The organism is Streptomyces sp. NPDC043896 (assembly GCF_056435605.1).
Genome location: NZ_JBWKEE010000013.1, coordinates 43,276 through 99,072, shown reverse-complemented (window position 1 = coordinate 99,072; position 55,797 = coordinate 43,276). Strand labels below are relative to the sequence as shown.

General features: G+C 73.8%; 51 protein-coding genes and 1 pseudogene. 24 read left to right on the top strand and 28 right to left on the bottom strand.

The window, feature by feature from the left end; translation table 11 throughout:
* The first annotated feature begins 179 nt into the window (after positions 1-179).
* The gene (locus tag AC069X_RS20310; protein ID WP_478729990.1) at positions 180-380 is read left to right on the top strand and encodes a hypothetical protein; all 201 of its coding nucleotides are present in this window, start codon (positions 180-182) and stop codon (positions 378-380) included.
* A 279-nt stretch (positions 381-659) separates the two neighbouring features.
* Positions 660-1,385 carry a class I SAM-dependent methyltransferase gene (locus tag AC069X_RS20305; RefSeq protein ID WP_478729989.1) on the top strand — a complete coding sequence of 242 codons (726 nt, stop codon included), beginning with the start codon at positions 660-662 and terminating at the stop codon, positions 1,383-1,385.
* 1 nt (position 1,386) lies between these two features.
* On the opposite strand, the gene AC069X_RS20300 is transcribed toward AC069X_RS20305, so the two are convergent.
* Together AC069X_RS20300 and AC069X_RS20295 are read right to left on the bottom strand one after the other, a co-directional pair.
* On the bottom strand, positions 1,387-3,333 hold the full coding sequence (locus AC069X_RS20300; RefSeq protein WP_478729988.1) for an exo-alpha-sialidase: 1,947 nt from the start codon (positions 3,331-3,333) through the stop codon (positions 1,387-1,389).
* 103 nt (positions 3,334-3,436) lie between these two features.
* A complete protein-coding gene (locus tag AC069X_RS20295; RefSeq protein ID WP_478729987.1) occupies positions 3,437-5,113 on the bottom strand; it encodes a FadD3 family acyl-CoA ligase in 1,677 nt (558 codons plus the stop codon).
* Positions 5,114-5,208: 95 nt separating this feature from the next.
* On the opposite strand from AC069X_RS20295, the gene AC069X_RS20290 reads away from it, so the two are divergent.
* The 5 genes from AC069X_RS20290 to AC069X_RS20270 all read left to right on the top strand — a co-directional run bounded on the left by AC069X_RS20290 (position 5,209) and on the right by AC069X_RS20270 (position 8,954).
* Positions 5,209-6,360 (top strand): lipid-transfer protein, encoded by a 1,152-nt coding sequence (locus tag AC069X_RS20290; protein WP_478729986.1) that lies wholly within the window; start codon positions 5,209-5,211, stop codon positions 6,358-6,360.
* A gap of 11 nt (positions 6,361-6,371) precedes the next feature.
* Entirely contained in the window at positions 6,372-6,827 is a 456-nt protein-coding gene (locus AC069X_RS20285) for a Zn-ribbon domain-containing OB-fold protein (protein WP_478729985.1), read from the top strand.
* Positions 6,824-7,600, top strand: a complete 777-nt coding sequence (locus tag AC069X_RS20280; RefSeq protein ID WP_478729984.1) for an enoyl-CoA hydratase/isomerase family protein — start codon at positions 6,824-6,826, stop codon at positions 7,598-7,600. The genes AC069X_RS20285 and AC069X_RS20280 overlap by 4 nt, the downstream gene beginning before the upstream one ends.
* 334 nt (positions 7,601-7,934) lie before the next feature.
* Positions 7,935-8,378 (top strand): SRPBCC family protein, encoded by a 444-nt coding sequence (locus tag AC069X_RS20275; protein WP_478729983.1) that lies wholly within the window; start codon positions 7,935-7,937, stop codon positions 8,376-8,378.
* A gap of 72 nt (positions 8,379-8,450) precedes the next feature.
* Entirely contained in the window at positions 8,451-8,954 is a 504-nt protein-coding gene (locus AC069X_RS20270; protein WP_478729982.1) for a hypothetical protein, read from the top strand.
* 61 nt (positions 8,955-9,015) lie between these two features.
* On the opposite strand, the gene AC069X_RS20265 is transcribed toward AC069X_RS20270, so the two are convergent.
* The 3 genes from AC069X_RS20265 to AC069X_RS20255 all read right to left on the bottom strand — a co-directional run bounded on the left by AC069X_RS20265 (position 9,016) and on the right by AC069X_RS20255 (position 13,003).
* Positions 9,016-9,510 carry a peptidylprolyl isomerase gene (locus tag AC069X_RS20265; protein WP_478729981.1) on the bottom strand — a complete coding sequence of 165 codons (495 nt, stop codon included), beginning with the start codon at positions 9,508-9,510 and terminating at the stop codon, positions 9,016-9,018.
* 125 nt (positions 9,511-9,635) lie between these two features.
* Positions 9,636-12,071: a protein serine/threonine kinase AfsK gene (afsK, locus tag AC069X_RS20260; protein WP_478729980.1), complete on the bottom strand. Its 2,436-nt coding sequence runs from the start codon at positions 12,069-12,071 to the stop codon at positions 9,636-9,638.
* Between the two features lie 125 nt (positions 12,072-12,196).
* Positions 12,197-13,003 (bottom strand): VOC family protein, encoded by an 807-nt coding sequence (locus tag AC069X_RS20255; protein WP_478729979.1) that lies wholly within the window; start codon positions 13,001-13,003, stop codon positions 12,197-12,199.
* Between the two features lie 412 nt (positions 13,004-13,415).
* On the opposite strand from AC069X_RS20255, the gene AC069X_RS20250 reads away from it, so the two are divergent.
* Positions 13,416-14,063 carry a TetR family transcriptional regulator gene (locus tag AC069X_RS20250; protein WP_478729978.1) on the top strand — a complete coding sequence of 216 codons (648 nt, stop codon included), beginning with the start codon at positions 13,416-13,418 and terminating at the stop codon, positions 14,061-14,063.
* 129 nt (positions 14,064-14,192) lie between these two features.
* Here the strand turns inward: AC069X_RS20250 and AC069X_RS20245 are convergent, their stop codons facing one another.
* Both AC069X_RS20245 and AC069X_RS20240 read right to left on the bottom strand, forming a co-directional pair.
* Positions 14,193-14,693, bottom strand: a complete 501-nt coding sequence (locus AC069X_RS20245; RefSeq protein WP_478729977.1) for a nitroreductase family deazaflavin-dependent oxidoreductase — start codon at positions 14,691-14,693, stop codon at positions 14,193-14,195.
* Complete coding sequence (locus AC069X_RS20240; protein ID WP_478729976.1) at positions 14,693-15,997, bottom strand: acyl-CoA dehydrogenase family protein; 1,305 nt, start codon at positions 15,995-15,997, stop codon at positions 14,693-14,695. The genes AC069X_RS20245 and AC069X_RS20240 overlap by 1 nt, the downstream gene beginning before the upstream one ends.
* A gap of 131 nt (positions 15,998-16,128) precedes the next feature.
* On the opposite strand from AC069X_RS20240, the gene AC069X_RS20235 reads away from it, so the two are divergent.
* Positions 16,129-17,337 (top strand): thiolase C-terminal domain-containing protein, encoded by a 1,209-nt coding sequence (locus AC069X_RS20235; RefSeq protein WP_478729975.1) that lies wholly within the window; start codon positions 16,129-16,131, stop codon positions 17,335-17,337.
* 624 nt (positions 17,338-17,961) lie between these two features.
* Here AC069X_RS20235 and AC069X_RS20230 read toward each other — a convergent pair.
* Positions 17,962-18,495 carry an NUDIX hydrolase gene (locus AC069X_RS20230; protein WP_478729974.1) on the bottom strand — a complete coding sequence of 178 codons (534 nt, stop codon included), beginning with the start codon at positions 18,493-18,495 and terminating at the stop codon, positions 17,962-17,964.
* 58 nt (positions 18,496-18,553) lie between these two features.
* Between AC069X_RS20230 and AC069X_RS20225 the strand changes: the two genes are divergently transcribed.
* The 5 genes from AC069X_RS20225 (at position 18,554) to AC069X_RS20205 (ending at position 25,066) form a co-directional block, all read left to right on the top strand.
* Positions 18,554-19,096: a GNAT family N-acetyltransferase gene (locus AC069X_RS20225; protein ID WP_478729973.1), complete on the top strand. Its 543-nt coding sequence runs from the start codon at positions 18,554-18,556 to the stop codon at positions 19,094-19,096.
* Between the two features lie 886 nt (positions 19,097-19,982).
* Positions 19,983-22,925, top strand: a complete 2,943-nt coding sequence (locus AC069X_RS20220; protein WP_478729972.1) for an alpha/beta hydrolase — start codon at positions 19,983-19,985, stop codon at positions 22,923-22,925.
* Between the two features lie 121 nt (positions 22,926-23,046).
* On the top strand, positions 23,047-23,238 hold the full coding sequence (locus AC069X_RS20215) for a hypothetical protein (protein ID WP_478729971.1): 192 nt from the start codon (positions 23,047-23,049) through the stop codon (positions 23,236-23,238).
* Between the two features lie 123 nt (positions 23,239-23,361).
* Complete coding sequence (locus AC069X_RS20210; protein ID WP_478729970.1) at positions 23,362-24,126, top strand: 2OG-Fe(II)-dependent halogenase WelO5 family protein; 765 nt, start codon at positions 23,362-23,364, stop codon at positions 24,124-24,126.
* Positions 24,127-24,226: 100 nt separating this feature from the next.
* Positions 24,227-25,066: a PhzF family phenazine biosynthesis protein gene (locus AC069X_RS20205; protein ID WP_478729969.1), complete on the top strand. Its 840-nt coding sequence runs from the start codon at positions 24,227-24,229 to the stop codon at positions 25,064-25,066.
* A 152-nt stretch (positions 25,067-25,218) separates the two neighbouring features.
* Here the strand turns inward: AC069X_RS20205 and AC069X_RS20200 are convergent, their stop codons facing one another.
* From AC069X_RS20200 to AC069X_RS20125, 16 genes are all read right to left on the bottom strand, one after another.
* Positions 25,219-25,689, bottom strand: coding sequence for a RidA family protein (locus AC069X_RS20200; RefSeq protein ID WP_478729968.1), 471 nt, complete (start codon positions 25,687-25,689; stop codon positions 25,219-25,221).
* A 127-nt stretch (positions 25,690-25,816) separates the two neighbouring features.
* Positions 25,817-26,077: a hypothetical protein gene (locus AC069X_RS20195; protein ID WP_478729967.1), complete on the bottom strand. Its 261-nt coding sequence runs from the start codon at positions 26,075-26,077 to the stop codon at positions 25,817-25,819.
* 17 nt (positions 26,078-26,094) lie between these two features.
* Positions 26,095-28,644, bottom strand: a complete 2,550-nt coding sequence (gene lanKC, locus AC069X_RS20190; protein ID WP_478729966.1) for a class III lanthionine synthetase LanKC — start codon at positions 28,642-28,644, stop codon at positions 26,095-26,097.
* A gap of 52 nt (positions 28,645-28,696) precedes the next feature.
* On the bottom strand, positions 28,697-30,391 hold the full coding sequence (gene mpaP, locus AC069X_RS20185) for a daptide biosynthesis intramembrane metalloprotease (protein WP_478729965.1): 1,695 nt from the start codon (positions 30,389-30,391) through the stop codon (positions 28,697-28,699).
* Positions 30,392-30,398: 7 nt separating this feature from the next.
* The gene (locus AC069X_RS20180) at positions 30,399-31,148 is read right to left on the bottom strand and encodes an ABC transporter permease (RefSeq protein ID WP_478729964.1); all 750 of its coding nucleotides are present in this window, start codon (positions 31,146-31,148) and stop codon (positions 30,399-30,401) included.
* Complete coding sequence (locus tag AC069X_RS20175; RefSeq protein ID WP_478729963.1) at positions 31,141-31,893, bottom strand: ABC transporter ATP-binding protein; 753 nt, start codon at positions 31,891-31,893, stop codon at positions 31,141-31,143. The genes AC069X_RS20180 and AC069X_RS20175 overlap by 8 nt, the downstream gene beginning before the upstream one ends.
* A complete protein-coding gene (locus tag AC069X_RS20170) occupies positions 31,890-32,084 on the bottom strand; it encodes a hypothetical protein (RefSeq protein WP_478729962.1) in 195 nt (64 codons plus the stop codon). The genes AC069X_RS20175 and AC069X_RS20170 overlap by 4 nt, the downstream gene beginning before the upstream one ends.
* Before the next feature lie 155 nt (positions 32,085-32,239).
* Positions 32,240-32,395 (bottom strand): daptide-type RiPP, encoded by a 156-nt coding sequence (locus AC069X_RS20165; RefSeq protein WP_478729961.1) that lies wholly within the window; start codon positions 32,393-32,395, stop codon positions 32,240-32,242.
* 74 nt (positions 32,396-32,469) lie between these two features.
* Entirely contained in the window at positions 32,470-32,646 is a 177-nt protein-coding gene (locus AC069X_RS20160) for a daptide-type RiPP (RefSeq protein ID WP_470972693.1), read from the bottom strand.
* 95 nt (positions 32,647-32,741) lie between these two features.
* Positions 32,742-32,918 (bottom strand): daptide-type RiPP, encoded by a 177-nt coding sequence (locus AC069X_RS20155; protein WP_478729960.1) that lies wholly within the window; start codon positions 32,916-32,918, stop codon positions 32,742-32,744.
* A 130-nt stretch (positions 32,919-33,048) separates the two neighbouring features.
* A complete protein-coding gene (mpaC, locus tag AC069X_RS20150; protein ID WP_478729959.1) occupies positions 33,049-34,233 on the bottom strand; it encodes a daptide-type RiPP biosynthesis dehydogenase in 1,185 nt (394 codons plus the stop codon).
* Positions 34,230-35,651, bottom strand: a complete 1,422-nt coding sequence (gene mpaD, locus AC069X_RS20145; protein WP_478729958.1) for a daptide-type RiPP biosynthesis aminotransferase — start codon at positions 35,649-35,651, stop codon at positions 34,230-34,232. Before mpaD ends, mpaC begins: the two co-directional genes overlap by 4 nt.
* Positions 35,648-36,538: a daptide-type RiPP biosynthesis methyltransferase gene (gene mpaM, locus AC069X_RS20140; RefSeq protein ID WP_478729957.1), complete on the bottom strand. Its 891-nt coding sequence runs from the start codon at positions 36,536-36,538 to the stop codon at positions 35,648-35,650. The genes mpaD and mpaM overlap by 4 nt, the downstream gene beginning before the upstream one ends.
* A gap of 5 nt (positions 36,539-36,543) precedes the next feature.
* The gene (gene mpaB, locus AC069X_RS20135; RefSeq protein ID WP_478729956.1) at positions 36,544-37,620 is read right to left on the bottom strand and encodes a daptide biosynthesis RiPP recognition protein; all 1,077 of its coding nucleotides are present in this window, start codon (positions 37,618-37,620) and stop codon (positions 36,544-36,546) included.
* 145 nt (positions 37,621-37,765) lie between these two features.
* On the bottom strand, positions 37,766-38,725 hold the full coding sequence (locus tag AC069X_RS20130; protein WP_478729955.1) for an LLM class flavin-dependent oxidoreductase: 960 nt from the start codon (positions 38,723-38,725) through the stop codon (positions 37,766-37,768).
* A gap of 45 nt (positions 38,726-38,770) precedes the next feature.
* Positions 38,771-39,028 (bottom strand): hypothetical protein, encoded by a 258-nt coding sequence (locus AC069X_RS20125; RefSeq protein ID WP_478729954.1) that lies wholly within the window; start codon positions 39,026-39,028, stop codon positions 38,771-38,773.
* A gap of 266 nt (positions 39,029-39,294) precedes the next feature.
* On the opposite strand from AC069X_RS20125, the gene AC069X_RS20120 reads away from it, so the two are divergent.
* Complete coding sequence (locus tag AC069X_RS20120) at positions 39,295-40,275, top strand: LuxR C-terminal-related transcriptional regulator (RefSeq protein ID WP_478729953.1); 981 nt, start codon at positions 39,295-39,297, stop codon at positions 40,273-40,275.
* A 218-nt stretch (positions 40,276-40,493) separates the two neighbouring features.
* Here the strand turns inward: AC069X_RS20120 and AC069X_RS20115 are convergent, their stop codons facing one another.
* Positions 40,494-41,684: a helix-turn-helix domain-containing protein gene (locus AC069X_RS20115; protein WP_478729952.1), complete on the bottom strand. Its 1,191-nt coding sequence runs from the start codon at positions 41,682-41,684 to the stop codon at positions 40,494-40,496.
* A gap of 114 nt (positions 41,685-41,798) precedes the next feature.
* Here AC069X_RS20115 and AC069X_RS20110 point away from each other — a divergent pair, with 114 nt between their 5' ends.
* The 3 genes and pseudogenes from AC069X_RS20110 to AC069X_RS20100 all read left to right on the top strand — a co-directional run bounded on the left by AC069X_RS20110 (position 41,799) and on the right by AC069X_RS20100 (position 43,239).
* The gene (locus AC069X_RS20110) at positions 41,799-42,215 is read left to right on the top strand and encodes a hypothetical protein (protein WP_478729951.1); all 417 of its coding nucleotides are present in this window, start codon (positions 41,799-41,801) and stop codon (positions 42,213-42,215) included.
* Between the two features lie 129 nt (positions 42,216-42,344).
* Positions 42,345-42,449 (top strand): annotated as a pseudogene (locus AC069X_RS20105) (NUDIX hydrolase); the annotation flags it as partial.
* A gap of 118 nt (positions 42,450-42,567) precedes the next feature.
* On the top strand, positions 42,568-43,239 hold the full coding sequence (locus tag AC069X_RS20100; RefSeq protein WP_478729950.1) for a pyridoxine/pyridoxamine 5'-phosphate oxidase: 672 nt from the start codon (positions 42,568-42,570) through the stop codon (positions 43,237-43,239).
* Here the strand turns inward: AC069X_RS20100 and AC069X_RS20095 are convergent.
* From AC069X_RS20095 to AC069X_RS20085, 3 genes are all read right to left on the bottom strand, one after another.
* Positions 43,236-43,655: a Zn-ribbon domain-containing OB-fold protein gene (locus tag AC069X_RS20095; protein ID WP_478729949.1), complete on the bottom strand. Its 420-nt coding sequence runs from the start codon at positions 43,653-43,655 to the stop codon at positions 43,236-43,238. The two genes, AC069X_RS20100 and AC069X_RS20095, sit on opposite strands and share 4 nt — an antisense overlap.
* A complete protein-coding gene (locus AC069X_RS20090; protein ID WP_478729948.1) occupies positions 43,652-44,104 on the bottom strand; it encodes a DoxX family membrane protein in 453 nt (150 codons plus the stop codon). The genes AC069X_RS20095 and AC069X_RS20090 overlap by 4 nt, the downstream gene beginning before the upstream one ends.
* 96 nt (positions 44,105-44,200) lie before the next feature.
* Positions 44,201-44,971, bottom strand: a complete 771-nt coding sequence (locus tag AC069X_RS20085) for a maleate cis-trans isomerase family protein (RefSeq protein WP_478729947.1) — start codon at positions 44,969-44,971, stop codon at positions 44,201-44,203.
* Positions 44,972-45,136: 165 nt separating this feature from the next.
* Here AC069X_RS20085 and AC069X_RS20080 point away from each other — a divergent pair, with 165 nt between their 5' ends.
* The 6 genes from AC069X_RS20080 to AC069X_RS20055 all read left to right on the top strand — a co-directional run bounded on the left by AC069X_RS20080 (position 45,137) and on the right by AC069X_RS20055 (position 55,682).
* Positions 45,137-46,288 (top strand): flavin-containing monooxygenase, encoded by a 1,152-nt coding sequence (locus tag AC069X_RS20080; protein ID WP_478729946.1) that lies wholly within the window; start codon positions 45,137-45,139, stop codon positions 46,286-46,288.
* Positions 46,289-46,505: 217 nt separating this feature from the next.
* Positions 46,506-48,734: an acetate--CoA ligase family protein gene (locus tag AC069X_RS20075; protein ID WP_478729945.1), complete on the top strand. Its 2,229-nt coding sequence runs from the start codon at positions 46,506-46,508 to the stop codon at positions 48,732-48,734.
* A 577-nt stretch (positions 48,735-49,311) separates the two neighbouring features.
* Positions 49,312-50,037, top strand: a complete 726-nt coding sequence (locus tag AC069X_RS20070) for an enoyl-CoA hydratase/isomerase family protein (RefSeq protein ID WP_478730096.1) — start codon at positions 49,312-49,314, stop codon at positions 50,035-50,037.
* A gap of 95 nt (positions 50,038-50,132) precedes the next feature.
* Positions 50,133-51,383 (top strand): DUF11 domain-containing protein, encoded by a 1,251-nt coding sequence (locus tag AC069X_RS20065; protein ID WP_478729944.1) that lies wholly within the window; start codon positions 50,133-50,135, stop codon positions 51,381-51,383.
* Complete coding sequence (locus AC069X_RS20060) at positions 51,380-53,473, top strand: hypothetical protein (RefSeq protein ID WP_478729943.1); 2,094 nt, start codon at positions 51,380-51,382, stop codon at positions 53,471-53,473. Before AC069X_RS20065 ends, AC069X_RS20060 begins: the two co-directional genes overlap by 4 nt.
* An 82-nt stretch (positions 53,474-53,555) precedes the next feature.
* Positions 53,556-55,682: a DUF11 domain-containing protein gene (locus AC069X_RS20055; protein WP_478729942.1), complete on the top strand. Its 2,127-nt coding sequence runs from the start codon at positions 53,556-53,558 to the stop codon at positions 55,680-55,682.
* Positions 55,683-55,797 lie beyond the last annotated feature (115 nt).

Here is a 55,797-nt window from a genome sequence, read left to right as displayed (position 1 = left end):
GCGGTCGGGGGCCGGCCCGCCGATGGACGGGGACGTTCATCGTTCGTTTATCGCCGCGCGCCACCATGGACGCATCGACCCGGCGCTTCGGGGGGCTACCGGGCCGGCTGGAGGACTACCCGTTCGGCGGTCCACGGGGGAACCGCCGAACGGGCCCGACACACCACAGGAGAACCGAGATGACGACGAACGAGAACAGCCTGCCGCTCGACGGAGACATCAGACCGTTCGACAACCACGCCTCGGGTGCCGAGATCGACCCGCGGGAGCTTCCCGCGGAGCCGCCGGTGGTGAAGCCCGGGGAGACCCAGCTCGACGGCCAGTCCTCCGGCGAGGAGATCGTCTCGCTGGACAACCACGCGTCCGGTCCGCGCCCGTAACACCGGGAGCAGGGCACGGCGTACGGGGGAAACGTACGGGGGACCTACGGGGGACGTAGGGGGAATGCGTACGGGGGGCCCTTGAGCGGTCGTACGGGGGACGTACGGGGGAGCCGCTCGGGGGGCGTACGGGGGAAGAACGCGAGGACGGACGGCCCACGGGGGATTCGGGGGAATTCGGGGCCGTCCGCACGGGGGGAAGGAGCGGCGGTCGCGGTGGCCGGAGGGGGACCACCGCGGCCGCCGCGTTTCCGTGCGCGGACGCCGTAGGGTGTGGGCGTGTTCACTCCTCAGGGACCGACTCTGCGCGAACTGGCCGTCCAGGCCCTCTCGTCCGTGGAGCACGGCTACGACCTGCTCGCGCCCAAGTTCGACGGGACGCCCTTCCGCACGCCCGACCGGATGCTCGACGCCGTCGAGGAGGCCCTGGCCCGGTGGGAGGGCTCCTTCGGGTCCGGTCTGGACGTCTGCTGCGGTACGGGCGCGGGGCTGGGGATGCTGCGCCGGCTGTGCCGGGACCGGGTGACCGGGGTCGACCTGAGCGCGGGCATGCTGGCGGAGGCCGGGCGGGCGCACCCGGAGGGCGTGGACCTCGTACGGGCCGACGCGCTGGCGCTGCCGGAGGCGCTCGCGGACTCGTACGACCTGGCGGTGAGCTTCGGGGCCTTCGGGCACTTCCTGCCGTCCGAGCGGCCCGCCCTCTTCGCGCAGGTGCACCGGGCGCTGCGGCCGGGCGGGGTCTTCGCCTTCCCGGTGGGCGCGCCGGTCCCGCCGACGTCGCCGCTGTGGTGGGCGGTGGCGGGTTTCGACGCGGTGATGCGGGTGCGGAACGCGCTGTGGCGGCCGCCGTTCGTCATGTACTACCGCACGTTCCCCTTCGGCCCGGTCCGCGGCGACCTGGTGTCGGCGGGGTTCACGGTGGAGACCGTGCCGCTGGAGCACTTCGGCCGCCGCGAGGACGGCAGGCCGCGCTGGCGGCTGCTGCTGGCGCGGAAGGCCGGCTGAATCACCAGGTGCGGTCGAAGGGCAGGTGGACGCGCTGCCGGTCGGTGACGTCGTGGCCGGCGCGGAGGCGGGCCAGGTCGTTGCGGGAGAGCGCGCGGCCGTAGAGGCGTACGTCGTCCAGGGCGCCCGCGTAGAAGGCCTTGTAGTCGGGCTGCGTGCCGAGGTGGATGGTGAAGGCTCCGGCGGGGCGGAAGTCCATCTGTTCGGGGGCCAGTTCGGTGCCGGCGGGCGGGTCGCCGTCGACGGAGAGTTCCAGGCGGGTGCCCTTGCGCTGGAGGGCGACGTGGTGCCAGCCGTCGTCGTCGGTGCGGGCCGGTGAGGTGAGCGTGACGGGGCCGGTGCCGGCGTTGACGGTGGCCTGGAGGCGGCCGGTGGCGGGGTCGGCCTCGACGCGGAGCTGCTTGGCGGCGGGGCCCTGGCCGTAGGCCCAGATCAGGGGCTGGGGTGTGCCGCTGTCGCGGTCCTGGCCGCGGGTCTTGTACTTGACCCAGGCGGTGACGGCGAAGTCCCCGTCGCCGATGCGCAGTTCGTCGGGGCAGTTGATCAGGCGGAGGAAGTCGTCCTTGCCGTCGAAGCGCATGGTCTTCCCGCCGTCGGGGCGGTTGCCGGACCTGGGGGCGCCGTGGACGACGGGGTGGTTCTGGAAGGGGGTGGCGTCGGTGGTGTGGCGGGGGGTGAGGTCCTCGGTGGCGGCCCGGAGCTCGTGGGGGCCGAACGCGGTGAACTTGATGTAGCCGTGCGGGGTGCCGTTGGCGGTCTCGTAGAGCAGGCCGACGCGGCCGCCGGGCAGGACGGTCATGTCGGAGTAGCCGGCGCGTTCGCGCAGGACGACGGCGCCGCCCTTGGACCAGGTGCGGCCCTCGTCCTTCGAGGTGCGTACGGCGAGGGTCCAGCGGTCGGAGAACTCGGCGCCGGGACGGCTGGGCGCCGACAGCAGCAGGGGTCCGCCGGGGAGCTGGAGCACGGATCCGGAGGCGGGCGGGGCGGGGAGGTCGGCGACGGGGGCGAAGCCGGGTTCGGGGACGGTGGGGGCGGCGGCGTCCTCGATGATCGCGGCGACGCGGTGGTCGGGGGTGCCGCAGGTGGCGGTGGAGCGGGCGTTGACGTAGATGCGGCCGTCGGGCAGCTGCGTGAGGGCGGGCTCGTTGGGGGCGGGGGTGCCCTCGGGGGCGCCCCAGCGGGCGCCGGCCAGCCAGGTGAGGCCGCCGTCGTCGCTGTAGAGGAGCTGCGCGCCCGATTCGTTGGTCTCGGTGCGGTAGTCGGCGCTGACGACGAGCCGGCCGGGGCGGTCGGGGCGGGTCGGGGTGAGCTGGATGCCGTGGCCGGGGCCGACGGAGACCCAGGCCCAGTCGGCGCCCTTGAGGTGGGGCTGCGGGGCGGGGTCGGTGGTCCAGCCGGCGCCGTCGTCGGTGCTGTGGGCCAGGCGCAGTTCGCGGGGGCCGCGTACGCGGTTGCCGTCGGCGTCGGGGATCCAGGTGCTGTAGGCGTGGAGGAGGGTGATGCGTCCGGAGGCGGAGTCGACGACGGGCACGGGGTTGCCGTAGGCGCCGGGGTCGCCGGCGCCGCGGATGACCTGCATGGGGCCCCAGGTGCGGCCTTCGTCGGTGGAGCGTTTGAGGACGATGTCGATGTCGCCGATGTCGTTGCAGCTGGCGGTGCGGGCTTCGGCGATGGCCAGCAGGGTGCCGTCCTTGGTGGTGATGAGCGTGGGGATGCGGTAGCAGTCGTAGCCCTCGGTGAAGGCACTGAAGGGGGCGGAGACGGCGGCCGTCAGTCCGGGCCCCTTCTTCGCGGCGGACCCGCCGCCCTGCTCGCCGTCGCCGGCGGTAGTGCCGGGCAGCAGGAGCAGGGTGGTGACGGCGGCCAGGGCGGCGACGGCCCCGGTGGCGGCCCAGGCCCGGGCCCGGGCGGACCGGCGGAATCGGACGACTGTGCGGTGCGCGCTCACCCGTGCAGGCTAACGCGGTGCGCGGGGAGCGCGGCCGAGGGTGCTCCCGGGGCGTGTCGGGGCGCGCCCGGGAGCGGGCCGGCGTGCCCGGCCGCGGCGGGGGTCAGCGTTTCCTGAGTTCCGTCTTGAGGACCTTGCCGCCGGCGTTGCGCGGGAGGGCGGCGACGAACTCGACCTCTCTGGGGACCTTGTAGTTGGCCATCTCGCGCCGTGACCAGGCGATGAGGTCGTCGGCGGTGAGGGTGGAGCCGGGGCGGCGGACCGCGTACGCCTTGCCGACCTCGCCGAGCCGCGGGTCGGGGACGCCGACGACCGCGACGTCGGCGATGTCCGGGTGGAGGCCGAGGAGCTGCTCGATCTCGGCGGGGTAGGCGTTGAAGCCGCCGACGATGAACATGTCCTTGATCCGGTCGGTGATGCGCAGGTTGCCGGCCGGGTCGAGGACGCCGACGTCGCCGGTGCGCAGCCAGCCCTCGGGGGTGATGGCGGCGGCGGTGCCCTCGGGGTCCTCGAAGTAGCCGCGCATGACGTGGTGGCCGCGGACCAGGACCTCGCCGGCCTGCCCGGCCGGGAGGGGGGTGCCGTCGGGGGCGGTGACGCGCACCTCGGTGTCGGGGATGGCCCGGCCGGAGGTGGCGGCGACGGTTTCGGCGGGGTCGTCGCGGCGGCACATGGTGACGATGCCGCCGGCTTCGGAGAGCCCGTAGGCGGTGAGGACGGTGGCGATGCGCAGTTCGGCGCGGAGCCGTTCGACGAGCCGGAGGGGGACGACGGCGGCGCCGGTGACGACCAGGCGGAGCGCCGACAGGTCGTGGTGGTCGCGCTGGGGGTGGTCGAGGAGGGACTGGTGCAGGGTGGGCGGGCCGGGGAGTACGGAGATCCGTTCGGCGGCGATGTTGGCGAGGGCGGTGTCGACGTTGAAGACGGGCTGGGGGACCATCGTGGCGCCGCGCATCAGGCAGGCGATGATCCCGGCCTTGTAGCCGAAGGTGTGGAAGAAGGGGTTCACGATCAGGTAGCGGTCGCCTTCGCGGAGTCCGGCGAGTTCGCTCCACACGGCGTAGCAGCGCAGGGTCTGGGCGTGGGTGATGACGGCGCCCTTGGGGCTGCCGGTGGTGCCCGAGGTGAAGATGATGTCGGAGGGGGTGCCGGGGCGGATCGCGTCGGCGCGTTCGCGGACGGTGCGGGCGGGGACGGTGTCGCCGCCGGCGAGGAAGTCCTTCCAGGTGCGGAAGGAGTCGGGGGCGTCGTCGGCGAGGACGACGGCCTGGTCGAGGTGGGGCAGCCCGGGGAGCGGGCCGGTGCCGGGGCCTTCGGAGGCGGCGCGGCGCAGGGAGGCCACGTAGGAGGTGCCGAGGAAGGTGCCGGTGACGAACAACAGGCGGGCGCGGCTGCGCCGCAGGACGTAGGCGGCTTCGGCGCCCTTGAAGCGGGTGTTGAGGGGGACGAGGACCGCGCCCGCGGTGACGGCGCCGAGGGCGGAGACGATCCAGTCGAGGGTGTTGGGGGCCCAGACGGCGACGCGGTCGCCGGGTCGGGTGCCGGCGGCGATGCAGGCGGCCGCGGCGCGTTCGACGCGGGCGCCGAGTTCGGCGTAGGTGATGCGGGTGCGGCCGTCGACGACGGCCTCGTGGCCGGCGTACCGCTCGGCGGCGTCCCGTACGAGGGCGGCCACGGTGCCCCAGCGCAGGTCGCCCCGGGGGTCGGGGGTGGCGGGCGGGGCCGTTCCCGTGCCCGGGGGGTGCTCTCCGACGCCGTCCGCGCGCGTGTCCTCGTACATCCGCCCGCCCCTCCCTGGAACCCAGTAGCTGACTATCCGTCAGATTAGCTGTAGCCTTCGCGGCTGTCAGTACTGGTGCATACCCGGAGGTGGCGATGGCGGCAACGCTCAAGGACGCTACGGCAATCGTCGGCATCGGCCAGACCGCCTTCGCCAAACGCCTGCCGGCGTCCGAGAAGGAACTGGCCTGCCGGGCGGTCCTCGCGGCCCTCGCCGACGCGGGCATCGCACCCGCCGAGGTCGACGCCTTCGCCTCCTACACCATGGAGGAGACCGACGAGGTCGAGGTCGCCAAGGCCATCGGCGCCGGCGACGTCACCTTCTTCTCCAAGGTCGGCTACGGCGGCGGCGGTTCCTGCGCCACCGTCGGCCACCTCGCCGCCGCCATAGCCGCCGGCCAGGCCACCGTCGGCGTCGCCTGGCGCTCCCGCAAACGCGGCTCCGGCCCGAGACCCTGGAAGAACACCGCCGTCCAGCTGCCCACCCCCGGCCAGTGGACCCGCCCCTTCGGACTGCTGCGCCCCGCCGACGAGATCGGCATGCTCGCGCGCCGCTACATGCACGAGTACGGGGCCACCCGCGACCACCTCTTCAACGTCGCCATGGCCTGCCGCAACCGGGCCAACGAGAACCCGGCCGCGATGATGTACGAACGCCCGCTGACCCGCGAGATGTACATGACCTCCCGCATGATCAGCGAGCCCCTCTGCCTCTTCGACAACTGCCTGGAGACCGACGGGGCGCTCGCCTGCGTGATCGTCTCCGCCGAGCGCGCCCGGGACTGCCGGCAGAAGCCCGTCTACGTGCACTCCGCCGCCCAGGGGCTGCCCGCCCAGCACCACGGGATGGTCAACTACTGGAACGACGACCCGCTGTCCGGCCCCGCCTGGACCGCCGCCCGCCACCTGTGGAAACAGGCCGACTTCGGCCCGGCCGACGTGGACGTCGCCCAGATCTACGACGCCTTCACCCCGCTGATCCCGCTCTCCCTGGAGGGCTACGGCTTCTGCGGGCGCGGCGAGGGCGCCGCCTTCACCGAGGGCGGCGCCCTGGAGATCGGCGGCCGGCTGCCGGTCAACACCGGCGGCGGCGGGCTCAGCGAGGCCTACGTCCACGGCTTCAACCTGATCAACGAAGGCGTCAAGCAGCTGCGCGGCACGTCCACCGCCCAGGTGCCGGACGCCGCGACCTGCCTGGTGACGGCCGGCGAGGGCGTCCCGACGTCCGCGATCCTGCTGCGCGCGTGAGGAGCCGAACCATGAGCACGACCCCCGCGTCCGCCGACGCACTGCTCCTGCCCGTCCCCGACGAGGACGGCGCCCCCTTCTGGGAGTACGCCGCCCGCGGCGAACTCCGCGTCCAGGCCTGCACCGCCTGCGGCCGGCTGCGCTTCCCGCCCCGGCCGTGCTGCCCGCACTGCCAGTCCTTCGACAGCGAGTGGCGCCCGATGAGCGGCCGGGGCCGGATCTGGTCCTGGGTGCGGCCGCACCCGCCGCTGCTGCCCGCGTACGCCGCGCAGGCCCCGTACAACGTCATCCTCGTCGAGCTGGCCGACGCCCCGCACATCCGGCTGGCCGGGAACCTGGTCGCCTCGGCCGACGCCCCGCTGAACTCCGTGGCCCCGGCGCGGCTGCGCATCGGCGCCCGGGTGCAGGTGGTGTTCACCGAGACCGGCGGGATGAGCGTGCCGCGCTGGATCCTGGAGAAGGCGTGACCCTGCGCGTGGAGCGGGACGAGGCCGCCGGGGTCGCCGTCGTCACCCTCGACCGGGAGCACCGGCACAACGCGGTCGACCTGGAGACGGCCGCCGCGCTGGCCGGGGTGTGGCGGGAGCTGCGCTTCGACGGGGACGTGCGGGCGGTGGTGCTGACCGGCGCGGGCACGGCCGCGTTCTGCACGGGGATCGACCGGTCGGCGCGGGTGCCGCAGCCGGAGTCCCCGTACTCGGCCGACGACCCGCTGGTCGCGATCGGGCCGAAGGCGAACGACCTGTGGAAGCCGGTGGTCGCCGCCGTCAACGGCATGGCCTGCGGCGGGGCGTTCTACCTGCTGGGCGAGTCGGAGTTCATCGTCTCCTCGACCGGCGCCACGTACTTCGACCCGCACACCTCGTACGGGATGGTCAGCGCCTACGAGGCCGTGTACATGGCCCAGCGGATGCCGTTCGGGGAGGCGGCCCGGATGTCGCTGATGGGCACGGCGGAACGCCTCTCCGCGCGGCGGGCGTACGAGATCGGGCTGGTCTCGGAGCTGGCGGAGCCCGGGGAGCTGCTGGAGGCGGCGCTGCGGTCGGCGCGGACGCTGGCGGGGCTCCCGACGGAGGGCGTGCAGGGCACGGTGCGGGCGCTGTGGTCGGCGAAGCAGGCGGCGCTCCGGCAGGCGCTGGACCAGGCACCGGCGCTGATCGCGCTGGGGAACCTCCCGCCGGAACGGCAGGCGGAGCTCTTCGCGTCCCGGCGGCCGGGGACGGAGTTCCGGCTGCGCTGACCGGCGGGGGCGGACCGGCGGGGCCCACGGGCGGGGACGCACAGGCCCAGCCCGGCCCACGGGCGGGGACGCACAGGCCCGGCCCGGCCCACGGGCGGGGACCCGCGGTCCCCGGCACGCCCCGGTGTCCCGGGGGCGCCCGACGTGTCGGCATTCACCACCCGAAACCCGGAACGCGCTCCTCCATTCTCTGCGCCACCAGCGAAGACACCCTCCGGCCCGTGCTCCGCCGGCCCAAACCGTGGTTGCATCCCGAGCACCGAACCCGGCGGCCCACCGCACCACCCCGCGTCCCTTCGGTGGCAACGAACCACCCGACAGGAGCACGCCACCAGTGCGCACCATCTGCACCGAGATCACCATCGACGCGACCCCCGAGGAGGTCTGGTCGGTCCTCGCCGACTTCCCCCGCTACTGCACCTGGAATCCCTTCATCCGGGAAGCCGCCGGCGAGGCGGTCCCCGGGGAGCGGCTCACCCTGAGGATGTACCCGGAGTCGGGGAGGCCGACGACCTTCCGGCCGATCGTCCGGGTCGCCGTCCCCGGCAGCGAGCTGCGCTGGCTCGGGCACTTCCTCGTCCGCGGCCTCTGCGACGGCGAGCACTACCTGCGCCTGTCCGAGGGCCCCAACCGCACCACCCGGCTGGAACACGGCGAACGCTTCCGCGGGCTGCTGGTCCCCTTCCTCGGCAGGCTCCTGGACGGCACCGCGCGCGACTTCACGGCGATGAACGACGCCCTGCGCGCCCGTGTGGAAGCCGCCCGCGCCACGTCCTGACGCGCCCGGCGTGCGGCCCCCGGGAGCCCGACGTAGCGTCGGGCTCACCACCCCTACCCCGGAGGGCCGGGCATGATCCGCAACGCAATCGGCTCGCTCATGGGTCTGATCGGAGCGACGGCCGCCGTCTGGAGCCCCTTCCGCGCCTGGTACGACGGCCGCCTCGGGCGCGACTACCGGATCGAGGAGCTGTTCTCCGGCGCCGGCGTCACCGACGACGGGGCCGCGCTGCTGGGCTCGCTGCTGCTGCCGAACCTGTTCGCGGCGCTGCTCACCCTGCTCGCCGTCGTACGGCGCTCGCGGCTGCTGATGGCGCTCGCCGGGGTCGTCGTCCTGGGCTTCGCGGTGCTGTGGACGGTCCGCCAGGGCCAGGCGGCCGGCGGGCTGTCGGTCGGCGTCGAGGGCACCGGCATCGGCGTCGGCGTCGGCACCGCCTTCGGCGCGGGCGCGCTGCTCCTGCTGGCGGCGGCCGTCATGCGCGGCCGCCCCCGCCGCGCGCGGCGCGAGCTGCCCCACGACACGCTCGACCCGGCGGACCCGCAGCGCTGGACCCCGAGCCCGTCGCAGGACCACTGAAACGGCGGCGGCCCCGCACCCCGGCGAGGGGGGCGGGGCCGACCGGTGCGCGGAGGGGGGATCAGCCCTCGACGACGCCGGAAGCGGCGATCTCGATCTTGGCCCGGGTGGAGCCCGACGGGGTGCCCAGGGACTCGATCTTGTCGACGACGTCCTGGCCCTCGACGACCTCACCGAAGACGACGTGCTTGCCGTCGAGCCACGAGGTGACGACGGTGGTGATGAAGAACTGCGAGCCGTTGGTGTTGCGGCCGGCGTTCGCCATCGACAGCAGGTACGGACGGTCGTGCTTCAGGTCGAAGTTCTCGTCCTCGAACTTCGCGCCGTAGATGCTCTTGCCACCGGTGCCGTTGTGGTTGGTGAAGTCACCGCCCTGCAGCATGAACTGCGGGATGACGCGGTGGAAGCCGGAGCCGGCGTAGCCGAAACCGTTCTGGCCGGTGGCCAGCTGGCGGAAGTTCTCGGCCGTCTTCGGGACGACCTTGTCGAAGAGGCTGAAGACGATGCGGCCGGCGGGCGCACCGTCGATGGTGATGTCGAAGAAAACGTTGCTCATGGGTCCCATCCTGTCACTCCCGGTGCGGAACGCGACCCGGAGGGGCCACGGACCCGCCGGTCGGTCGTGCGCGCGAAGGCCCCCGCCGGGTCCGGCGGGGGCCTTCCGCGGTGTTCCGGGGGAGGTCAGCCGCCCGTCCGGGTGCCCGTGCCCTTCGCGGCGTCCAGGGCGTAGACGCAGCGGTCCTTGCTGCACGCGTACACCACGCCCGCCTCCGCCACCGGGGCGCCGGTGATCTCGCCGCCCGTCGCCAGCTTCCAGCGGAGCTGGCCGCCCGCCGCGTCCAGGGTGTAGAGGCAGTGGTCGGCCGAGCCGAAGTGGACGCGGCCGTCCGCGACCACCGGCGGGCCGGTGATCTCGCCGCCCGCCGCGAACCGCCACTTCGGGGTGCCGGTCACCGCGTCCAGCGTGTACAGGGCGCTGCCCGCGCCCAGGTGCACGCTGCCGTTCGCCACCAGCACCGGGTCCCCGGCGGGGCGCGGCTCGGTGGCGATGCGCCAGCGGTCCTTGCCGGTGGCGGCGTCCAGGGCGTAGACGGTGCCCAGGTAGTCGGCGAGGTAGACCCCGCCGCCCGTGACCGCCGGGCCGGGCGCGAAGGCGGGCGGGGCCAGGAAGACCGCCGGGGCCTCGAAGTGCCAGCGGACCCGGCCCGACGCCCGGTCGACGGAGAGCACACGGGTGCCGGCGGCGACGTAGACGTTGCCGTCGGGGGCCGGGGTCACACGGACCGGGACGTTGCCGCAGGAGGCCGCGTCGCCGACCGGGTACGACCAGGCCTCCTGGCCGGAGCGCGCGTCCAGCGCGCGCAGCCGGGCGTCCTGCCAGACGTAGACGGTGCCTTCGTGGAGGACGGGGGCCGCCTCCGGGGTCTCGAAGTCGGACTGGGCGCCGCTGAGCTCCCACAGCTTCTGGCCGTTGGAGGCCTCCCAGCCCTGGACCCCGCCGCCGCGCGTGGCGGTGATGACGGTGCCCCGCTCGGCGCGCAGCGCGTACACCCAGGCGTCGGCGTTCAGCCGCCACCGCTCGGAGCCGTCCTTCGCGTCGAGGGCGAACAGGGACGGCCCGTCGGAGGCGTGGATGCGGCCGTCGGCGACGGCCATGGACCAGGCCACGTCCCGCGTCTTGAACTGGCGCCGGCCGCTGCCGACGTCCAGGGCGTGCACCTCGAAGGAGGTGACGTACAGCAGGTCGCCCGCGACGGTCGGGGTGCCCCACACCTCGTTCGACATGCGGAAGCGCCACGGCCGCCAGCGCCCGCTGTCCGGCGACGGCCCGGGGGCCGGTACCGACGGGGTCGCCACCGGCGCCACGGCCGACGCCGGGGTGCCGGCCGGCGGGCGCACCCAGCCCGTCGCCGAGTCCGCGGCGGCGTGCCCCACCGGGGCGGAGGCCGTCGCGCGCGGCCCGGGCCCGATCGGCACCGGCGAACCGGCGAGCCGTACGGGCATCCCCGGCATCGAGGACACCGGCACCGGGGCGGCGCCCCGGACCGGAGCCGGGGCCGGCACCGGAGGCGGGGTCAGCGGCGGCCGGTCCGGGCGCGGCGGCAGGGCCTGGCCGGTCCGCGGGTCCACCCACGGGTCGGCGGCGCCGCGCGGGGGCCTGCGGTGCGTGGACGGGCCGGGGGGCGGCGCCGGGGAGCCCACGGGGGCCGGGGTGGTCCCCGTACGGTTGCCCGCGCGGCGGCTCTCGATCATCGCGACGGCCCGCTCCGGCAGCCACGCCGAGGCCGTCCCGCTGTCGTCGCCGCCGTCGAACAGGTGCGGGGCCAGCTGCGCCTGGAGATCGGCGGGGGTCGGGCGCTGGGTGGCGTCCATCTGCATGCAGGAGTCGATCAGCGGCCGCAGCTCGTCCGGCAGGCCCTCCAGGTTGGGGCCCTCGCGCAGCAGCATGAACACCGTCTCGACCGGGTTCGCCCCGTGGTACGGCGGGTGCCCGGTCGCGGCGAAGACGAGGGTCGAGCCGAGCGAGAACACGTCGCTGGCGCCCTTGACGCTGCGCGAGTCCTTCGCCTGCTCGGGCGACATGTACGCCGGGGTGCCGACGGCGACGTTCGTCATCGTCAGCCGGGTGTTGGACACCCCGCTCGCGATGCCGAAGTCGATCACCCGGGGGCCGTCCTCGACGACCAGCACGTTGGACGGCTTCAGGTCGCGGTGGACCAGCCCCGCGCCGTGGATGGACTGCAGCGCCTCGGCGATGCCGGCCGCGAGCCACCGTACGGCCTGGGCGGGCATGGGCCCGCACTCGTTGACGATCTCCTCCAGCGAGGGCGCCGGGACGTACGCGGTCGCCAGCCACGGCACCGCCGCACGCGGGTCGGCGTCGACGACGGCCGCCGTGTAGAAGCCGGACACGGCGCGCGCCGCCTCCACCTCGCGGGTGAACCGGACCCGGAACAGCTGGTCCTCGGCGAGTTCCGTCCGCACCGTCTTGATGGCGACCCTGCGCCCGGACGCCGACCGTGCGAGATAGACCAGCCCCATGCCGCCGGCGCCGAGCCGTCCCAGCACCTCGAAGGGGCCGATCCGTCTCGGGTCGTGCTGCGTCAGCTGCTCCACCACTCGCCTCCACTACCTCCCCGTACGGGCCCCTGCCGGACCCGCTTCCACCCGTGCGCGGCTGCCAAGCACGCGCGCACCGGTACGACCCGATTCTGTCAGGCCCGCGCCTGGTCCGGCCCCGGCTACGGGTGTGCGTTCGCGCGCGGCTCCGACAGGAGGGCGAACACGGCCCCTTGATTGTCGGCGACGACCGCGATCCGCCCGTACGGCGTGTCGAACGGATCGGCCGTGACGCGTCCGCCGAGCCGCTGCACCGTGGCGACGGCGCGGTCGCAGTCGGGGACGGCGAAGTAGACGAGGAAGTGCGCCGGCATGATCTCCGGGAAGGCGTCGGTGATCAGGCTGCGGCCCAGGACGGCGCTGTCGGGGCCGGGCGCGCTGCCGGGCGGGGACCAGACGCGGTACTCGACGCCGGTGTCGGAGTCGTCCTGGTCCTGGGGGACGTAGCCGAAGACGTTGGCGTAGAAGACGTCGACGGCGTCGCGGGCCCGCGTGTAGACCTCCGCCCAGCAGTACGTGCCGGGCTCGTCCTGGGCGTCGAAGCCGTGGTGGGTGCCGGGCTGCCACAGGCCGAAGACGGCCCCGCCGGGGTCGGCGGCCATCGCGGCGGTGCCGTACGGGCCGACGGGCTGCGGGTCCATCACCATCTGGCCGCCCGCGGCACGGATGCGGGCCGCGCAGGCGTAGGCGTCGGAGGTGTACAGGTAGACGCCCCAGACGGTGGGCATGCGGCCGTCGGGCTTGGGGGCGAGGGCGGCGACGTTGCGGCCGCGGCTGTAGGCCTGGGTGTAGTGGCCGTACTCGGCGCCGGCGGGGTCGGCGAAGGTCCACCCGAAGAGCTCGCCGTAGAAGCGCTTGCCCGCCTCGACGTCCGGGAGGGAGGCGTCGACCCAGCAGGGCGAGCCTTCCGCGAATGCGGCTGCGGCCATGGGGCGGGTTCCTTCCGTCGTGCGGGTGGTGCGGGTGGTGCGGGTCCTGCGGGTGGTGCGGGGTGGTGCGGTTGGCGCCGGGTCGGGTGGGTGGTGCGGGGTCGTGCGGGTGGTTGCGGCGGCGCCGGTGGTGCGGGGGTGCCGGTCGTGCGCGGTAGCTTGGTGGGCTTGTCCCGACAGCGGGTGTTTCATGCCCATGAGCCATGTTCCGCCCGAAAACTTGTCCACAGCCTGTTGATAAGACTATTCGGGGGATAGCGCCCGGTACGGCCGGGGCACCCCCGCCCCGCACGACGGCCGGAACCCGCCGCCGGAGCCCGCGCGAGGGGCCTCCGGGGCAGGTCGGCGGCCCCGTAACCCCATTTGCAGGCGGCCGAATAGCGCGCCGATCCCCCCTCGGTAAGCTGACGGCATGACAGGACAAGTACGCACCGTCGACGGGCGTGTCGCCGGCCGGCGCGGCCAGGCGACGCGGCAGAAGCTGCTCGACTGCCTCAGCGAGATGCTCAGCTCCTCGCCGTACCGCGACGTCAAGGTGATCGACGTCGCGCGCAAGGCCGGTACCTCCCCCGCGACCTTCTACCAGTACTTCCCGGACGTCGAGGGTGCCGTCCTGGAGATCGCCGAGCAAATGGCCACGGAGGGCGCCCAGTTGACGGCGCTCGTCGAGGGCCGCAACTGGGTCGGCAAGGCCGGCTGGGCCGCCGCCGAGGAACTCGTCGAGGGATTCCTCGAGTTCTGGCGGCGCAACGACGCGATCCTGCGGGTCGTCGACCTCGGAGCCGCCGAGGGCGACAAGCGGTTCTACAAGATCCGCATGAAGATCCTGAACTCCGTCACCAACTCCCTGACGGATTCGATGAAGGAACTCCAGGCCAAGGGCAAGGTCGACAAGGACCTCAGCCCGGCGGCGATGGCCGGCTCGCTCGTCGCCATGCTCGCCGCGGTCGCCTCGCACCAGAAGGGTTTCCAGACCTGGGGCGTCAAGCAGGCCGAACTCAAGCCGAACCTGGCCCTGCTCGTGCACCTGGGCATGACCGGCAAGAAGCCGACCAGGTGACGGCGGACCCCCTGGAGGGTCCGCCACAGCCCCGCCCGGCCCCGGGCACGCCCTCGGGTCGGACCGCGCCCCCGGGCCAGGCCGCACCCCCGGGCCAGACCGCACCCCCGGGTCAGACCGCGCCCGCGGTCAGCGCCGCTCCAGGCGGAACAGCCTGATCTCGCGCTCGATGCGCGCCTGGTACGTCGCGTACGGCGGCCAGAACTTCAGGACCGCCTGCCACGCCGCAGCCCGCTCGGCCCCCTCCAGCAGCCGGGCCCGTACGGCGATGTCCTGCCCCTGCCAGCTCACGTCCGCGTCCGGGTTCTTGAGCAGGTTCCCGGTCCAGGCCGGGTGGCCGGGGCGGCCGAAGTTGGAGCCGATCAGCAGCCAGCTCACGCCTCCCTCCTCCGGCATGCACGCCAGCGGCGTGGTGCGCGGCTCGCCCGTCTTCGCCCCCCGGGCGGTCAGGATCACCCCCGGCAGCATCCGGGCGCTGAGCATGACCTTCCCCCGGGTCAGCCGGTGCACGGCCTTGTCCATGGCGGGGATGAAATGCGGCGCGATCCTGGCGAAGAGGAGCGTCGAGGAGACCTTCTGCATCAACCTGACGCCGAGGGCCGTGGGAGCGGTGCGAGCGGCGGGAGCCATCAGACGGCCACCCTCTCTGGGGTCGCGGACGCGGAGGCGGACGGGTCGAAGAGGCCTGCGTGGTGCGCGGCGTGCGCGCGCAGGCGGTGGACGGGGCCGAAGAGCAGTTCGTCGGCGGCCGCCCGCTTGAAGTAGAGGTGGGCGTCGTGCTCCCACGTGAAGCCGATGCCCCCGTGCAGCTGGATCGCCTCGCCGGCGGTGTTCCGCAGGGCCTCCAGGGCCTGCGCGAGGGCGAGGCCGCTCTGTTCGGGGTCCCAGGCGGCGTAGTAGGCGGCGGAGCGGGCCGCCTGTACCTGCACGTAGAGGTCGGCGAGGCGGTGCTTGACCGCCTGGAAGGAGCCGACGGCCCGGCCGAACTGCTCGCGCCCGCGCACGTATTCCACGGTGCGGGCCAGGGCCCGGTCCGCCGCGCCGACCGCCTCGGCGGCGAGGACGGCGGCCGCGCCCCGCCCGGCGGCGGCGAGGGCCGGAAGCGGGTCGGCGGCGGCGGCGACTTCCGCGTCCGTGGACGGGCTTGTGGGGTGCGGGTGTGGGTGCGGGTGCGGGTCCGTCTGCGGGTGTGGGTGCGGGGCCGTGTGCCGGTCCGCCTCCCGGTCGCCGAGGAGTTCCGCCGCGACGTCCCGGAGCTGGACGCGGCCCTGGGGGCGGGTCTCGTCGAGGGTGGGCTGCCGGTGCCGTACGAGGCCGCGCGCGTCCTCCCGTACGAGGAACAGCAGGGTCCGGCCCCGGGCGAAGCCGCCGGTGTGCGCGGCGACGAGGAGCAGGCCCGCGCTGTGCCCGTCGAGCACCTGGGACACCTCCCCGTACAGCCGCCAGCCGTCCTCGGAGCGGCGCGCCTGGACCCCGCCGGCGCGGCCCCCGCCCGCCCAGTCACCGGGGGCGTTGTCGCCGGTCAGGGCGAGTGCGGTGGCCAGGGCGGGGCCGGGGACGGCCAGGGCGGCCGTCAGCTCCCCGGCGGCGAGCCGCGGCAGCAGGGCGGAGCGCTGCCCCTCGGTGCCGAGGGCTGCGATCAGCGGGGCGGCGAGGGCGGCGGTGGCCAGCAGCGGCGAGGGCAGCAGCGCGCGCCCGGCCTCCTCGCAGGCCAGCGCGAGGTCGCCGGGGCCGCAGCCGACGCCGCCGTACTCCTCGGCGATGGCGATGCCCGGCAGTCCGAGCTGCCGGGAGAGCTGCTGCCACAGCTCGCGGTCGTGTCCCGCGTCGGTGCGGACGGCGGCTTTGACCTCGTCCGGACCGCAGCGTTTGCCCAGGATCTCGCGCAGGGTACGGCGCATCTCGTCCTGCTCCGCGGTGAAGGCGGCATCCATCGTCGGGCTCCTCCCCGTTTCTGACGGGGCGTCATGTTAGGGCTGCGGGGACGAGATGCACAGGGGGCGGGGCCGGGACGTTCGGGTGCGCGGCCTAGCATCTGACGGTACGTCAGCTGTACGGTCCTCCCATGCCTGGACCCCTGTCTGGACCCCTGTCCGCACCCGTGTCCCCGCCCGCCGCCCGCCGCCGGGTCGCCGTGGTCGGCGTCGCCCTCTCGGACTGCGGCCGGGTCGACGGCCCGACCCCCTACGCCCTGCACGCGCAGGCCGCCCGCCGCGCCCTCGCCGACTCCGGCCTGGACCGCTCGGTCATCGACGGCTTCGCCTCGGCCGGCCTCGGCGTCCTCGCCCCGGTGGAGGTCGCCGAGTACCTCGGGCTCCGGCCCACCTGGGTCGATTCCACGTCCGTCGGCGGGTCGACGTGGGAGGTCATGGCCGCCCACGCCGCCGACGCCATCGCCGCCGGCCACGCCAACGCCGTCCTGCTGGTCTACGGCTCGACGGCCCGCGCCGACATCAAGGCCCGGCGGCGCACCTCGAACCTGTCGTTCGGGGCACGGGGACCGCTCCAGTTCGAGGTGCCGTACGGCCACACGCTCGTGTCGAAGTACGCGATGGCCGCGCGACGGCACATGCACGAGTACGGCACGACCCTGGAGCAGCTCGCCTCGGTGGCGGTCCAGGCGCGGGCGAACGCGGCGACGAACCCGGACGCCATGTTCCGGGACCCCATCACGGTGGAGGACGTCCTTTCGTCGGATCCGATCGCCGACCCCTTCACCAAGCTCCACTGCTGCATCCGCTCGGACGGCGGCTGCGCGGTCCTGCTGGCGGCGGAGGAGTACGTACCGGACACGGCGAAGGACCCGGTGTGGGTGCTGGGCACGGGTACGTCCGTCTCCCACACCACCATGTCGGAGTGGGACGACTTCACCGTCTCCCCGGCGGCGGTCTCGGGCCCCCAGGCCTTCGCCCGCGCGGGCCTCACCCCGGCGGACGTGGACCTCGCCGAGATCTACGACGCCTTCACGTACATGACCCTGGTGACGCTGGAGGACCTCGGCTTCTGCGCCAAGGGCGAGGGCGGGGCCTTCGTGGAGAAGGGCCGCCTGCTGAGGGAGGGCGAACTCCCGGTCAACACCGACGGTGGCGGCCTCTCCGCCTGCCACCCGGGCATGCGGGGCCTCTTCCTCCTGGTCGAAGCCGTCCGCCAGCTCCGTGGCGAGGCGGGCCCGGGCCAGGTCAGACGGCCGGACGGCCACCTCCCGGAGGTAGCCCTGGCCTCGGGCACGGGAGGCTGGTTCTGCTCCTCGGGCACGGTGCTGCTGGGGCGGTAGCCCCTGGGGCGGGGGTGCGGGGGCGGTACTCCTTCGGCCCGGGTCGGGGAGGGGCTGGGGGTTTCCCGTCAGTCCCATCGTCCTTCCGGGGCGGGCCGGCCTGTCAAGGGCGCTCCTTCGTCGCGTCGCTACGCGATGGCCTTCGGCCACCCTTGACAGACCAGCCCGCCCCGGAAAGCCGAAAGACTGCCGGGAAACCCCCAAAAGAACGGTCACGGGGCAAGAGGAGGAGGGACGGGCCCGTCATGGACGAGACGAGGGGCCGGGCCATGGCCGGCCGGGCATCCGGGCCCTCAGAGGCCATGATCCGGGACCGGTGGTGCTCTACCTGCACGGAAGGACGACCCGATCGGCCTGCGGACCACCCAGACGCGACAGATCGCTACGCGCTCCTCCCGGCTTGGCGTCCGACGACCGTCCGGGGCTTGTACCTGCACCAGAGGTTGATCAGAGCGGCGCGGGCAGCGGACAGGCGCGAAAGATCGCTACGCGCTCCTCCCGGCTTGGCGTCTGGCGGCCATCAGGGGCTGGTACCTGCACTGGAGGCCATCTCAACCGGGGGAACGGCTGCTCCAGGAGACCTCCCGCCGCACCCCACGCGAGAGCCGACCGGACGGTGCACGGTCAGCGGATCCCTTCGTCCATGAGGACGTAGAGCAGGGGGACGAGGGAGCCGCTGCTGACGATCTCGCGGCGGTCGATCATGCCCCGGACGTCCGCCAGGGGGATCCACTCGATGCGGTCCGACTCGTTCTTCTCGGTCGGCGGGCCCGCGTACGTGGCGCCGTCCGCGCGGAACAGGTGGTGCTGGGAGTCCGTGATGCCGGCCGCCGGTTCGGCGTAGACGAGGGGCCGCATCGGGCCCGGACGCCAGCCCGTCTCCTCCAGGACTTCGCGGGCGGCGGCCTCGCCCGGGGTCTCGTCCGCCTCGACGAGACCCATCGGGAGCTCCCACGCCCACGTGTCGGTGATGAAGCGGTGGCGCCACATCATCAGCACCTCTCGCCGGTCGTTGACGACGGCGGCCACGGCCAGGTTGCGGAGCTTGACGACGTGGTGTTCGAAGCGGCTTCCGTCAGGCGTCTCCACGTCGGCGAACCACAGGTTCAACCAGTGGTTCTCGTAGATCGGGCGCTCTCCGTGGATCTTCCACTGCATGGGCCCAGCATCGCTTATTGGTTTGCCGACCGTCAGCCCGCCCCGGTAGGAAGCTCACATGCTTACAGGCGGCAAGGTCGGGCTCAGAGCCCGGCACGATGACGACATCGACACCCTGCGGACCGAGCTCTACGACGACGTGGTCAACGGCTCACGGGCCGAGGGCGGCCCGTGGCGCCCGATCACCCCCGGCTCCAAGGACCCCCGGCTGGTGGTGGACGACACGAACCAGAACAGCGTCCCGTTCTCCGTCGTGGAGCTGGAAGGCGGCACCCTCGTCGGCACCGCGACCTTCTGGGGCATCGACACCCACAACCGATGCGCGCACATCGGGCTCGGACTGCTCCCCTCCGCACGGGGCAAGGGTTACGGCACCGACGTGGTGGCGACCCTGTGCCACTACGGCTTCGTCGTGCGCGGCTTCCACCGGCTGCAGATCGAGACCCTGGCAGACAACTCGGCGATGCTCCGCGCCGCCGAAGGCAACGGCTTCGTCCGCGAGGGCGTCCTGCGGTCCTCGGCGTGGGTGCTGGGCGAGTTCGTCGACGAGGTGATCCTCGGTCTCCTCGCCAAGGACTGGCCCGGGACGCCGCGCCTCTGACAGGTCGCCGGGAACTCCTCGGCATGATCCCCGAGGCCCGGGGACGAGACCGCCTTCCTGGAGTGGTCATCCGCCTGAAGGTGAACCGCCTCTACGGCACAGCCCTCGACATCGCCGGCCGAACGCCCCATGACCGCCGACGGCCGCCGAGCCCACCTGCAACCTGGACTGCTCTGATCAACCTCTGGTGCAGGTATCAGCCCCGGACGGTCGTCGGACGCCAAGCCGGGAGGAGCGCGTAGCGATCTGTCGCGTCTGGGTGGTCCGCAGGCCGATCTGGTCGTCCTTCCGTGCAGGTAGAGCCCCACCGGTCCCGGATCATGGCCTCTGAGGGCCCGGATGCCCGGCCGGCCATGGCCCGGCCCCTCGTCTCGTCCATGACGGGCCCGTCCCTCCTCCTCTTGCCCCGTGACCGTTCTTTTGGGGGTTTCCCGGCAGTCTTTCGGCTTTCCGGGGCGGGCCGGTCTGTCAAGGGTGGCCGAAGGCCATCGCGTAGCGACGCGACGAAGGAGCGCCCTTGACAGGCCGGCCCGCCCCGGAAGGACGATGGGACTGACGGGAAACCCCCAGCACCTCCCCCGACCCGGTCCGAGTGGACCCCGCCGCCCCCCGGCCCCCGGCCCGCAGACGTGGGGGCGGTCGCGCACCCACCCCGCCCGCCCCACCCCGCAGCCCCGCCCCCGCGCCCCCGGCCCGCGCTGCCCGCGCCGTGCGCGCCCCGGCGCGCGACCGGCGCGCCTGTTGCGCGCCGGGTCGGAGGGTGTCTTGTTATGGCTCCTGCGGTCGCCCCTCGTGCATCATTGACGCGGGTAGCTCTTCCTCCAAGTTTTCATCTGCGACCGAAATCCTTCTGCTTCAACCACCATTCTGGCTGCGGAGGTTCGCGATGGCGGTACGGACGCGCGTCCACCTCGTGCTGGTGCACGGTCTGTTCTCCTCCGCCAAGGTGTGGACGGCGTTCCACGCGCTCCTCACCAGTGACCCCGAGCTGGCCGGCTGGGTCAGCGTCCACCGCTTCGCGTACGACTCCCCCCTCGTGAGCGTGCGCCCCGACCGCCGGATCGCCGAGACCGACGACGTCGCCGACCAGCTCGGCACGTACCTGGAGACCGAACTCGCCGACGCCGAGCGGATCGTGCTGGTCACGCACAGCCAGGGGGGGCTGATCGTGCAGCGGTTCCTCGCCCGCAAGCTCGGGGCCGGGGAGGGCAGGGACCTGGCGCGCATCAGGCACTTCACGATGTTCGCCTGCCCCAACACCGGCTCCGGCTTCTTCCTCACCGTCCGCCGGTGGCTCAAGCTGTGGAGCCACCCGCAGGAGAAGCAACTGCGCCCCTTCGACCGGGCGGTGACGGAGGCCCAGCGCACCGTCCTCAGCTCCGTCGTCCACGCGCGGACGTACAGCGACAAGGAGTGCCCGATACCGGTGCGCGCCTACGGCGGCTCCTCCGACGAGATCGTGCCGCCCGTCGTCGCCCGCGGGGTGTTCCCCAAGGGCGGCGTGATCACCGCCGACCACTTCTCCATAGTCCAGCCCGCCGACCGCACCGCCGCCCCCTACCGGGCGGTCCGCGCCGCGCTGCTGGAGGCGGCCCGCGAGGAGCCGGCGCACGCGGGCGGAGTGGGGCCGCTGATGCCGCGCAATCCCGCCGAGGCGGCGGGCCGGCCGTTGCTGCCGCCGCCCGCCGCCGGGGAGCCGGACCTGGCGCCGTTCCCGCCCCCGCCGTACGGGCAGCTGGAGGAGGGCAAGCTGAAGGGGCAGGAGCGGCTGGCCCTGGTGGCGTCGCTGCTGTCGGACGAGGCCCGCCAGCAGGTCCACGTACTGTCGGGCCTCGGCGGGTCGGGCAAGAGCCGGCTGGCGCTGGAGGTCGCCGACCGGGCGCAGCGGACCGGGCTGCGGGTGTGGTGGGTGTCGATGCCGGAGCTGAGCCTGCGCATGCGGATGATCGCCCGTGACCTGGGGGCGCCGTCGATCACGGTGGAGCGGGCGTGGCTGCTGGGCACGGCCATGGACACGGTGTGGACGCTGCTCAACGCGTGCCCGGACCCATGGTTGCTGATCTTCGACAACGCGGACGACCCGGAGCGGCTGGGTCCGCGCGACGGGCAGGTCGCGGACGGCAACGGCTGGCTGCGCCGCCCGCAGAATACGAACGGCACGGTGCTGGTCACCAGCCGGGTGCGCCGCCAGCAGACGTGGGGCGAGGCCAGTGTCGTCCACCAGGTGGTGCCGCTCGGCGAGGACGACGGGGCTTCGATGCTGCTGGAGCGGACGGGCGGCCTGGGCGGGACGAACGAGGAGGCCCGGCGGCTGTCGCGGCAGCTGGGCGGGCTGCCGCTGGCGCTGCGGCACGCCGGTGACGTGATCAAGGCGGTCAGCGAGAGCCAGATCTCCCTGGACAGCGACATCCGGGACTTCGAGACCTTCGGCCGGGCGGTCGCCGCGCGGGTGGCGGCCGCGCCGGGCCAGGCGGGGCCGGACCTGAGCGAGCTGCTGGGCCGGGAGATCGTGGAGAAGGTCTGCGGGATCGCGATGGACCTGCTGAGCCGGCAGGAGCTGGCGCAGGCGGCGACCCTGCTGAAGGTGTTCGCCTGCCTGAGCATCGCTCCGGTGCCCTACCGCTGCCTGGTCAGCGTGCCGCTGCTCGGCCAGTCGCCGCTGTTCCCGGGGATCACCCAGATGCGTACGCACGTGGCCCTGGCGGGGCTGGAGGAGTTCGGGCTGGTGGACGCCTACCAGCGCGAGGGGGTCGCGGAGCGCGACCTGGCCCACGTGCTGACCCTGCATCCGGTGGTGCACGGGGTGCTGCGCGAGGACCGGGAGGTGCGGGAGCGGCCCGCGGACTACTACGGGCTGGCGGTGAGGATGGTGCTCCAGGCCGCCCACCTGCGCAATCCGGACCATCCGGCGAACTGGCCGCTGTGGGCGGCGCTGGCCCCGCACGCGCTGGAGGTGTCGCGGGCGTGCCTGCTGGGTGACCTGAAGCTGTCGGACCGGACGGTGCGCACGGAGGCGCTGGAGCTGGCGCGGCTGACGGCCCGGTACCTGATCGCGACGGGGCTGCTGGGGCCGGCGTACGACCTGGTGCTGCCGATGGTGGAGCGCTGCGCGTCCTTCGGGTTCGACATCGACGACCGGGAGATCCTGGGGCTGCGCCACGAGCAGGGACGCATCCATCTGGACCGGGAGCAGCTGACGGATGCGGAGCGGGTGCTGGCGCTGGTGGTGCGGGCGCGGACCCGGATCCTGACGGAGGACCACGCGGACACGCTGGCGAGCCGGCACAAGCTGGCGCGGGCGATCAACGAGCAGGAGGGGCGGGAGGCGGAGGCGGAGGAGATGCTCCGTTCGATCGTGGAGGCGGAGAACGAGGTGCGCGGCCCGGAGCACTACGACACGCTGGTGGTGCGCCACACCCTGGCGCGGACGATGCGTGCGCTGGGCCGGCACACGGAGGCGGAGGCGGAGGCCTGGCAGATCCTGGACATCAGCCGGCGCAACCACTGGCCGCCGTCGACGCCGGAGATCCTGCGGGTGCGGGAGACGCTGACGCACGCGCTGCTGGACCAGGGGCGTGCGACGGAGGCGGAGCAGGTGATCCGGGAGGCGCTGCGGGACGCGTCGCAGCCTCCGGATTCGAACATGGTCATGCGCTTCCGGTACACGTTCGTGCTGGTGCTCCTGGGGATCGTGGGGCGTACGCCCGAAGCGGTGAACGAGCTGAAGGCCCTGCTCCGGGACCTCGACCGGGTGGTGGGTCCGGAGCATCCGCTGTTAGGGCAGGCCAGGGATCTGATGGAGAAGCTGCGGCGGGAGTTGCCGGGCTGAAACCCTGCTCTTTTCATACCAGTTGGGCGGAACTCCGACGGCCGGTGCGGGCTTGCGCGTAGCCTGACGTTGCCTCACCCTGTGTGACGCGTCCCACACCGAAATGCGCGGAGGTCCGCCGATGACTGCTGTCCCCACCGATACGAACGACGACCAGTCCCTCAGATGGGGTGCTCCGGGCAGCGACCTGGAGCAGGAGCAGGCGGAGGTCGGCCGGCGGATCGCGATGGAAGCGCTGGAGGCCGGACGGCAGGCACTGGAGCTCGACGCAAAGACCGCGTTCCGCGCGACCAGCGGGACGCATCCCGGATAGGTGCCATTGTTTTCTGTTGTCTTTCCGACGCCGGGGGGCGATCGAATGACGTCAGGGCAATCCACAGGGCGAACCACTCAGAGTGCGTTACCGGCCCCACCGCACGATCCGTTCTTCCGCGCCGTGACCGCGCCGGCGTTCACCCACGAGCTGCTCGCCGGGCTGGCCGCCGGGCGGTACGCGGCCGTCCGGGTGCCTTCCTTCCTGCCGCGCGAGCGGTGTGACGAGGTGCTCGGCGCGCTGCGGCAGCAGGCGTTCGACTCGTACGGGAAGGCCCGCGTCGATCCGCCGGTGATGCGGTTCGGGGTGGGCGTCAGCGATCACATGGCGGACGGAGGGGTCGCCGACACCTACTGGAAGGCGCTGGAGGGGCACCACGAGGCCTGGCAGGGCCTCGGCCTGTCGTTCGATCCGTTCCGCACCAGCCGGGAGGCGCTCGCCGCGGCCTGGCCGGGCGGGGTGGCGGTGGGCCGGCGCGGCGGTGTGGAGATGGGCGACGGGGTGGCCCGGGAGCCGAACCAGGGCTTCCAGGTCCACTTCGACGACGCGCTGCGCGAGTACGACGGGGACCTGCTCGACGTGCCGCTGATCGGGCAGTTCGCGTTCAACCTGTACCTCAGCGTGCCGCCCGAGGGCGGTGAGACGGTGCTGTGGAGGCACCGCTGGCAGCCGGAGGACGAGGCGTACCGGCTGGCGGCCCGGTACGGGTTCGACGAGGCGGTGGTGGCGGGTGCGGAGTCGATCGAGCTGGCTCCGGAGGTCGGCGAGGCGCTACTGATCGACCCGCGGTTCTTCCACGCCGTGCGGCCGAGCCGCGGGGACCGCCGGATCGCGCTGGGGTTCGCGGTGGGCCTGGCCACTTCGGGGCAGCTGCTCACCTGGGCCTGACGGGCCCCGCCACCGGGGGGCGGGCCCGGCCCGTAATCGTCAACTTCCGTACACCGCACGGGTTTTGACGACGCGGTGACGGGCCCGCTACGTTCGGGTGATGGACCTGTTGCGCTACGTGGCCTTCAGCACCGACCCGCTGGGCGGGAACCCGGCGGGTGTGGTGCTGGACGCCACCGGCCTCGACGAGGCGACGATGGCCGCCGTCGCGGCGGACGTCGGCTACTCGGAGACGGCCTTCGCCGTGCCCCGCCAGGACGGGGCGATGGACATCCGGTACTTCAGCCCGCAGACCGAGGTGCCGTTCTGCGGTCACGCGACCATCGCGACGGCCGTGGCCCACGCCCAGCGGCACGGTGTCGGAGCCCTGCTGCTGCACACGCAGGCGGGCCCGGTCCCGGTGACCACCTCGGCCGGCCCGGACGGGGCCGTCGTCGCGACGCTGGTCAGCGTGGAGCCGCGTACGGAGCCCCTCGCCGACGCCGATCTGGCGGAGCTGCTGGCGGCGCTGCGCTGGTCGGCGGCCGACCTCGATCCGGCGCTGCCGCCCCGGGCCGCGTACGCCGGGGCCTGGCATCCGGTGATCGCGGCGGCGAGCCGGGAGCGCCTCGCCGACCTGGACTACGACATGCCCGCACTCGGCGCGCTGATGGCGCGGCGCGGCTGGGCCACGGTGGCGCTGGTGCAGCGCGAGTCGGCGGACGTCTTCCACGCCCGCAACCCGTTCCCGCCCGGCGGGGTGGTGGAGGACCCGGCCACCGGTGCGGCCGCCGCGGCCCTCGGCGGGTACCTGCGGAGCCTGGGGCTGGTGGAGGTGCCCGCCGTGCTGACCGTCCACCAGGGCGTCGACATGGGCCGGCCGAGCCTGATCACGGTGGGCGTCCCTGCGGACCCGGCGGCGGGCATCGAGGTGACGGGCACGGCGGTCCCGATCGCCTGAACCCCGCCCTGGCCCTGCCCTGGCCCTGCCCTGGCCCCCGCCTGGCCCTTGCCCCCGCCCTGGCCCTGGCCGCGCGGTGACCGGATGCGGGCGGGCGCGGCCGGGCGGTCACGCCGGGGCGACGCACCGGGCCGACACCGGGACCCGGCCGGTCATGCCGGGGCGGAGACCTCCAGGACGATTTCGATCTCGACCGGTGCGTCCAGCGGGAGGATGTCCATCCCGACGGCGCTGCGGGCGTGGCGGCCCGCTTCGCCGAAGACCTCCACGAGCAGTTCGCTCGCCCCGTCGACCACCCCGGCCTGACGGGTGAACCCGGGCGCGGAGGACACGTACCCGACGACCTTCACCACCCGGACCACGGACTCCAGCGGAGCGACCGTGTCGGCGGCGGCCAGGGCCGCCAGCGCGCACTGCCGGCTCAGTTCCCTGGCCCGCTCCGGCGACACCTCGGCCCCGACACTGCCGGTGGCGGTGAGCTCCCCGCCCGTGAGCGGGATCTGACCGGCGACGAAGACGTGGATGCCGCTGCGGACGGCGGGGACGTAGGCCCCTTTGGGGGCGCTCACCTCCGGCAGCCGTAACCCGAGCTCGGCAAGCCTTTCGCGGACGTCAACGCTCATGGCACCCCCTGGTGACCTCGACCTGACCTCGTCGGCACGCACCATCGTCCCACCGCCCGGGCCCTCTTGGGGCGGGCTCCGCGCTTGTGGCCCCTTGCGGGGTACGGGGCCGCACCGGTCCGGGGCGTCAGGCGGGCGGGTTCGCCCAGCTCCAGCCCCGCAGGGCGGGCTCGGCCAGGGTGGCGGCGAAGGCCGCGTGCGCGGCCTCGTCGGTGGTGCCGGGCGGCGGGGTCAGCCGCAGGGACACCGTCCCGCCGGGGAACTCGGGCGCGTACTCCCAGCCGGGCGGCAGTAACGAGATCAGCCGCACGGCCGCCAGTTCGGGCGCCGAGCCCTCGGGGCCGCGTCCGTCGGGGGCGACGACGAAGTGGTACGTGGTGGTGCGCATCGGAGCCTCCTGGCAGCTCATCGGGGGCCCGGCGCGAGGAACGGCAGACCGGGGCCAGCATCGCCCAGCGCGGCTTCCACCGCGAGGAGGACACCGGCCGTCCCCGTCGCCAGGTCGGCGGACAGGCGCAGCCCGTGGTCCCCGTAGAAGGCCAGGTGACCGTCGCAGCGCACCGCGTGCCAGCCGAGGGCGTCCAGGTGGCGGCGGACGCCCCGGTCGGTGGCGGCGGACCCGTCGTGCAGGTGGCGCAGGGCCAGCAGGGCGCCGGCCCGGCCGTGGAAGAGCCCGGAGTTCAGCATGAAGGACGGTCCGGCCTGCTCGCGCAGCACGTCCCGTGCCCGGAGGAACTCCGGGTCGGGCAGCAGGCGCGCCGCTTCGTGGAGGACGATGCCGAGGCCGGAGCCGCCGAAGGCCAGGAACGGCACCTTCCACGGGGCGTCGTCGGAGCCGGCGGGGTCGCCGGCCCCGGAGCCGCCCGCCTCGGCCCAGCCCGCCTCCGCGAGCTCGTGGCGCAGCAACTCCCCCGCCACGTGCAGGTACTTGGGGTCCCCGGTGGCTTCGTGCAGCCGGAGCGTGAGCAGGGCCCCGCCCGAGGCGCCGCGCAGCAGCCCGGGCCGGGTGCGGCCGGCGGAGCCGCCCGGGGCCTGGTCGGCGATGAGCGCGGCGATCCGGGCGGCCTCGTCGGTGTCGCCGAAGTGCAGGTGGGTCAGGCCGATGCCGGCGAGGCCCCCGAAGAGGCTGTGGTCGGCGTCCTCCAGCGGGGCCCGGCGGACCCGGTCCAGGACGGCGGCGGCCTCGTCGGCGCGGCCGAGCCGGTCCAGGGCGTAGGCGACGCCGCTCAGGCCGTCGTAGAAGCCGGGGCCCATGTCGGCGGTGCGGGCGGTGGCGTCCGTCAGCCAGGCCACGTGCTCGTCGGCCGGGGCATGGCCCAGTTCGGCGAGCGTCCACAGCACGCCGGCCGCGCCGTAGGCGAAGGTGGCGCCGCCGCCGGGCACGGAGAACTGCTCGATGTCGCCGGGGAAGAGCCGGTCCTCGCGCTGCGGGGTGGCGCTGGCCAGCAGGTCTTCGACGAGGGTGGTCCGCTGTGCGGGCCAGGTGGCGGCGGTGGGCGCGGTCCACAGGGGCCGCGGGTCGGTGTCGGGCAGCTGCCCGGGGTGCGGGTCGGGGCCGAGGTCGGCCAGGATCTGCCCGGCGTAGCCGTCGGGCACCGGGAAGTACTCGGTGACCAGGCCGATCAGCTGGTCCACCTTGGCCCGGGACCAGGTGGCCATGACGGTCAGCGGCAGGAACACGCCGAGCCGGATGCAGCCGAGGGCGTACCGGTCGACGGCGGTGCCCCTGTAGCCGGTGGGGGCGCGGAAGCCGGGGGCGCCGATGGCCTGCGCGGACTCGTCCTCGGCGGGGGTGGCGGTCTCCAGGTCGATGAAGGAGACGGTGTCGTCGGGCCGGACGAGGATGTTGTTGGGGTGCAGGTCGCCGAAGACGACGCCCCGGGCGTGCATGGCCTCGACGCCCCGCTCGACCTGGTCGACGATCTTCAGCGCCCAGTCGGCGTACGCGGCGTACGCGCCCTCGGTGTGGTCGTCGTTGACGAGCGGGTTGCGGGTGAGGAGTTCGCGGGCGAGCGGCTTGCCGTCGACGTACGCGCGGGCCAGGAACCAGTGCTCGTTGCCCTTGCGGTGGTCCACGACCGGCGGGATGCAGTCCAGTCCGGCGAGCTTCTCCAGCGCCCAGTGCTCCCGCTGGAGCCGGGCCACCGCGTCGGCGCCCTCCTCGTCCAGGCCGGCCAGCGGGCGGGCCTCCTTCAGCAGGACGGTGCCGCCGTCGCGGGTGTCGGTGGCCTGGTAGACGCCGCCGCCGTTGGAGAAGTGCAGGGCCTTCGTGGCGCGGAACGGGAAGTCCTGGAGGGTGGCCGCGTTGCGGGCGGCGAGGGCCTCGCCGAGGAAGCCGGGCAGTTCCACCCAGGACGGCGGCCGGAAGGAGGGGCCGCGCACGTCGGGCACCAGCCGGCCTTCGGGGTCCTCGATGCAGTGGACGAGCTCGCCGGTCTCGGAGCGGCCCAGCCGGGAGACGAAGCCGCCGTAGCGCACGTAGAGCGGGCCGGAGCGCCAGCGCAGGTCGCTGAGGATGGTGGGGCCGCTCTCCCCGTCGAGGAGGTCGCCGAGTCCGCGCAGGATCCGCTCCAGCTGGGCCTCGTCGCCGGGGTAGACGGTGAAGAACTTGCCGCTGCTGCCGCGGTCGCCGTACTTGCTGTTGCGGAGCTTGAGGATGCCGGCGCTGCGGATGAACTTGAAGGTGACCCGCTCGGCCACGCAGAAGTCCCAGACGAGGGCGAGGACGCGGTCGGCGTTCTCCAGGGTGGCCGACACGTGGATCTTCCAGCCCTGGCCGGGCAGCAGGGTGTCCGGCGGGGTCATCAGCAGCCAGTGCGTGTTGTCGGTGCGGGTCCAGCCCTCGGGGAGGGGGCCGGTCACCGCCGGGAAGACGCTGGCGTCGGCGGCGGCGGTGGCCTGTACGTCGTAGAACGGATTGCCGGGCTGGCAGTAGTTCATGTAGCGAAGGTCCATGGTGCGCTCCGTTCATGACAGGAGGGACGGGAAGGAGAAGGCGGAGGGGGCGCTACCGGCGCCAGAGCGGGGCGACGTACTTGACGTACAGCCACTCGCCCAGCGGGAGTTCGCCGAGGTCGATCCGGGCCGCTCCGACCTGGTCGGCGGGGGCCTGGCCGACGGTCAGCGGGAGGCTGACGACGGGCATGCGGACCGGGGTGGCGGCGACCGGGAAGAAGGCCGACATGGGTGCGGTGGTCTCGGTGCGGGTCGTCGCGGCAACGGTCGCGGTGCCGGTCTGCTCGGTGGTCATCAGTCCGGCCCGGTAGAAGCGGACGGCGGAGTCCGGGCGGACGGACGACAGGTCGGCGGTGTTCGGCAGGACCAGGTCGACGCGGCCCCCGTCGTGGGCGACGTATCCGGCGGCGACGGTGTACGGGGCCTTGACGAGGCCCAGCGCGGCCCCGGCGGCCCCGGTGAGGAACACGGCCGCGGCGATGACGCGCCACAGCGGGGCGCCGGCCGTGCGGCCTTCGGAGATGAGCTTGGTGAAGCCGAGGCCGAGGCGGTAGACGAGGTAGCAGACGGCCGTCAGGACGGTGCTGGTGCCGACGGCGCCGAGCCGCTGGAGCAGGTCGGACCAGAGGGTCAGGGCGCCGGCGATGATGTAGAGGGGGAAGGCCATGCAGGCCAGTCCGAAGGCCACCGTCCAGCGCCGGCCCGGGAGTTCGCGGGTGTAGCCGCGGCCGCCGAAGAGGATCCGGGCGAGGGAGCGGCGGGCGTCGGTCATGGCCCGGTCGCGCAGGTGCGGGACGTCGAGGTGGCTCATGAGGGCGATGTAGCCGTCGAGCTTCACGAAGGGCAGCAGGTTGACGATGCCGCTGAAGTAGGTGGCGACGGCGAAGACGATGACGGCGTCGCGCAGGTCCGAGGGCGCCGTGAACAGGGCGGTCAGGGCGGCGGCGCCGGCGATCACGGTCTGGGTGGCGATGCCGGCGAGGGCGACCCGGACGCGCTGTTCCTTGCGGGAGAGCCGCCAGCCGTCGGAGACGTCGCAGAAGAAGGCGGGCGACATGTAGAAGAGCATGAAGCCCATGCGGCTGGGCCGTCCGCCGTAGTACGTGAGGACCGCACCGTGGCCGACCTCGTGGACGGCGGTGGTGGCGAGGACGCCGACCATCACGCCGAAGTAGGCGAGGAAGGGCAGCGGCCGGCCGAGCGCCGCGTCGACGTCGGGGGCCATCAGCGCGAGGGCGAGGATCCCGCCGAGGACGAACGCGGCGGCGACGGCGGCCGAGGTGCGGCCGGCGAGGAGCCGGATCACGGGGGCGAGGCGGGCGAGGAGCCGCTCGGGGTGCAGCACCGTGAACTGGAGGGTCATCGGCGGCACGAAGCGGAACCAGGTGCTTCGGCGTTCGGCGGGCTCGCCGTCGTCGAGGACCTTGGAGTCGGCGAGCTTGTGCACGGCGGTGCCGACGTGCTGCGCGGTCCACGGCGGGCCGAGGACTTCGGCGAGGCCGGTGTGGTCGAGGGTGCCGTCCATCGCCCGGACCAGGCGCGCCATGTCGGGCTGGAGGCGGAAGTGCCGGTGGTTGCCGCGCTGGAGGACCCAGGGGGCGCCGCTCTCGATGGGCTCGTGGATCTCCACGTTCGCGGCGAGGCGGGGGCGTTCCAGGAGGGCGGGGTCCAGGTCGTCGGCGCCGGTGGCGGCCCGCTGGGTGGCCCGCCCGGGGGCGGCCTTCCGGAGGAGCGTGTTGGTGGACATGTGTGGATCACCCCTGGATGACGTCGCGGGAGAGCAGCAGCCGGCGGGCGGCGGTCCCGGCGGCGGCGAGCCAGCCGGCGAGGACCAGGAGCGCGAGCGGTACGGAGAGCAGCTCGGGCTTGCCGTCGAGGTAGACGGAGCTCATCGCGATGGTGGGCAGGTAGGCGGCGGCCTTCGGGGCGATCTCCTGGAGGCCCGGCTCGACGAGGAGGGTCAGGGCGATGACGGTGACGACGGTGGCGAGCTGGCTGCGGATGATCCAGCCGAGGAGCGCGCCCCAGGGGGCGGCGATCACGTTGACGGTGATCACGCCGAGGACGATGCGGGTGGTGTGGCCGGTCCAGTCGCCCTCGTAGCCGAAGTGGCCGGGGAGGGTGAACGCGCACAGCACGGCGAGGGCGGCGGCGAGGAGCCCGTTGAGGAGGCCCGCGGCGGTGGCGACGAGGGCCTTCGCGGACAGCAGCCGCAGCCGGCCGCCGCTGAGGAGGACGGAGCGGGCGATGGCCCCGGAGTGGTACTCGCGGGTGACGAGGATGCCGCCGAAGACGGCGGACATCAGGAAGGTCATCATCCACGCCTGGGCCATGTCGTCGGTGACGGCGGCGGCGGTGGTCTTGCCGAGGGCGATGGCCTCGTCGCCCGTGGAGGCGTAGCCGAAGCAGGTGAGCAGGGACATGAAGATCCCCGCGGTGGCGAGGACCAGCCAGGTGCGGCCGGTCCGGGCCTTCATCCACTCGCCGGCGAGGACGTTACGCATGGATCGGCCTTTCGGTGCGCGCGGCGGTCTCGGCGTCCCCGTCGACCAGCGAGAAGAAGCGGTCTTCGAGGCGGTGGGCGCCGTCGGAGGTGAGTTCGGCGAGGGAGCCGGCGAAGCGCAGGGTGCGCTGGATGACGACGACGTCGTCGACGGTCTGCTCGACCTCGGCGAGGAGGTGGCTGGAGACCAGGACGGTGCGGCCTTCGGCGGCCAGGGCGCGCAGGGTGTCGCGCAGCCAGCGGATGCCGTCCGGGTCGAGGCCGTTGGCGGGCTCGTCCAGGACGAGGAGTTCGGGGTCGGCGAGCAGGGCGGTGGCGAGGGCCAGGCGCTGCTTCATGCCGGTGGAGTAGCCCTTGGCGGCGCGGTCGGCGCCGTCGGTGAGGCCGACGCGGTCCAGGACCTCGTCGACGCGGGAGGCGGGGACGCCGAGGGTGCGGGCCCAGATGCGCAGGTCGCGGCGGCCGGAGGCGCCGGGGGTGGGGCCGATGCCGTCCATGCAGACGCCGACGCGGCGGGCGGCGTCGGGGAGTTCGGTGTAGGGGCGGCCGAAGACGGTGGCGGTGCCGGAGGTGGGACGGACGAGGCCGAGGAGCATGCGCAGGGAGGTGGACTTGCCGGCGCCGTTGCGGCCGAGCAGTCCGGTCACCCGGCCGGGGCGGACCTCGAAGGTGACGTCCTGCACGGCGGTGAACGGGCCGAACTCCTTGGTGAGGCCCGAGGCGCGGACGACGCCGGCGGCGCTCATCGCTTGTCCGCGGCGACGTTGGCGCCGACCTTGGCGGCGCAGACGACGAGGCCGAGGCCGATGACGGTCATGACGGCGACGAGTGCGGCTCCGGTCAGCTGCGCGTTGGCGACGGCCAGTGCCAGCGCGAGCAGCGCGGCGGTGGTGCCCAGCTGGCCGTTCGTCCCCTTGCGGGGGGTCTCCTTCGGCATGGTCCCTCTTCCTTCTGGTCTGTGCGTGTGGTGCGTGGTCCGGGTGCGGGGGCCCGCGGCGGTGGCTTTCGCCACCGCCCCGGGACCGAGTCACCCTGGGGGACCGGCGGTCCGGTCCGCTGTGATCGGGGCAGCCGGTGCGGCTGCCGGTGCGATCAGGTGGCGAGCGTGGCGCTCGCGACGGCGACGCCGCTGATGACGAGGCCCTGCTTGAAGCCGGACCAGAAGCCCGGGGCCTCCATGGCCTCCAGCTCCTGCATGCCGAGCTCCAGGTTCTCGGTGACGATTTCCTGCTTCAGGACGTCCTGCATGGGGTTCTCCTGTTTCCGTGTGTGTCGTGCTCGGTGGGTGTGCGGGGTGTACCGCCGGGTGCGGTACGGGCTTCTCAGGTGGCGATGAGGGCCGCGGAGGCGACGTACGAGCCGTAGCCCGCCGCCGAGGTGACGACCACGCCGGCGCTGACGCCGATACCGGTCCACCAGCCCGGGGCCTCCATGGCCTCCAGCTCCTGCATGCCGAGCTCCAGGGCGGGGAAGGTGTCGTTCGCGAGGTTGTCCTGCATGGGACGTGCTCCTGTTCCGTGTGGGTGGTTCAGCGGGACGTGCGGGATGTCGTGCGGGATGCGCGGGGTGTACCGCCGGGTGCGGTACGGGCTTCTCAGGTGGCGATGAGGGCCGCGGAGGCGACGTACGAGCCGTAGCCCGCCGCCGAGGTGACGACCACGCCGGCGCTGACGCCGATACCGGTCCACCAGCCCGGGGCCTCCATGGCCTCCAGCTCCTGCATGCCGAGCTCCAGGGCCGGGAAGGTCTCGTTCGCGAGGTTGTCCTGCATGAGAGGTACTCCTGTTCCGTAGGTGTTGATCAGGGCGTGCTCTGTGCGTGCGTGGGATGTGCTCTGTGGGAGGCGTGCTCCCGTCCGCGCCTCGCGGCGGTGCCTGCGGGTGCGGAAGTCTGCGAGGGGGTCAGGCCGCGGCGGCGTCGGCCAGCAGGCCGTACACGTCGTCGGTGCGCAGGCCGCCGAGCATCGGCAGTCCGGCGCCCCAGGCGCGGACGGTGCGGTGCGCGATCTCGGCGAGCCGGTCGGGGCCGGCGTCGATGCCGCGGTCGATGCCCCAGGAGTCGACGAGGGCTTCGATGCCGGCCGCCGGGTCCGCGGGGAGAGTGGCCGGGTCGGTGGCCCGCAGCCGGGACCACAGGCGGTGGAGCCGTTCGGCCGAGCCGAGCCGCGCCTCGCCGGCGCAGACGGCCCGCCACAGGTGCGGCAGGATCGCCGCGACCGCGGTCATCTTGCGCACTCCGAGGGCGGAGGACAGCTCGTTGGCGATGAGCCAGCCCTTGACCGCGTACAGGTCGCGGCCGAGGTGGGCCCATTCGGCGTGGCTGAGGCCGCTGAGCTTGGCGATCTCCAGCCGCAGCCGGTCGCCGGTGGGCCGGCCGGCACGGCGCGCGTCGCGCACCTCGTGTCCCAGCAGCACCAGCCGTTCGGCGATGGTCTCCACCAGCGCGTCCTCGGTGGGCAGGTCCCCGTGGTCGCCGACGTACGGGCTGACCACGCGGTGCAGTGCTTCGAGGACCCCTTCGGCGACGAGTTCGTCGTCGAGGGTGCCGGTGGCGAGCGGGTCCAGGACGGCCGCCGTGGGCCGCAGTGCGGTGCCCATCACCAGCCGCTTGCCCCGCAGGGGATAGGCGAGGCAGGCGACTCCGCTGGACTCGGTGCCGGTGCCGACCGTGGTGGGTACGGCGACCAGCGGGAGTCCGCGCCGGGTGGAGGGACCGAGGACCAGCAGTCCGCTGCGCTGCGGCACCGTGAGGCGGGCGTACGCGTCGGAGTTGGTCCGGATCAGGGCGGCCAGCTTGGCCTGGTCGAGGAGGGAGCCCCCGCCGATCCCGACGACCAGCTCGGCTTCCGCCAGCCGGCCGGCGAGCGCGGCCACCGATTCCAGGTCGCCGGGGCCCGACAGCGCCAGCACCGTCGTCTCGTACCGGTACCCGGCGAGCAGGGCGCGGATCCGGGCCGTGACCGGGGCGGTGGCGACCGCCTCGTCCACGAGGACGGTGATCCGCCGCTCGGGGCGGCCGGTGAACCAGGCGCCCAGACTGTCGCAGCCGATCAGCTGCTGGGCCGGGGCGTGCCAGCCGGCGCTCACGCCAGGGCCTCCGCGGCCGTGGGCTCCACGGCCGGGGCGTCCGCCGCGGCCGGGGCGTCCGCCGCGGGGGTGGCGTCCGCCGCGGTCGGGGCGTCCGCCGCGGGGGTGGCGGTCCGTGCCAGGTGGAGGTCCAGTCCGGCGGTGACGCGGGCGAGCAGTTCGGTGAGTTCGGCGTCGGTGTAGGTGAGGGCGGGGAAGAGCTGCACCCCGTTCACCCCGGGGTGGACGATGGCGCCGGCGTCCCGGATGGCCCGGACCAGGGCGTGGACCTGGTCCTGCGGGAAGGGGGTGCCGTCCGGGTCGCACAGCCGGACGGAGCGGAAGCAGCCCACGCCGGTGGTGGCCGCCACCCGGGGGTGGGAGGCGACGAGCGCGTCGAGTTCGGTGTCGAGGCGGGCCGACAGCCTCCGGCCGAGGGCGACCGCGTCGAGGCGGCGCATCTCGTCGAGGGTGGCGGTGATGGTGGCGCAGGTGACCGGCGTTCCGGCCTGGGTCTCGCCGTGGGTGAGCATGGCGCCGGCCTCGGTGAAGGCGTCCGCGACCTGCCGGGAGGCGATCACGACGGCGGCGGCGCTGGTGCCGTTGGTGAGTCCCTTGGAGGAGACGAGGAGGTCGGGCTGTTCGGCCCACTGCTGGGAGGCGAAGAGGCTGCCGGTGCGGCCGAAGCCGGTGGCGACCTCGTCGGCGACCAGCAGGAAGCCGTGCTCGCGGCGCAGCCGCAGCAGTTCGGTGAGGTACTCCTCGGTGAGGGGCACGGCGCCGCTGCCGAGCACCGGCTCGACGACGACGGCGGCGATCTGGCCGCCCTGGCGGGCCATCAGCGCGTTCAGCTCGGCCGGGTCGTTGGGGGCGACGTGGCGGACGAACCGCTGGTCGACGCCGTAGAGCTGCTGGCCGAGGTCGTCGCCGGTCAGCGCGAAGCTGCCGAAGGTCAGTCCGTGGTAGCTGCCGCGCAGGCCGACGACCACCTTGCGCTGCGGCTGTTCGCGCAGGGCGTGGTAGTGCCGGGCGACCTTCATGACGAGGTCGTTGGCGGCGCCGCCGGAGGTGGAGAACAGCACCCGTGCGTAGTGTCCGGGGCCGGCCGCTTCGACGAGGGCCTCGGCGGCGCGCCGGGCGTGGGCGTTCTCGTAGCGGAAGACGGAGAGGTACGAGGCTTCGCGGAGGGCCTGCGCGGCGGCGCGGGCGATCTCCTCGTTGCCGTAGCCGAGGTTGGTGTTCCACAGGCCGCTGGAGCCGTCGAGGAGTTCGCGGCCGTCGGCGAAGCGGACCCGTACGCCGTGCGCGGAGACCGCGCAGATGTCGTCGCGGCCCTGGTCCTGCGGTGCGGTCAGGGACGGCCACAGGGGGTGGTGGCCGGGGGGCGTCGCGGGGCCGTTCGCGGGGCCGTTCGCCGTTTCGTCCAGGGTCTCGTTCACGGGGTCACCTCCGTTTCCAGCAGTACGTCGTGGTGGCGCTCGCCGACGGCGGGCAGCGGGTGCCGGGACAGGACCGAGAACCCGGCGGCGGCCAGTTCGGCCTCCAGGAGTGCGGCGGGCAGCACGCCGATGGTGGTGGTGCACACCTGCACGGGGCCTTCGTCGCCGAGGACGGCGGGGAAGAGCGTGACGGTGCGGCTGCCGGAGTCGGGCGTCCAGTGCTCGAAGAGCCGGTAGGCGCGGCCGCTGTCGGTGACGATCTCCATGTCGACCTCGGCGGCGCCGGCCCCGGTGCCGGTCATGTCGACCGTCGAGAGCAGGAACCTGCCGCCGGGCTCCAGGTGTTCGCGCACCGCCCGGTACAGGCCCGTGCGTCCCTCGGCGTCGAGCAGGGAGATGGTGGTGGTGCCGAGCACGATCGCGCCGAAGCGGCGGCCGAGGTCGAAGTCGCTCATGTCGGCCCGGACGGGCCGGCAGCGCTCGCGCAGGGCGGGCGGCGCCGCGGCGAGCCGTTCGTCGAGCAGCTCCAGCATGTACGAGGAGAGTTCGAGGGCGGTGACCTCGCGGCCCAGCGCCAGCAGGGGCAGGGTCAGGCGTCCGGAGCCGGCCGCCAGGTCGAGCACGTCGCCCGGGATGCGGCGGACCAGGGCGAGCAGCTCGCGCACCTCGTGGGTGCCGGTGCCGGCGAGGTCGTGGTAGACGGTCGCGCCGACCTCGTCGTACAGGTCGCGGAGCACGGCCCGCCCGCCGAGGGAGGCCAGGAGCTCGCCGGCGCGTCCGGGGACGTCGGCGGGGGTGGGGAGGCGGTGGCCGGCGTCGGACATCGGCTTGGTGGTGGTGGTCGGCGTCGTCATCGGCGTCGTCATCGCCGTCGTCATCGTCGTCATGGCGGTCAGTGCCCCGCCGTCACGAGCTCGCCGGAACGGTCCGCGAGGAGAGCCGCCGGGCCGCCGGCGGCCGCGCACAGGGTGATCCCCGCGTCCTCGAAGTACGTACGGACCTGCTCCAGCCCGGCCCGGTCCGCGTAGTCGGCGCCCGCGTCCACCGAACCGGCGACCAGCAGCACCTCCGCGAGGGCGGCGGCGACCGGGTCGAGGCCGAAGGTGCGCCCGCTCGCCGGGTCGTGGACGAAGGCGTGCTCGCCCGACCACAGCAGCAGCGGGAGCAGCGCGTCGGTCGTGTCGGCGGCGGCAGCGGCGGGGACCGACGCCGCGGCGGCGCCCAGCCGTCCGCCGAACCCGGAGACGCGTACGTCGGCGGCCAGGCCGCGGGCCCGCAGGTCGCGGACGGCTCCGACGGCGGCGAGGTAGCGGCCGAGCCAGGGGCGTTCCGCGTCCGGTCCGCCGTCGGCGGCGCCGGCGGCGGCGGCGCCGTCGAGGAGCAGGCGGGTCTCCAGCTGCTCCATCGTGTCCTCGCCGAGGACGCCGAGCCGGGTGCCGCCCGGGGCGGTGGACAGGACGCCGTCCCGGTCGGCGTACAGCCGGCGGCGGGGGCCGTCGCCGGCCGTTCCCGCGCCGAGGGCGGGCAGGTCGGCGAGCTGGATGACGGGGTTGGTGAGGAAGTCGGGGAAGGCGCCGGTCTGCCGGGCCTGGTCGGCGTCGGCGAGGTAGGCGTCCCGGTCCATGTCGTCGGCGACGCGGATCAGCGTCGGGCCGACCACGGACATGTAGGCGCTGACGCCGTAGTTCTGGATCTGGAGGTAGAAGTCCGTGCCGAGGGAGGCTTCCAGGCCGGGCTCGCTCAGCGAACCCTCGTAGCCGGCGAGGACGGGGCCTTCCGGGGTGTCCGTGCCGTCCGCGGGGTGGCCGGGTACGAACACCACGGAGTGCGGGCCGACGAGATCGGAGTCGAGCAGCGCGGAAAGGTGGTCGGGATTCTCCAGGACGACGGTCGCGGAGCCTGTCGCGGAAAGTTCCGCGCCGGGCTTTCCGGTACCCCAGAGCATCAGATGCCGTTTGATTCCCGCCATGACTCCCCCTTCAAGGAATGCGAGGCAAAACAAAGCGATTCGGTGGACGCGGTGGACGCGTCGGATCGACTCCGGACCGAGCCGGGTCGGGGCATGCCGGACCGGGGCCCGGCCGTGCTGCGGCCGGACCCGGACGGTGCCGGGTTCAGGCCAGGGCGGACAGAATCGTCCTGAGTTCTTCGGAGGCCGCCTGCGGGCCGTGGCAATTGGCCACGCCGGTGACGTTGAGGACGACTTCGTCGACGCCCGCTTCCTCGTACTCCTTCAGCTGTGCGACGAGTTCCGTGATGTCGCCGCCGAGGAATCCGCGCCCTTCGACGAGGGCGCGCGCGTCCAGCTCCCGGTCCGTTCCGGTGATGCCGATCCCGGCCTTGCGGAGCATGTCGATGTAGTGCGGGAGTGCCAGGTGCGCGGAGTTGCTGGCCAGCGCGGTTTCGGCGGCCGTGCGGCCGTCCCGGGCGAGGGCCAGCGGCACCATCGCCGTCAGCCTGGGCACGGGCCGGCCGGCCTTCGCCGCGCCCTCGCGCAGCGCCGGCAGGACGGTGTCCCGCAGGTAGGAGGCCGGGGTCAGCCAGGTGATCGCCACGTCGGCGACCTCCCCGGCGAGCCGGGCCATGGCGGGCCGCAGCACGCCGAGCCCGATCTCCACCGGGGCGGAGGGGTAGGGCGCGAGCTGCGCGTCGCAGGTGACGTACTCGCCCGCCATCCGTACGTTCTCCCCGGCCAGCAGGCCGCGCACGGCCGTCAGGTACTCGCGGGCCGCGGTCAGTGGACTGCGGTACGGGGCCCCGCGCAGGGCCTGCTGGAGGGAGGGCGCCCCGGGTCCGAAGCCGGCGGTCACCGGCTGCCCGGTGGCCAGGGCCAGCGAGCGGGCCTGGAGCGCGGCCTCGTAGGGGTGGCGCAGCGGCATGAGCGTCACGCCCAGCCCGGTGGGGACCCGGAAGCCGGCTCCCGCGGCGTGGACGAAGCCCTGGTGGGGTTCGACCATCAGGGACTGTCCCTGCCAGAGCCGGTGGGCGTGGGTCCAGTGGACGAGGCCGGCGTAGGGGAGGATCTGTTCCGGGCGGGTCGGCAGGAACGGTATGAGTACCGAGTACGCGGTCATGGTGTCGCTCCCCTCTCTTCTTCCTCGTTCTGTCGTTGCCGCCGGTTAAACCCAGTCGAACGTTTCGCGCCGGTCAACGGGCGGCTTGCCCTTGCCGCCGCACTTCGAGAAGTCGAAGTCCTCGACTTCCACCACGGAGAGGAAGCAGCGGGCCTTGTCCGCGGCGGCCGGAGCGGACGCGGTGAGCGCGTCCTCGGCCGGCGGGTGGATGAAAGGCCCGGAGAAGGTCAGTCCGGCCGCGACCGCGAATCCCGCGATGACCGAGGCGATTCGGGTGCGCCCGCCGAGCTGGTTCTTCTTCATCGTTTCCCCCTGTGTGGATCGCCGTTGTTCCGACACGGAGAACATTGCCGAAGATGCGAGTCGCGTTCGAGTGATTCCGGACGCAGCTTCCTGCGTCGGTGTGTGCAACAAGCTGCACGGATGGTGGAACCAAGAGCGGTGGGAACGCTTCCGTTACCCATGGTCAGCCGGTGTCCTCGTTCGTATGATCAGCCCACCGTGCTGACCACACGGGGCACCATCACAAGGGGGAACCATTGCGCGCCGGAAGCCTCATCCACCTGGGGATGTCAGCCGAGGACGAAGACCTGTACAGATGCCTGCTCCGCCTGACGGAGGGCACGCCCCCCGTACTGGCCGAGCACCTCGGGGTGCCGGAGCCCGAGCTGGAGGAGTGGCTGGCGCGGCTGGAATCGATGGAGCTGACCTCCCTGGCCGACAACGGCAGCATCCGGCCGGCCCCGCCCGCGATCGCCGTGCAGCGGCTGATCGACCTGAGGCTGCGGGAGCTCCAGGAGGAGCTGCGGCGGGTGGCCGCCGAGCAGCGGGTGGTGGAGTCGCTGCTCGCGGAGCGGGACGCGGTACGCCCGGCCCCGCGCGAGGCGTCGGAGCGGCCGGCGATCGAGCGGGTGGAGGGGACGCCCAACGTCCGGGCGGTGATCGACGAGCTGACCTTCTTCACCCGTGAGGAGGGGCTGACGACGCAGCCGCACGGGGCGCTGAGCCCGGCCAGCATCGAGGCGTCGCGGCCGCTGGACGCCCGGATCCTGCGGCGGGGCATCAAGATGCGCACCATCATGCGCCCGGCGGCGGTGGAGGACGCCCCGACGCTGGCCTACCTCCAGGAGATCTCGGCGATGGGGGCGGACATCCGGATCTCGGACAAGCCGCTGGAGCGGATGCTCGTCTTCGACCGGGCGGCCGCACTGACCCCGATCGACCCGCAGAACCCGCGCCTGGGCGCCCTGGTGATCCGCGAGACGGGGCTGGTGGCGAACCTGGTGTCGCTGTTCGAGCGGATGTGGTCGGACTCGGTTCCGCTGGCGGAGGCGGTCGCGGCGCGGCAGGGCCCGGAGGGCGGGCTGAGCGAGATCGAGCGCACGGTGCTGGCCACCATGTACCAGGCGGAGAAGGACGAGAGCGGGGCCCGCGAGGTCGGCGTCTCGGTCCGCACGTACCGCAAGTACGTGGCGGACCTGATGCACCGCCTGGGCGCGACGAACCGCTTCCAGGCGGCCCTCCTGGCCCGCGACCACGGCTGGATTTGACACCCCTGGCCTGGGCCGGTGCGGGACGGCCCCGTCCGCCGACGGGGTCGACCACCGGCTCCTCGTCGTCCTCGTCGCCGTCGTCGCACGTCTCGGTCCCGGCATGGAAGGCCCGCAGCACCCGGCGCGTCCCGCCGGGCTTCGGGCCGACTCCGCCGGGTTGAGCGGCATCTCCCGGACGCACTCGGCGCAGGACGGGCCCAACCGGTCTTGCCCCCTCAGGCAGCCGCACCGATCCTCTGGGAAAACCTGCGCAGCCCGGGCATCTCGGGGTTCATCACCAGCAGCTCCGAGGCGATGGCCCTCACCTTCGGCCGGGTCGCCTCCTCGGGCGCGTACGACGCCAGGGCACGCAGGGCGTGAAATGCCTTCTCCGGCTCGCCGAGCCCCTGCCACACGCGGGCAACGTCCATGCACATCCGGCCCCGCCTCTCGGCGTTCGGCAGCCGACGGGGATCGATCTTCTCCGCGTAGTTCAGTGCCTGGTCGTCCTCCCCGAGCGCGTGGTGAACGGAGATCCGGAAGACCTTCGCCTGATCCTGTCCGAAGACCCCTGGGATGAAGAGACGCTGAGCGGCGCTCTCCCGACGCATCGCCGTCTCCTCAGCCTGGCCGATCAGCTCCAAGGCCTGCCCCCGCCAGCCTGCTTGCGCGGCGCTGTACGAGGCGGTCAGCATCAGCGTCCCCTTCATGGCCAGCTCCTCGGACCGGCCACCGAGCCGGTCCGCAGCCTGCCGAAGGTGGTCGATGGCCGCCTGATACTCCCCGCCGCGTCGCAGTGTGACGCCCATCGAGTGCGCAGCCTCCCCCATCACCACGGCGTTGCCGGTCAGCTCGGCCTGGGCACGGGCCCGTTCGGCCGCGATGCCCGCGAACGGCCCCTGGTAATTCTTGATCGCAAGCTGGGCGAGCAGCACGTACGCGCGGGCTGCGATGTCGTGGGCCTGCGACGCCAAGGAGCCGGAGATAAGCGGCGGCAGGGTGCGGCTCAGCCTGCTGTATTGCGCTTCCTGGAACACCGTCCGGGCCTCGGCCAGCGCAGCCGCGAGCGACGCTCGGGACGTCGGCCCCGCTTCCGGCAGGCGGAACAGCGACCGCTGGACCAGTTCCTTGGGATCGACGGCGGCTGCGGCGGCCGCGCCGGGCAGAGCCGCGGCGATACCGACTCCCAAACCGAGCGTAAGCACGTTTCGGCGGTGCACGTCATCCCCTTCGAGTCCGACATCGGCAGCAGTCAGACCCAGGACACCACACAAAGCGGCCAACGCGGGATCGTCCGGCTGGATCTTCCCGGTTTCGACCCGTGACAGCCAGGACCCGGAGTATCCGACGCCCTTGCCCACTTCCCCTTGTGACAGGCGTTTGGCGTTCCGAGCCCGACGCAGCACATCCCCCAGCGAATCGCCCATGCACAGAGTGTGCCGATGCATGCACAGGGTTTGCAGACCTTCCGTCAGACATGGTCCGAACGAGCCTGCACGGCTTCACTGTCCGTAACACCCCATCGGACTGGAGCGAGCGCCATGAACGAGTCCCTCCCCCGTCGTACCCCACTGCGCCGACAGCTCGAAGAACCCGACACGCGCATTCCGTGGCACGCCTTCGCCGCCGGAGCCGACGCCACCAGCGTGTACGGCCAGCCCTCCCCGGCCCTGATCGCGAGGGCGAGGCGCGGCTGGCGGAAGCTCGGTGACCTGCACGCCCGCATGGACACGGCCGACGAGGGAGGTATGACGCGTCCCCCTTCCTGGCTCCACGAGGGCGCCCGGGTCCTGGACCCTGCCAAGGACCGCGAAGGCATCGTCCAGTTCATCGGCGAGTGGGAGGACCCGCAGACCCGGCGCGTCATCCCCCGTGCGATCTTCCTGCGCCCCGAGGGCGGCGGTGTCGAGTGGGTCGTCGCGGACCACCGGGCGCTCCGCCAGGCCGACGCCCGCTGAACACCCGACGCCCCTTCCCCTACCGCCCACCGAAACATTCGAGCTATCCGGTGATCCCGGGCCGGCCCGCTCTCACGCGCGCCGCACGTACGCCACAGTGGGTGCCCTCCCACACCGGAGGAGGATCCCGTGCACAAGCTGATCGCCCGCATCTGGCACATCATCCGCGGCCCCATGCAATGGCGCGTCCTGTGGCTGGCCCACGCGAAGTTCATGGTCGGCGTCACCGGCATCTGATCCTCGGGACAGCGACCTGATCCTGGCCCCTGACGAGCACGTCGTCGACCCCACGGGAGAGCTGGCCGGCCAGCTGATCCGGCTGCGCCCGAGGACACCCCCTAGCCTGGGCGGCATGAGCAGCAGCAGTGAGTTCCACGAGGTCCTGCACTCCCTGCGCGTGTGGGACGTCCCGCTTCCCGGGTTCGATCCCGCGGGTGCGCCCGGCGCGCCGGTGGAGTTGTTCCGGGAGTGGTTCCTGTCCGCCGCCCGGGCGGGGCAGCCCGAGCCGCACACGATGAGCCTGGCCACCGTGGACGCCGAGGGGCGGCCCGACGCGCGCGTGCTGATGCTGCACGACGCCGACGAGCGGGGCTGGCACTTCGCCTCGCACTCCACGAGCGCCAAGGGCCGCCAGCTGGCGGGCCGGGCGAACGCGGCGCTGGTCTTCTACTGGCCGTCGGTGGCGCGGCAGGTGCGGATCCGGGGCCGGGTCGTGGCCTGCGGGCCCGAGGAGAGCCGGGCCGACCTGGCGGTGCGCTCGCGCGGGGCGCTGGCGGCCGCGCTGACCGGCCGGCAGAGCGAGGTGCTGGGCTCCGCCGAGGAGCTGGCGCGGGCATCGGCGGCGGCGTGGGAGCGGGCGGGGGCCGAGCCGGACGCGCCGGCGCCGACCTGGACCCGGTACGTACTGGAGCCCGCCGAGGCGGAGTTCTTCCAGGGCGACGCCGCCCGCCGGCACGTCCGCCTGCGCTACCGCCGGGCGGACGGCGGCGGTGACGGGTGGGTGCGGGAGCTGCTCTGGCCTTAGGCCGTGTCCGGGCGGAAGACCGCCACCCGGACGCCCTCCGCCGCCTCGCGGAAGGCGACGCGCAGGGGCATGCCGACGCGGAGGTCCTCGTACGGGCAGTCGACGACCTCCGTCATCATCCGGGGCCCCTCCGCGAGGTCGACGACGGCCGCCGCGTAGGGGACGCGCGCGCCGAAGGGCGGGAGGTCGTTGCGGTGGACGACGGACCAGGTGTAGAGGGTGGCGCGGCCGCTGGCCTCCTCCCAGGCGACGCGGTCCTCGCCCGCCCAGCAGGAGGGGCAGAACTCGCGCGGGTAGTGGTGGGCGCGCCCGCAGTCGGCGCAGCGGCGCAGCAGCAGGCGGCCTTCGGCGGCGGCGTCCCAGTAGGGGCGGGTGAACTCGTCCGTCTCGGGGAGGTCGTACCGTGCGGTGCTCACAGGAAGAGTCCGATCGTCGCGTCGAGGGACCAGGTCTGCCAGGACATCGCGAGGAGCGCGACGAGGGAGATGAGGGCCATCATCGAGTTCTGGCCCTGTTCGGCCCAGTCGTGGATCATCAGGACCAGGTAGAGCAGGTTGAGCAGCAGGCCGCCCACGAGCGCGACCGGGGTCAGGAAGCCGAGCACCAGGCCCAGTCCGAGGGCGAGTTCGGCGTAGACGACGAGGTACGCCATCAGCTTGGGCCGGGGCCTGACGACCTTCTCGAAGCCGCCCTTGACGAAGGCCCAGCGGTGTTTGCCGGCGACGTCGGCGGCCCAGGCGATGCCGGTGCCGCGCTCGAACCAGCCCTTCTTGTCCTTGTGCCGCCAGCTCTCCAGCCACCACAGGCCGAGGCCTATGCGCAGCACGGCGAGCCATTCGGCGCCGGTGAGCCAGATGGTCTGCACGGTTCGCCCTCCCCCTCCACCCACCCATCCGATCTGACGGTACGTCAGTTCAGCGGATCGGGGCGGATCGCGCAAGGGTCCCGCAGGGGTCCGTCCTCAGGCGACGGAGAACAGCCGGCCGTACCCCGTCACGCCGGCCGCCGGTTCGCCCGCCGCGCGCAGGGCGGCCCACAGCAGCACCTGGTTCGCGGTCAGCACCGGCCGCTCCAGATCCGCCTCCAGGGCCTCGATCACCCCGACCGCCCGCAGGCCGTTGCCGCCGACGACCACCGCCGCCGCCTCGTCCGGGACCTGCTCCAGCACCCAGCCGTACAGGGCCTCCGGCCGGATCAGCGCCTGCCCGCTGGGCAGCCCGCACGGGGCGGCGTACGAGACCTCGAACCCGGCCTCCTCGTAGTAGCCCCGGCCCAGGTCGTTCAGGGTGGTGTCGAACCACGGCGGGTCGACCAGCGCGAGCCGCTCGACCCCGAGCGCGCGCAGGGCCTCCACGACGGCGGCGCAGGTCGCGACCACCGGCAGTCCGCCGGCCCGCTCGCGCAGCCGGTCCAGCATGTACGCCTCCCCGCGCGCGCCGATCACGTACGCGGAGCTGGTGAAGGCGTAGGCGATCGCCGCCACCGGCGCGGCGGCCAGCAGCTCGGCGGCGTCGTCCACGTGCGGGGGCTCGGCGAAGGCCCGTACGGGAGCGAGCGGCACGGTGAGCCCCATCGCGCCGCCGGGCCCCATCGCGGCGAACGGCACCCGGGCGACGTGCAGGCCCACGTCCGCCGGGGCCATGGCGCGCAGCTCCGATTCGGGGCCGACGTCGGCGTGGGGGGTGAGGACACCGAGGCGGACGCGCACGTCCCACCCGTCGGGCTGCCACATCGCGCACGCACTCCTCTCCGAGGGCCGGATGCCCTACTTTGTCACCCCTCGCACCGCACGGGCGGCGGGCCGCGCCGGAGCGGTCCGCCGCCCGTGATCGATCCGCAATCGATTCCCTCCTCGTCCGAGACCCATCAACGCCCCGTGTCGATACGCTCACTGGCCATGCCCGAGCCCGACCTCACCTCCACCGAGCCCCGCCCCGTGTACGTGATCGGCGCCGGCCCCGGCGGCCTCGCCGTCGCCGCCGCCCTGCGCGCCCGGGGGGTGCGCGCCGTGGTCGTCGAGCGGTCCGGCGCGGTCGGCGCCTCCTGGCGGGGCCACTACGAGCGGCTGCGCCTGCACACCACCCGGCGACTGTCGGCCCTGCCCGGGCTGGCGATCCCGCGCCGGTTCGGGCGGTGGGTCGCGCGGGCCGACGTGGTGCGGTACCTGGAGAAGTACGCCGAGTTCCACGAGCTGGAGCTGGTGACCGGCGTCGAGGTGACCCGGATCGAGCGGGCCGCCGACGGGGAGGGCTGGACCCTGCACGCCTCGGGCGGGCGGCTGCTCGCGGCCCGCGCGGTGGTGGTGGCGACCGGCTACAACCACACCCCCGCACTGCCCGACTGGCCGGGCCGCGCGGCGTACACGGGGCGGCTGCTGCACGCGCGCGACTACCGGAACCCGGCGCCGTTCGCCGGGCAGGACGTACTCGTCGTCGGCGTCGGCAACACCGGGGCGGAGATAGCCGTGGACCTCGCCGGGGGCGGGGCCGCACGGGTGCGGCTCGCCGTGCGCACCGCCCCGCACATCGTGCACCGTTCGACCCTGGGCTGGCCGGCGCAGCGCACCGGGATCCTCGTGCGCAGGCTGCCGGTGCGGCTGGTGGACCGGCTCGGGGCGCTCGCGGCCAAGGCGGTGCCGGACCTGTCGGCGTACGGGCTGCCGCGCCCCGTCTCCGGCCTATACAGCCGGATGCGGGAGGGGGCGGTGCCGGTGCAGGACGTCGGCCTGATCAAGGCCGTGCGCACCCGCCGGGTGGAGCCGGTGGCCGCCGTGACCGCCTTCGACGGCGACGCGGTGGTGCTGGCGGACGGTACGCGGATCACCCCGGACGCGGTGGTCGCGGCGACGGGCTACCGGCGCGGGCTGGAGGGCCTGGTCGGGCACCTGGACGTGCTGGACGAGCGCGGCCGCCCCATCGCCCACGGCCCCCGCGCACCCCGCAACGCCCCGGGCCTGTACTTCACCGGGTACACGAACCCGATCAGCGGCATGTTCCGCGAGCTGGCCCTGGACGCCGTACGGATAGCCAAGGCGCTGGCGCGCGGATAGCGGGGGCGGGGCGGGGTGGGGTGGGGCGGGGTGGGGCGGGCCCCGGAGGGCCGAAATCACCCCTGTACCGACGAGGAGGCCTCTGCCACCGTTCAAGCACACCACCTCCACCACCTTTCCTGCGCATCCCTGTTCCTGACGGCGCGTCAGTTCAGTAATCTGACTACGCGTCAGTTAGTCAGGGACGGGATTCATCGAGCAGGGAGCGGGCGAAGCGATGCTTGGATCTACTCACGGCACCCTCACCACCGACTTCCGCGCACGCGTCGACGCCTGCGGGGAGACCCCCCGGACGGCCGTCCACTCCCGGACGACCGCCGAGGACCCGTCCGCACTGGACGTCAGCGGACGGCCCCTGCACTCCGACGTGCCCGACCTGGACCGGTTCTTCCGGCCCGAGTCCGTGGCGGTCGTCGGCGCCTCCGACGCCGAGGGCAGGCCCAACACCGGCATCACCCGGCAGCTCATCGCCTGGGCCGAACGCGTCGGTGCCCGCGTCCACCCCGTCCACCCGACCCGCGCCGCCGTCTTCGGGCTGCCCTGCCACGCGTCGGTCGCCGAGCTGCCCGAACAGGTCGACCTGGCGGTGCTCCTCGTCGCGGATCCGGTACCGGTCATCGAGGAACTGGCCGACACCAAGGTCAAGTTCGCCGTCGCGTTCGCCTCCGGCTTCGCCGAGACCGGCGACGCGGGCGCCGCCGCCCAGGCCCGCCTCGCCGCCGCCGTCCGCCGCTCCGGACTGCGCCTGCTCGGCCCCAACACCAACCTCAACGCCTTCGAGGAGTTCCGCGACGACCTCGACGGCCCGGCCATCGCCCTCATCACCCAGTCCGGCCACCAGGGGCGGCCCGTCTACACCCTCCAGGAGCTGGGCATCCGCCTCTCCCACTGGGCGCCGACCGGCAACGAGGCCGACCTGGAGACCTCCGACTTCATCTCGTACTTCGCCGAGCGCCCCGAGGTCGGGGCCATCGCCTGCTACGTCGAGGGCCTCAAGGACGGCCGGTCCTTCCTGCTGGCCGCCGACCGGGCCGCCCGCAACAAGGTCCCCGTCGTCGCCGTCAAGGTCGGCCGCACCGAGACCGGCGCCCGCATGGCCGCCTCCCACACCGGCAAGCTCACCGGGGCCGACACCGTCGTGGACGCCGCCATGCGGCAATTCGGCGTCATCCGGGTCGACGGCCTGGACGAACTCCAGGACACCGCCGCCCTCCTGGCCCGGGCCCGGCCGCCGCGCGCCGACGGGGTCGTCGTGTACTCCATCTCCGGCGGCACCGGCGCCCACTTCTCCGACCTGGCCACCGAGGCGGGCCTGACCCTGCCCGCCCTCTCGGAGGCCAAGCAGGCCGAGCTCCACCAGTGGATCCCCTCCTACCTCAACGTCTCCAACCCCGTCGACAACGGCGGCCACCCCGTCGGCGACTGGCGCGGCCGCAAGATCATCGACGCGATCCTCGCCGACCCCTCCGTCGGCGTGCTGATCTGCCCGATCACCGGCCCGTTCCCCCCGATGAGCGACAAGCTCGCCCAGGACCTGGTCGACGCCGCCGAAGCCACCGACAAACTGGTCTGCGTCATCTGGGGCTCCCCCGTCGGCACCGAGGACGCCTACCGCACCACCCTGCTCGGCTCCTCCCGCGTGGCCACCTTCCGCACCTTCGGCAACTGCATCACCGCCGTCCGCGCCTACCTCGGACACCACCGCTTCACCGCCGCCTACCGCTCCCCCTTCGCCGACGCCCCCCGCACCCCGTCCCCCTCCCACCGCAAGGCCCAGGCCCTGATGCGGCCCGGGCAGCAGCTCAGCGAACACGCCGCCAAGCAGCTGCTGCGGGCGTACGGCATCCGCGTCCCGCGCGAGCAGCTGGTCACCAGCGCGGCGGCGGCGGTCCGGGCGGCGGGCCTGGTCGGCTACCCGGTCGTCATGAAGGCCTCGGGCCCCCAGCTGGCCCACAAGACGGAACTGGGCCTGGTCAAGGTCGGCCTCACCTCCGCGAGCCAGATCCGCGACGCGTACCGCGAGCTGACGGACATAGCCCGCTACGAGAGCGTCCCGCTCGACGGGATCCTGGTCTGCCAGATGATCGAACGCGGTGTGGAGATGGTCGTCGGCGTCACCCAGGACCCCCTCTTCGGCCCGACCGTCACGGTGGGCCTGGGCGGCGTCCTGGTGGAGGTCCTGGGGGACGCGGCCGTCCGCGTACCGCCCTTCGGGGAGGACCAGGCCCGCACGATGCTCCGCGAACTGCGCGGGCACGCGCTGCTGGAAGGCGTACGGGGGGCACCGCCGGCGGACGTGGACGCGCTGGTGGAGGTCGTGCTGCGGGTCCAGCGGATGGCGCTGGAACTGGGCGACGACCTCTCCGAGCTGGACATCAACCCCCTGATGGTGCTGCCCCGTGGGCAGGGCGCGGTGGCGCTGGACGCGCTGGCCGTCTGTCTCTGACGCGCCGCCGCGCCGCTCGCGCGGTGCGGCCCGGGAGTGCCCCTCCGGCACCGCTGCCCCGTACTCCGTCCGTCGGGTGGGGGGCGGGGCCGGTGCCCGTGGCCGGTGCCGGTGCCGGGGGGCGTGGGCGCGTGGTGGGCCGCTGCGCGGAGCCGGCCCCTCCCCGCCCTTCCACCGTTCCCAGGGGCTCCGCCCCTGACCCCGTACGGGCGCTCCGCGCCCGCGCCTCAAACGCCGGCGGGGCTGGAGAATCCAGCCCCGCCGGCGACATCCAGCCCCGCCGGCAACATCCAGCCCCGGCCGGCGACATCCAGCCCCGCCGGCGTTTGAGGCGAGAACGGGTGAAGGGCGGGGAGGGGACAGCCAGCCCCGCAGGGCCCCGCACCCGCCACCCGGCACCGGCCACCCGCACCAGCACCAGCACCAGCACCAGCACCAGCACCAGCACCCCGGCAACCTGACCCGCCCGGCCAGGGCAACGGCGATACCGACCCCCGAACAGGAGCACCCCGTGGACGAGGTCCTGCACCGCACGGACGCCGGCGTCAGCTGGATCGTCCTCAACCGGCCCGACGCCATGAACGCCCTCACCTGGGACCAGCGCGAGCGCGTCATCGCCCTGCTCGACGCCGCCTCCGCCGACCCCGGCGTCCGTGCCGTCGTCGTCACCGCCACCGGCAGGGGCTTCTGCGCCGGCGCCGACCTCCGCGGCAACGGGAACGGCGCCACCGCCGAACGCGTCGCCGGTGACGTCGCCCGGATGATCCGCCGCGGCGCCCAGCGCCTGATCACGGCAGTCCTCGACTGCGAGAAGCCCGTCATCGCCGCCGTCAACGGCACCGCCGCCGGCATCGGCGCCCACCTCGCCCTCGCCTGCGACCTCGTCATCGCCGCCGAATCCGCCCGCTTCATCGAGGTCTTCGTCCGCCGCGGCCTCGTCCCCGACGGCGCCGGCGCCTACCTCCTCCCCCGCCTCCTCGGCCCGCAGAAGGCCAAGGAGCTGATGTTCTTCGGCGACGCCGTCCCCGCCGAGGAGGCCGCCCGGCTCGGGCTGGTCAACAAGGTGGTCCCGGACGACGGGCTGGAGGACGCCGCCCGCGAGTGGGCGGAGCGCCTCGCGCAGGGTCCCACCCGTGCGCTCGCCCTGACGAAGCAGCTGGTCAACGCCTCCCTGGACGGTGACCGCGCCACCGCGCTGGCCGCCGAGGCCACCGCCCAGGAGCTCAACATGACCACGGCCGACGCGAACGAGGGCGTGGCGAGCTTCGTGGAGCGCCGCACTCCGAAGTACCTGGGCCGCTGAGGCCTGCCCCGAACGACTGAAATCGATCACCCATGAGGCAGCAGTGATCAACTCACCGCGCCACCCACCGCGCATTCATGTGAATAGCTGACCGCATGGGTCCTACTTGGCGAGCGAAAACCCGGCTGCCGCGCGCGCTGTGCGCGGCCACCGCCTCCGTGTTCCTGTCCGCGGCACCGGCCGCAGCCGCGGACACGCCCACGGACACACCCGCCGACCTGGCCGTCTCCGCCGCCGTACGTCAGGCACAGACCACACAGAACACCCAGACCGCACGCGCCGCCGAGACGTACGACTACCTCGTGACGGTGACGAACCACGGCCCCTCCACCGCCCGGCGGGTCACGGTCACGGACCGCCTCCCCGCCGCCCTGGAGTTCCTCTCCTCCCGCGACGGCTGCACGGCCGCCGGCCGGACCGTCACCTGCGGCCCCCTCCCGGCCCTCGCGGTCGGCGCCTCGCACACCTGGGTGCTCACGGTGCGCCTCGCGCCCGGCTACCACGGCGACGGCGAGGACATCGTCAACGAGGCCGTCGTCGGCGCCGGCACCGCGGATCCCCGCCCCGAGAACAACTCGACCGCGCTGACCGGCCTGGTCCTCCCGCCGAGCGCGCGCGCCGCGGACCTCTCCCTGACCAAGACGGCCGTGCTCGCCAAGGGCCGTGAGGACGTACGGCCGGGCGAGAAGTTCACCTACCTGATCTCGGTGCACAACGCGGGCCCGGCCACCGCCCGCCAGGTCCTGGTCACCGACCGCCTCCCGGCCCCCCTGACCCTGCTGTACTCCGCGGACGACTGCGCGTCCGCCCCCGGCGAGGCGCCCGTCGTCCGGTGTCCCGCGCTCGACCGGCTCCCGCCCGGGGCGACGGCGGAGTTCCGCCTCACCGTGCGCGCCGCCACCGGGGAGGAGGACCGGGCCAACCCCCCGGGCGGCGGCCGGTGCACCCCGATCGAGAACGTCGCCCGCGTCACCTCCGCCGTACGGGACCCCGACCCGTCGGACAACGCCAACGACCCCGGCACGACCGGCCCGAACGGCGGCCGCCTGTGCCTGGTCCGCGCCCCCCGGCCGCACCACCACGCCGACCACGCCGACCACGCCGGACACCCCGACCACGACCACCACGACCACCCCGGGAAGCCGGACCACCACGAGGCCCGGGAGCCGAACCGCCCCGGCGGGGACAAGCCCCCCGCCCACCAGCCGCACGCCGAACCCCCCGCCCCCGCCGGGCAGGCCGAGCTGGCCGACTGCGGCACCCGCCTCCCCCGGTGGCTCACCGGGGCCTCCGCCGCCCTCCTCGTCGGCGGCACCGTCCTGCGCCTCACCACGCGCCGCCGATGAGCACCGCCACCCGCCTGCTCAAGGCCACCGCCGCCCTGCTGTGCGCCGCCGCGCTCCTGACGCCCGCCGCCCCCGCCGCCCCCGCCGAATCCGCCCAGCGCCCCCGCGCCGCCCTGGCCTTCCCCGTCAGCGAGCCCTTCGACAGCTCCACCAACCTCGGCACGACCAGCGGCAACGCCTCCTACCCCGCCGGCGGCGGCTGGCTGCGCCTCACCTCCGCGAGCAACAGCCAGGCCGGCACCTGGAAGATGAAGGACACCTTCTCCACCACCCTCGGCATCGTCGCCGAGTTCCGCTACGCCACCTACGGCGGCACCGCCTTCGAGAACAAGCGCGGCGACGGCCTGTCCTTCTACCTCTCCGACGGCTCCGCCGCCGACGGCACCGGCCCCTCCGGCGGCAGCCTCGGCTACGCCTGCTCGGGCACGGCCAATCGCTGTACGACCTCCGGCGTGCCCGGCGCGTACCTCGGCATCGGTCTGGACGAGTTCGGCAACTTCTCCTCCAGCTCCGTCGGCAACGGCGGCCCCGGCCCCCAGCCCAACAAGATCGTGGTGCGCGGCGGCGGCAGTGGCACGACGGGCTACCGCTACGCCACCGCCGCCGACGGGCCCGGCTCGACGGTGGAGACCGGCAGCCGGGCCAAGGAGCGCAGGGTGCGGATCTCGCTGCTGCCCAGCGGGAGCAAGATGCTGCTGTCGGTGTGGTCGGACAGCGGCCCGGACACCGCCCTCACCCAGCTGGTCACCGACTACGACGTCACCACGATCACCAACCAGCCCGCGCTGCCCTCCACCCTCAAGGTGGGGTTCTCCGCCGGCACCGGCGGCGCGACGAACATCCACGAGATCGACGACCTGACGATCAACGTGCCCGCCGACCTGAAGGTCGTGAAGTCGACCGCCCAGTCGACGGTGCCGGCCGGCGACCCGGTGACGTACACGGTCACCGTCTCCAACAGCCAGGCCAACGACGTGACGGGCGCCGTCGTACGCGACACCGTGCCCGGCCTCACCGACGTGACCTGGACCTGCACGGCCGGCACCGGCGGCACCTGCGGTACGGCCTCCGGCAGCGGCAGCACCCTGGACACGAAGGCCGACCTCAGGCGCGGCGGCTCCGTCACCTACACGATCACCGGCAAGGCCCCCGCCCAGCCGGCCACCCTCGCCAACACGGCGACGGTGACGGCCCCGGCCGACCGTACGGACACCAACCCGGCGGACAACACCTCCACCGCCTCCGACGTCACCGTCACGGCCCGCGCCGACCTGGCCGCCGACAAGGAGGCGATCGGAACCGGTCCGGTGGCGCCCGGCCAGGAGTTCGAGTACCGGATCACCGCCCGGAACCTCGGGCCGTCGCACACGCAGACGGTGCTGATGTCCGACACCCTGCCGGACCCGCTGCGCTTCGTGTCCTCGTCCAGCGGATGCACCGCGACCGGCCAGCGGCTGTCCTGCCCGTCCCGGGGCCCGGTCAACGCCGGTACGAGCACCTCGTGGACGGTACGGGTACGGCTGGACCCCGCCTACACGGGCGACGGCACGGACCTCGCCAACGTGGCGTCCGTCCGGCACGGGCTGCCCGACCCGCAGCCCGCGAACAACACCAGTGCCGCGGCCGGCCCGCCCGGCGGGCTCGCGGCGGCGCGGGCCGACCTGTCGCTCGCCAAGGCCGCGCAGGACCGTACGCCGGTCGCACCCGGGGAGACGTTCACGTACACGGTGACGGTGCGCAACGCGGGGCCGTCGGTGGCCCGGAAGGTGCGGGTCACGGACCCGCTGCCGGCCGGGCTGGTCTTCGTACCCGGGACCGCGGGGGACGGCTGCACCGCCTCCGGGCAGGACGTGACCTGCGGGACGGAGGCGGTCGTGGACCCGGGCGGCAGCCGCGCGTGGACGTTCACGGTGCGGGTCGACCCGGCGTTCGCGGGCGACGGCACGGCCCTGCGCAACACCGCGACGGCCGTGTCGGACACCGCCGACCCCAACCCCGCCGACAACAGCGGCTCGGCGGGCACCCCGGGCGGCCGGGTCGGCCCGCCGACCGCCGACATCGAGCTGTCCAAGGGCGTGCGCGCGGGCTGATCCGCCCCCGCGCGCCCGCCCTCCCCGATCTCCCGTACAGCGCTCTGTACGGTCTCGCACGCACGAAACGGAACGATGCGCGATGACGACGACCCCAGGCCGGCGGTCGGTGGCGCGGGCCCTCGCCCCGCTGCTCTGCGCGGCCGCACTGTGGGCCGCCCCGGCCCCCGCGACCGCCCAACCCAGGGCCGTACAGCCCACGACGGCGCGGGCGGTCTCGGCCGAGGTGACGACCCACCGGACGGTGGCCGAGGCGGCCAGGGCCCCCGGTGAGCTGATCACCTACACCCTCACCGCGAGGAACAGGGGCCCGTCGGTCGCCCGGAACGTGACGGCCACCGACCGGCTGCCGGACGGGATCACCTTCGTCCGCTCCTCCGACGGCTGCACGGCCGTCGGCCAGACCGTCACCTGCGGGCCCGAACCGCAGCTGGCGGCCGGGCAGAGCCGCAGCTGGAGCTTCCAGGCCCGGCTGAGCCCCTCGTACCAGGGCAACGGCTCCGACCTCGGCAACAGCGCGTCCGGCACATCGGACGCCACCGACCCGGACCCGGGCAACAACAAGCCCGATCCGGTGCTGCCGCCCGGGCCGTTCGACCCCGTCTCGGACCTGGCCACCGTGAAGACGCCGCTGGGGGCGGGGCCGACGGTGCCGGGCCAGGAGTTCGAGTACGAGATCCGTACGTCCAACAAGGGCCCGTCCGACGCGCGGAACGTGACGGTGACGGACTCCCTGCCGGACGGGCTGACCTTCGTCTCCTCCGCCGACCCGTGCGCGGCGTCCGGCCGTACGGTCACCTGCGGCCCGCTGGCCCGGATGATCCCCGGCGGAGACGTGGTGTGGACGTTCAAGGTGAAGCTGGACCCGGCCTACTCCGGAGACGGCGAGAACCTGCGCAACACGGCCACCTCCACCTCGGCGTCGAAGGACCCCGAGCCCGCCGACAACACCTCGCAGCCGGTGCTGCCGCCGGGCGGGGTGACCGAACCGCAGGCAGACGTGTGGACCACGAAGCGCACCGCGAACGACACGGTGATCGCCCCCGGCCAGACCTTCGAGTACGTGGTGACGGCCACCAACGACGGGCCGTCGCGCGCGGTGGACACCACCGTCACCGACAGGCTGCCGGCACAGCTCGCCTTCGTGTCCTCGACGGCCGACGGGTGCACGGCCTCCGACGGCACGGTCACCTGCGGCCCGCAGGCCGTGCTGGAGCCGGGCACGTCCCGGACCTGGCGGTTCACCGTGCGCCTGGACAGCGACTACACCGGTGACGGCTCCGACGTCCGCAACACGGCGACGGCCACCGCGCGGACCGAGGACCCCAGGCCGGAGAACAACACCAGCAGCCCCGCCGGCCTGCCGGGCAGCAAGGTCAACAAGCCGACCGCGGACCTCGGGGTGCGCAAGGAGGCCGTCGGCACCACGCCGCCGGCTCCGGGCGAGACCTTCGACTACCGGATCCGGGTCAGCAACTACGGCCCGTCGGCGGACGCGTTCAACGTGAAGCTCACCGACAACCTGCCCGAGGGCCTGTCGTACGTGGCGTCCACGCCGTCCGGCTGCACCGCCGCCGGCCGCCTCGTCTCGTGCAAGCGGACCGCTCCGCTGAAGGTCGGCGAGACCGTCGAGTACCTGCTGACGGTGAAGATCGACCCCGCCTACAAGGGCACGGGCTCGGACCTGAAGAACACCGCCGAGGTCACGGCCGACAACATCGACCCGGCGTCGGAGAACGACAAGGGCACCGCGACCGTCCCCGGCGGTCACGTGGCCGAGGCGTCCGCCGACCTGGCCATCACGAAGAAGCCGGTCCAGACCGCGGCGATCGCCCCGGGCGAGACCTTCGACTACGCCCTGACGGTCACCAACAACGGTCCCTCGCAGGCCGACCAGGTCACCGTCACCGACACCCTGCCGACGGCGCTGAGCTTCGTCTCGGGTGACGCGGTCTGCACCTCGGGCCGGACCGTCACCTGCGGCCCGCTGGCCCACCTGGCCCCGGGAGCCTCGATGACCTGGGTCGTCAAGGTGAAGCTGGACCCGGAGTACACCGGCGACGGCTCGGACATCCGGAACACCGCGACGGTGGACTCGCTGACCGCCGACCCGCGTCCGGCGAACAACACCAGTACGGCGGCCGGCCCGCCCGCGGGCACGGTCAAGGAGCCGACCGCAGACCTGGAGGTGGGCAAGACGACTCCGTGAACCCGGTCCGGGGGGGGGGGGGGAGGGCCCCCCGGTGGGGCCCACACCCCCCCCCCCCCCCTCAGCAAGCTTCCCGCGGCAACGAAGGGACCCCCCGCGGCTGACAGCCGATCCC

Excerpts from the sequence above, each read along its gene's own strand:
- AC069X_RS20165 (WP_478729961.1), bottom strand. The coding sequence starts at position 32,395 with ATGCAGGACGTCCTGAAGCAGGAAATCGTCACCGAGAACCTGGAGCTC.
- AC069X_RS20120 (WP_478729953.1), top strand. The coding sequence starts at position 39,295 with ATGTCAGCCGAGGACGAAGACCTGTACAGATGCCTGCTCCGCCTGACG.
- AC069X_RS20170 (WP_478729962.1), bottom strand. The coding sequence starts at position 32,084 with ATGCCGAAGGAGACCCCCCGCAAGGGGACGAACGGCCAGCTGGGCACC.
- AC069X_RS20180 (WP_478729964.1), bottom strand. The coding sequence starts at position 31,148 with ATGCGTAACGTCCTCGCCGGCGAGTGGATGAAGGCCCGGACCGGCCGC.
- AC069X_RS20155 (WP_478729960.1), bottom strand. The coding sequence starts at position 32,918 with ATGCAGGACAACCTCGCGAACGAGACCTTCCCGGCCCTGGAGCTCGGC.
- mpaP (WP_478729965.1), bottom strand. The coding sequence starts at position 30,391 with ATGTCCACCAACACGCTCCTCCGGAAGGCCGCCCCCGGGCGGGCCACC.
- AC069X_RS20080 (WP_478729946.1), top strand. The coding sequence starts at position 45,137 with ATGCCCGAGCCCGACCTCACCTCCACCGAGCCCCGCCCCGTGTACGTG.
- lanKC (WP_478729966.1), bottom strand. The coding sequence starts at position 28,644 with ATGGACCTTCGCTACATGAACTACTGCCAGCCCGGCAATCCGTTCTAC.
- AC069X_RS20220 (WP_478729972.1), top strand. The coding sequence starts at position 19,983 with ATGGCGGTACGGACGCGCGTCCACCTCGTGCTGGTGCACGGTCTGTTC.
- AC069X_RS20175 (WP_478729963.1), bottom strand. The coding sequence starts at position 31,893 with ATGAGCGCCGCCGGCGTCGTCCGCGCCTCGGGCCTCACCAAGGAGTTC.
- AC069X_RS20070 (WP_478730096.1), top strand. The coding sequence starts at position 49,312 with ATGAACGCCCTCACCTGGGACCAGCGCGAGCGCGTCATCGCCCTGCTC.
- AC069X_RS20215 (WP_478729971.1), top strand. The coding sequence starts at position 23,047 with ATGACTGCTGTCCCCACCGATACGAACGACGACCAGTCCCTCAGATGG.
- AC069X_RS20270 (WP_478729982.1), top strand. The coding sequence starts at position 8,451 with ATGATCCGCAACGCAATCGGCTCGCTCATGGGTCTGATCGGAGCGACG.
- AC069X_RS20195 (WP_478729967.1), bottom strand. The coding sequence starts at position 26,077 with ATGCGCACCACCACGTACCACTTCGTCGTCGCCCCCGACGGACGCGGC.
- AC069X_RS20160 (WP_470972693.1), bottom strand. The coding sequence starts at position 32,646 with ATGCAGGACAACCTCGCGAACGACACCTTCCCCGCCCTGGAGCTCGGC.
- AC069X_RS20205 (WP_478729969.1), top strand. The coding sequence starts at position 24,227 with ATGGACCTGTTGCGCTACGTGGCCTTCAGCACCGACCCGCTGGGCGGG.
- AC069X_RS20085 (WP_478729947.1), bottom strand. The coding sequence starts at position 44,971 with ATGTGGCAGCCCGACGGGTGGGACGTGCGCGTCCGCCTCGGTGTCCTC.
- AC069X_RS20225 (WP_478729973.1), top strand. The coding sequence starts at position 18,554 with ATGCTTACAGGCGGCAAGGTCGGGCTCAGAGCCCGGCACGATGACGAC.
- AC069X_RS20290 (WP_478729986.1), top strand. The coding sequence starts at position 5,209 with ATGGCGGCAACGCTCAAGGACGCTACGGCAATCGTCGGCATCGGCCAG.
- AC069X_RS20250 (WP_478729978.1), top strand. The coding sequence starts at position 13,416 with ATGACAGGACAAGTACGCACCGTCGACGGGCGTGTCGCCGGCCGGCGC.
- AC069X_RS20255 (WP_478729979.1), bottom strand. The coding sequence starts at position 13,003 with ATGGCCGCAGCCGCATTCGCGGAAGGCTCGCCCTGCTGGGTCGACGCC.
- AC069X_RS20100 (WP_478729950.1), top strand. The coding sequence starts at position 42,568 with ATGAGCAGCAGCAGTGAGTTCCACGAGGTCCTGCACTCCCTGCGCGTG.
- AC069X_RS20245 (WP_478729977.1), bottom strand. The coding sequence starts at position 14,693 with ATGGCTCCCGCCGCTCGCACCGCTCCCACGGCCCTCGGCGTCAGGTTG.
- AC069X_RS20265 (WP_478729981.1), bottom strand. The coding sequence starts at position 9,510 with ATGAGCAACGTTTTCTTCGACATCACCATCGACGGTGCGCCCGCCGGC.
- AC069X_RS20065 (WP_478729944.1), top strand. The coding sequence starts at position 50,133 with ATGGGTCCTACTTGGCGAGCGAAAACCCGGCTGCCGCGCGCGCTGTGC.
- AC069X_RS20055 (WP_478729942.1), top strand. The coding sequence starts at position 53,556 with ATGACGACGACCCCAGGCCGGCGGTCGGTGGCGCGGGCCCTCGCCCCG.
- AC069X_RS20295 (WP_478729987.1), bottom strand. The coding sequence starts at position 5,113 with ATGTACGAGGACACGCGCGCGGACGGCGTCGGAGAGCACCCCCCGGGC.
- AC069X_RS20235 (WP_478729975.1), top strand. The coding sequence starts at position 16,129 with ATGCCTGGACCCCTGTCTGGACCCCTGTCCGCACCCGTGTCCCCGCCC.
- AC069X_RS20115 (WP_478729952.1), bottom strand. The coding sequence starts at position 41,684 with ATGGGCGATTCGCTGGGGGATGTGCTGCGTCGGGCTCGGAACGCCAAA.
- AC069X_RS20200 (WP_478729968.1), bottom strand. The coding sequence starts at position 25,689 with ATGAGCGTTGACGTCCGCGAAAGGCTTGCCGAGCTCGGGTTACGGCTG.
- AC069X_RS20230 (WP_478729974.1), bottom strand. The coding sequence starts at position 18,495 with ATGCAGTGGAAGATCCACGGAGAGCGCCCGATCTACGAGAACCACTGG.
- mpaB (WP_478729956.1), bottom strand. The coding sequence starts at position 37,620 with ATGGCGGGAATCAAACGGCATCTGATGCTCTGGGGTACCGGAAAGCCC.
- AC069X_RS20110 (WP_478729951.1), top strand. The coding sequence starts at position 41,799 with ATGAACGAGTCCCTCCCCCGTCGTACCCCACTGCGCCGACAGCTCGAA.
- AC069X_RS20060 (WP_478729943.1), top strand. The coding sequence starts at position 51,380 with ATGAGCACCGCCACCCGCCTGCTCAAGGCCACCGCCGCCCTGCTGTGC.
- AC069X_RS20285 (WP_478729985.1), top strand. The coding sequence starts at position 6,372 with ATGAGCACGACCCCCGCGTCCGCCGACGCACTGCTCCTGCCCGTCCCC.
- mpaM (WP_478729957.1), bottom strand. The coding sequence starts at position 36,538 with ATGACGACGATGACGACGGCGATGACGACGCCGATGACGACGCCGACC.
- AC069X_RS20240 (WP_478729976.1), bottom strand. The coding sequence starts at position 15,997 with ATGGATGCCGCCTTCACCGCGGAGCAGGACGAGATGCGCCGTACCCTG.
- AC069X_RS20125 (WP_478729954.1), bottom strand. The coding sequence starts at position 39,028 with ATGAAGAAGAACCAGCTCGGCGGGCGCACCCGAATCGCCTCGGTCATC.
- AC069X_RS20075 (WP_478729945.1), top strand. The coding sequence starts at position 46,506 with ATGCTTGGATCTACTCACGGCACCCTCACCACCGACTTCCGCGCACGC.
- AC069X_RS20310 (WP_478729990.1), top strand. The coding sequence starts at position 180 with ATGACGACGAACGAGAACAGCCTGCCGCTCGACGGAGACATCAGACCG.
- AC069X_RS20130 (WP_478729955.1), bottom strand. The coding sequence starts at position 38,725 with ATGACCGCGTACTCGGTACTCATACCGTTCCTGCCGACCCGCCCGGAA.